We start from the raw sequence: 57,671 nt of genomic DNA on the forward strand, positions 1-57,671 counted from the left end.
TAAAAATATTATAGTTCCTATTGATTTAGTAGATACATATGATAGCGAAGTTCATCCTGCAAATCTTCTAAACATAGTATTTTTAAATAGTATGCTACAAAATGGAATAGAAGTTGTAAAAACTATAAATTATTAATAAAAAAGTGTATGATTAAGTAAAATTAATCATACACTTTTTTATTATGAGATGAAGCGAATTTTTTATTAATAGTCATACTCTGTACAATTTTCACAAAGTACTACTTTTATTTTATTATTAAATACATTTTTATATCCTAGTAAAAATTCATTTAACTCAGCATCAACTAAATTTATTTTCTTACTACTACATAATGTAACTTTTTCTTTATCTATTATAACTTCTATATCATTTGTATCATTTTTTATATAAGTAGTTACACAACCTTTAGTTTGTATTTTATTAGCATATTTTTCATAAAATGATGTTGTATTCTTTATAGAATTTATACTCTCTTCACTAATATTAGACATGTCTAAATTTGCTGGATCTATTCCAAAATTTTTAAGTTGATCTTCTACTTCTTGAGGATTCATACCATATCTTTCCATAAATTTTTTTTGTATATTCATAAACTTCTCATAAGATATATTATTATCCTTCATATAATCAAATATCTTCTTAGAAAATTCAGCCATTGTCATACTTCCATCCATTACTGAAAAATATAAATTATATATATACTGTTCAAACTTATCTACATCAGAATCTTTAGCCTTGTTTTTTAAATTGTTAAAATCTATCACTCTATCGTCAGACATATTTATCCTCCTTTAAAAATCTTTACTTGTATATGATTATAACATATTTATATAGTTTTAAATTATTATTTATATAATATATTTGACCAATTTCAATAAATAAAAACTCTCCATTTATTATTTAACTTATCATCATATACATCTTATGTTTATCTATATTAGAATTGGAATTTATTTCACTTAATTGTTTAATAATTTTACTTTATATGATATATTTTTATATGTAATGTGATTTATTGGAATATTTTTAACTTGGAGGTAAAATTATGGAAATAAAAAGATTTGAAACAACTGAAAGAATGAGTAAAGCTGTTGTTCACAATAATACTCTTTACTTATGTGGTCAAGTTCATGCTGAAGGTGATATAAAGGAGCAAACAGCTAAAGTATTAGAGAAAATAGAAGATTTATTAAACAAGTATGGTTCAGATAAAAATCATATGTTATCAGTTACTATATATATAAAAGATATGAAAGATTTTGCTGATATGAACTCTGTTTGGGATGCTTGGATTGAAGAAGGATTTGCTCCAGCTAGAGCATGTGTTGAAGCTAAGATGGCTAGAGAATGTCTTCTTGTTGAGATGAGTGTTGTAGCTGCTATAAAGGAGTAATATAACATAAATAAAAAAGATGGGTATTACCCATCTTTTTTATTCCTCTTCTTCTTCCCACTCCATAGCTCTTTTTACAGCTTTTTTCCAGGTTTTATATAATTTCTCCTTTTTGCATTTATCCATTTTAGGAGTAAACTCTTTATCAACTCCCCACTTAACCTTTATATCATTCTTACTTTTATAAAATCCTACCGAAAGTCCTGCCAGATAAGCAGCTCCTAGTGCTGTTGTTTCTATAACCTTTGGTCTATCTATATTTACATCTAATATATCTGATTGAAATTGCATTAAAAAATTATTGCTACTTGCTCCTCCATCTACCTTTAAAAACTTAAGATTTATATTTGAATCTTGTTCCATAGCATTTAATACATCTTTAGTTTGATATGCTATAGATTCTAAAGTAGCTCTTATTATATGTTCTTTTTTAGCTCCTCTACTTAAACCTACAATGGTTCCTCTAGCATACATATCCCAGTAAGGTGCTCCAAGACCTGTAAATGCCGGAACAACATATACTCCATTGGTATCATCAACCTTTGATGCATAACTTTCACTATCCTTAGCTTCTTTTATCATTCTTAATTCATCTCTAAGCCACTGAATAGAGGCACCTCCCATAAATATACTTCCCTCTAATGCATAAGTAATTTTATTGTCTATCCCCCAAGCTATAGTTGTTATTAAACCATTTCTAGATTTAACTATTTCTTCACCTATGTTCATAAGTAAAAAACAACCTGTACCATAAGTATTTTTTGCACTTCCCTTTTCAAAACATGTTTGTCCAAACAACGCAGCTTGTTGATCCCCTGCACATCCTGATATTGGAATTTCTGCACCTGCCATCATCATAGAATCAGTGTGTCCATATACATAACTAGATGGGTATACATTTGGGAGCATTGATTTTGGTATATCAAGTTCTTTTAATATATCTTCATCCCACTTTAGCTCTTTTATATTATACATCATAGTTCTCGATGCATTAGAGTAATCTGTAGCATGAACTTTTCCCCTAGTTAAATTCCATATAAGCCAAGTGTCAACAGTTCCAAATAGTAATTCACCATTATTTGCTTTTTTTCTCGCGCCTTCTACATTGTCTAATATCCATTTTACTTTAGTAGCTGAAAAATAAGCATCTATTAAAAGACCTGTTTTATCTTTTATTATTTCTTCTAATCCTTTGTCTTTTAATTCTTTACATATATCTGATGTTCTTCTACACTGCCAAACTATTGCATTATATATAGGTTTTCCTGTATTTTTATCCCATACTATAGTAGTTTCTCTTTGATTAGTTATTCCTATTGCAGCAATTTCTTCCGGTCTTATACCCTTAGTTTCTATTACTTCTCTCATTACCCCACTTTGAGTTCCCCATATTTCCATAGGATCATGTTCTACCCATCCAGATTGTTTATATATTTGAGTAAATTCTTTTTGCGATTTACTTACTATTTCTCCATTTTCATCAAACAATATAGCTCTTGAACTTGTTGTGCCTTGATCTAGAGATATTATATATTTCTTTTCCATATTAATCTCCTTACTTTATTAATGAATATATACATATATATTACCACAATAAACAAAATAGCTAAATTATATTATTAAAGAATGAGATTATGTTAATTTATACTACTATATATATTTATCAAGTTTTTATAACTCATTTATTTCCTTTTTTTTAATTATATGATAAAATAATTAATATATTTTGCTTTGCTTGAATATAAATTTTAATAACAAACTTGTACATAATATAAATGTAATGACCTTTAAGTTTCAAGCATGACATCGTTATTATATCTAATATTAATTAAATTAGGAGGATTAATATGGGCTTAAAAGACAAATTCGCAGAATCATTTGCTAGATCAAAAACAATGACTGGCCCTGAAAAAAGAGCTAATGAAATAATGGGCAAACTACTTATGAAAAAAGCTATAATTCCTATTGTTTTAATGGTTATCATTATGATAGTTGGTATGGTTGCTAAGATAAATGGTTGGGCTATACTTGCAGTTAACTTATTAGTTGCTCTTGGGACTTACTTCTACATAAAAAAAGCTGGGGAAAAATATCAAAACTTCAAGCCTTATGTTGGTAACTTAATCAGTCTAGAGAAAAAAGGTAAAAATGAGTACGTAGCTATAATAAAACAAGGTAAAATGCCAGTAAAATTAGAAATAAACTATGGTGGAGAAGACCTTGCTGGACTTAAGAAAAATCAATTAGTTCAAGTTAGTTACAATCCTGATGCTAAAATAGCTATAGTTGTAACTAAGTAATAAAAAAGTCTTCGTTAGAAGACTTTTTTATTTATTATAAACATATTTCTTATATATTTTAAGTGCTTTAGCTAATTGATCAGGGCAAGATGTTCCTCTATTCTTACATGGTATATCTTCAAGATTTTTTATTATATCATCAATATCTTTACCTTCAACTAGATGCTTTATTCCTATAGTATTTCCACTACATCCACCCTCAAAAACTACGTCTTTTAATATATTGCCTTCAATATCCATTAATATAGACTTTGAACATACACCTTTAGTATAATATCTATACATACCTATCCCACCTTAATATATTTTATAAATTAATTTCTTAATTAATATATATACTAATTAAACAATAAATATTTCATATATTTTTTTTATATAGATATAATAATGGTAGTATTTGATTAATTTGTATGCTTTAATTTATTTATAGATTGAATTTGAAAGGATGTGTTTATTATTTCAAAAGAATTTCTTGATAAATATTTTAAATTTTTATTCTTATTTTTTTGGCCTATAGTTTGGTACGACTATGTTTCTATTGCTGCTATGAGAATTGAAATATTTATGTTTTTATTATTTTTAACAGCATCTATAGTTTATATAATAATGATTCTAAAATCTATTAATAAAATAGAAGATATAGATGTATTATATAGAATAACTACAATCTTAGCATTTATACTGTTTTTATGTAGCTATTTATTATTCTCTAAAAACAGAATATTACTTATTTTTAAACTAATATTTTTATTTATATACTTTTATGTTTCTTGCATAAAAAATTTTAAATACAATGAAAATGAAGGTGTCGTTGGAATGCTATCCTCACTTTTACTTATAACTATTACTTTTTCATATTAATACATATTTAGTATAAAATTTGGAAATGTTAGACATATAAGTTTTTTTCTGATATCATTTAAATTGAAAGTAATATTAATTATAAACTTACATAAAGGAGTAACAATTATGGAAAGAAAAGTTTTAGCAACAATTGGAGAAAAAGAAATCACTAACTACGATGTTGAGAGTGCTCTACAAAGCTTAGAACCATATCAAGCTATGCACTTTAATAGTGAGCAAGGTAAAAAGCAATTATTAGATGATTTAGTTAACCAAGAATTATTCTATATGGAAGCTAAAGAAAATGAATTACATAACGATGAAGAGTTTAAAAAAGAATTACAAAGAGTTCAAGAAAATATGTTAAAGCAATATGCTATAAACAAAGTATTAACTAGTATATCTTTAACTGAAGAAGAAAAGAAGGCTTTCTTTGATGCTAATAAAGATAAATTCAATAAGCCAGAAACAGCTACTGCTAAGCACATATTAGTTGAAACTGAAGAACAAGCTAATGATTTATTAAATAAAATAAAAGCTAATGAAGTATCTTTTGAAGATGCAGCATCAGAACATTCTACTTGCCCTTCTAAAGAAGCTGGTGGAAACTTAGGATCATTCCCTAGAGGACAAATGGTTCCAGAATTTGAAGAAGCAGTATTCAATATGGAAAAAGGTGAAGTAGCAGGACCTGTTAAAACTCAATTTGGATACCACTTAATAAAATTAGAAGATTTAAATAAAGGTGGAGAATCTGAATATGAAGAAGTTAAAAATGAAATAGAAAGAACTTTAATGTATCAAAAGCAAACAGAAGTTTATTCTAAAAAATTAAATGACCTTAGATCTAAATATGGAAATATGATCAAGTTAAATGACTAAAAATAAGACCTAGTATATACTAGGTCTTATCTTATTCTTTTAATTTATTGTAACAATACTCTATAATATCTTTTCTTTTTATTATACCAATAAAAATTTCTTGATCGTCTATAACAGGAACAAAGTTCTGATTCATAGATTTTGAAATTAAATCTTCTATATTAGCGTTAACATCAACAGGAGAATTGTCTTTTCTTCTATTTACTTCTTTGATAGGAATATCCTCTACTCCCTTTAAATCTAGCGAAAATTTATTTTTTAATGTCCACAATAAATCTCCTTCTGTTATAGTCCCAACATACTTCCCCTCATCATTAATTATGGGAATAGATGAATATCTATGATATTCCATCTTCTCTAGAGTTTGCCTCATAGTGTAGTTTTCATATATATATGCAACTTCACTCTTAGGTGTTAGAAAAAATAATATATTCACTATACTGCACCTCCAATAAGTAAACATTAATTAATTTATATACAAAAGTATTATATTCTTCTTTCTCTCAACTATAATTTTAACATATTTTTATATATATTTTAATTTAAAATATGTTAAAATTATTTTTTTTATTTAAATTATCTTTTATGGGTATATATTAAATAAAAATTATTTATGTTTTAAATTTGGAGGTATAACAATGAAATTTGATTATAATATAGAAGTTAATAGTTTTTTAAATAAAATATATGAACACAAGGTATATGAAATAGCATATGAAAATAATTTATACAATATAGATGCTAAAGTTTTAAAAGATAGATTTGATTTATTAAAAAACACAAAAATATATTTAGGAAGCGATATGCATGAATTTATAGTAAATTTAATTCCTAAAGATAAAGATGGATACTACTTTAGATGTGAAATAGCTAACTATCACAACTACTCTGTTCCTAGAATTTATGACTATAAAGGAGAGCCTATAAAAAATACTAATTACAATAGATATGGTGTACAACTTTGGGAATCTCATATGAATGAATTACTTATAGAAGATATTGAAAGTAAATTTAATCAAGCTGATTTTATTTATTTTATAGATAATAATTTATTAAGCATTGTTGATAAAATAAATGACTATATTAAATCTCGTAGAGATAAAGAAAAGATAGTTATAAAATTTGAAGATAAGAATGAAATATTAGATATAGTGAAATCCCTAATATTAAATGGAAGTCTTGATTTATCTTATGCTGAATTTTTAATTGATATGGACAAATTAAGAGATGAAATGATTAAGTTTAGTACTCCTTTTCATATGTACAATGAATTTGATAAATTAGAAGATGATACTCTTTATTGTTTAGATAATTTCTGTAAATACAATTCTTTAGATTTATTTGATGCTTTGATTAATGAAAAAGGATTTAAATTTATAAATGGAGTTGGACTTGTAAAAGAATAAGTTAATAGTGAAATTAAAAACGCCGCTTAATTGCGGCGGGTGTTTCACATACTACTAGACTTACTAATATATATATGAAATTAATTATAATTTAACTACGTTAGCAGCTTGAGGACCTTTAGCACCTTCAACTATTTCGAATTGAACGTTTTGTCCTTCTTCTAAAGACTTGTATCCATCAGCAGCTATAGCTGAGAAATGTACGAAAACATCTCCTTCACCTTCTACAGATATGAATCCAAATCCTTTTTCATTATTAAACCATTTAACTACACCAGTTTTCATTTAATAGATCCTCCTAAAAACACACAAAAATTATTTAGCTACAAATGTTTGCAACTTTATTATTACTTTAACATATATACATATCATTGTCAAATGTTATTAAGTTTATACACATCAACTTATAGATTCTAGTTTCTAGTAATGTACCTTAATTAAATGAAATCTTATAGCCTTATCACTCCACCCTAAATCCCATGGTACTAGTAATCTATCTGTATTGTGACAAGTTACTAAAGGATATCCTTTTGAGTCAAGTCCTGTTACAGTTGATACGTGAGTTATTCTGCCTCCTTTTTCATATGCCACAAAATCCCCAGGTCTTAAATTATAGGCTTCTTTATAAATATCTTCATAACTTCCTTTTGCTATTAAACTTCCTCTACCACTATATACTATATAATTTTTAAAAGCTTGTGCATTTACCCATGCCTTAGTTCCTGCACCATCTGCGTAATTCCATGTATCATTTTTTTTGAATCTCCCACTTTCAAACATTATTTGAGATGCAAAGTTTGCGCAGTCTCCACCTTCTGGATTATAATCTCTGTAATTTGAGTTGAATTTTAAACCATTTTCTTCATCAGCAGCTGCTCCACAATATTTATGTGCATATTCTATGGCTTTTATTTGCTCTTGCTTTAAATCTAATATTGTAGGCTTTTGCATACTTATATAATTTTTTATGTCTTCAGATTTTATATTATCTAAGTTTAAAGAATCAGCAAATGGATCTGTATACCATTCTTTAGTTATTATATATTGATCATCTATTATTTTGACATTTATATAATGATAAGTTCCTATTCTACACATATTTATAATATCTGGTTCTTTATCATATGAATACTTATACTCTGTTGAAACTGTACATATAATGCCGTATAAACCTTCTTCCTTTTCTTTTACTTTTTTGATTTTCACTTTTGCTTTTATATCATTAAACTTAACTCCTTGTTTACTAGACCAATTTTCTAGGTATTTCATCTTTTTTACTTCATGTTCCCATGCCCATAAACCAAACTTTTTATCTACCTCATATAATTCTTTTAGCCCTTCTTCATTTTTATCAAGTATTGCTTTATTTCTATGATCAAATAGTTCTTCAAGAAGAAGCTTGTATTTATTATTTTCGCCATCTTCTATTTTACTTACTTCGGTAGAGTTTGATTTTATTATTAATTCACCTTCTTTTATATATGAATATAATCCAATAGCTATCGTTAATGATAATGATATAATTATAATTTTAGCATACTTATTTTTAATATTAAGTTTTATCAATGTCAGACCTCCTAAAAGCAATTTATGTATTCTCTTGATTTATATTATTATATCCAAACATATTAAAAATAATTTTAATTTATTTAAAGCTTTTACTCTCCCAAATCTTTTTAATATATATTTATATAAATTGTAGCCATACATTTTATTTTTTGTAATTATATATTTGTTTTTGAATTTTTTAGTAGTAATATATTTATATAAATATTTTTATAGGGAGGTGCTATTTTGAAGAAAATAGCTGCTATTCATGATTTATCAGGTGTAGGTAGATGTTCTTTAACTGCTGCAATACCTATATTATCTGCATTAAAAACTCAATGTTGTCCTTTTCCTACAGCAATTTTATCTAGTCAAACAGGATATCCTAAATATAGTTTTTTAGATTTTACTGATCATATGAGAGAATACTCTAATGTTTGGTCTGAGCTTAATATTAATTTTGATTATATCTATAGTGGTTTTTTAGGTTCTAAAGACCAAGTAGATATAGTGATTGACTTTATAAAAAAAAATAATAATTCTTTTGTAATAGTGGATCCTGTAATGGGTGACAATGGAAATATGTATTCTATATTTGATAACGAAATGTGTAAAAAAATTAAAAATTTAGTAAAGATATCTAATCTTACGACTCCAAATATAACTGAAGCATGTCTATTAACCAATAGAAGTATTTCTGATATTGGTGATTTGACTAAAAAAGATATTATTAATATAGCCAAAGAAATTTCTGAATTAGGCCCTGAAAATGTAATTATAACTGGAGTAGTTCAGGATGGTTATATACTAAATATTGGATATGATAAAATCAGTGATAATTGTTTTATTACTTCATTTGAATATAATAATTTATCTTATAGTGGCACTGGTGATATATTCACATCTATTATATGTGGCTTAATAGCAAATGGTCATGATTTAGAATTTGCTATTAACAAATCTAGTTATTTTGTTCATAAGGTAGTAAACTATACATCCAAATTTGACACTGATAGAAATGATGGTATTATGTTTGAATACTTTTTAAATGAATTAACTTGCTTATAATGTAAATTATATTCCTTTTAAATATGTAGTATATATTACCTTCTCAAATTATAAAATGTAATATAGTATTTTTTATAAATGGAGGTATATATGGATATAAATAAAAAAGCACTTGAACTTGCTAATTCGATTAAATCTAGTGATGAATTTAAACTTATGAAGAAATCTAAATCCCAACTTGATAAAAATAAAAATTTAAAAAGACAACTTGATAATTATATAGATAAAAAAAATAAGCTTTACTCTAATAATAGAATAGAAGATGCATCAAGTAAATTAGTAGAACTTAACAAGGAATATCAAGAATTTTTTAATTTACCTCTAGTTTCTAGCTATATGAAATCTACTAGAGATTTTAATAATCTCATGGAAAAAGTATATAAGTCTATAGAAAAAGAATTATTAAAATAAGTATAATTTTCTTTAAGAATAAATAAAGAATGCCTGCAGGCATTCTTTATTTATTCTTAGTATTTTAATATCTTGGCCATCCCATATTTTTCATCATATTTTTCATATTCATATAATAGTGCATCCACATATCATTTGCGTCTTGACAATGATTAGAGCAAGCATTCATATAAGGCATTCCGACCATTGGATATTCATCTGCCATATCCCCTATATAGTGCATATTACACATATCATACATAGGGCTTACATAAGTTGCACAATCACAATCTATATACACATCTTCTTTGCAATGTGGCTTACAATATTCTGGCTTTAGACCTATATCACAATATTTCTCTTTATTTTTTTTGCAATATGATTTACTTTCTTTAGTATCGCATGTACAATATTTTTTGTGATCACAATCTATATATTTTTTCATATCCATTTCACACTTATCTAACTTGCTACTACATTTTTTTATCATTTCTTCACATTTTTTAGATTTATGTCCATATTCTTTTATTTTATCTTCTGCAGATTTATAACATTCTAATGCTTTTTCATCAAATTTTAAAGCTTTAGCATATAAACACTTAGCTTTTTCACTGAATTCTTGTGCTCTGTCTCTTAAATCATTTGCTTTTTCACACTTACATCTAGCTTCATTCTCTATTTCTTCAGCTTCTTTATGCAAGCATTTAGCCTTTTCACAAAGTTCTCTAGCTTTTTCCATTAATTCTTTGGCTTTACATTCTGCTGCTCTAGATTCATTCTCGTTGCATTGTGATTTTTCTCTTAAATCATTAGCTTTTGCTGCTAATACATTTGATGATTTTTCACACTCTCTAGCTTTTTCCATTAACTCCTTAGCTTTACATTCACAGCGTGATGCTTCATCAAATAAATCTTCTGCTTTTTGTGCTAGTTCTAAGCACTTATCTACACATGTAATCTCAAAATGCTCATCACATTTGCAATCGTCCATAAAATCACATTTACTCTCATGATCACAATCTATATATTTTTTTGAAGGTTTTTTGCAACAAACATTTGATTTGTGTGAGTTACATGGTTTACATGATTTTACTTTGTCATTGCATACATTGAAATTGTCACACTTAGGTTGACATCCACACCCTTGGCTTTTCTTTTTCTTCATAATACGTCAAAACCCCTTTTGCTGTAATATTCAACTCGCATAATAAACTTATGCTGTCTAATATAATTATATGAAAATCTTAAAATCTGGTTACTAGTTCTTTTAATAATATTATTAAAGTAAATAATCCTAAAATCATAAATATTTTTAAAATATTAGTTTTAGATTATATTTTTTTATCATTTACACATCCTATTTATATATTAAAATTTAATTAATTTTTAATATTATAAATTATATCTTGATGGGAGTGACACCATGGATAAAGATAATCAATTATTAAAAGGTATTTTAATAGGTTCTGCTACATTAGCTGCTTTGAGTGTAATTAGTCCTTCAATTAGAAAAATAACAACTTCAACAGTTAAAGCAACTTGCAAGCAACAAATGAAGCTTCTCGCTGGTATAGGTGTATTATCTATAGCTAACTATATATCAAATCTTGATGATGATATATATACAATAGATGATATCTAATTTATATGATAATTGTTTTTACTTATATTTCTTTGAAATACATATAGAAATTATAAGTAAATTAAAAACAAAATAATCATAAAAACATAAAAAAGTCAGTATTAGAAATACTTCTAATACTGACTTTTAATCTAATGATATTAACTTACCATCATAATATAATTGTACCTTTTTTATCCAATCGCCTTTATAATCTTCTTGAATTATATTTTTTACAATTGTATTTATTGTGTACTCTTTTGTTGTTTCATTTAGATAATCTTTCTTCCAAGATACTCTACTCTCTGAATCAGTCTTTGGTTCTATCAATTCAATCCTTGCAGTACTATTCTTAATAAAAACAGTAACTTTCATTGGTAAACTATTAAAGCACTCTTTAGATAATACATTTATAATACTTTCTATCTTTTCTTGAAGTGTACTATCTTTTTTAACTTCTATATACTTAACCTCTTTAGGATCATCTTTAAGTATATGTATAGGTATGTTAATGCTATCTGAATTTTGCTTAATTTTATCCGATTCCTTTAGTGTTGCTTCACTTTGAGATATTTCACTTTCTACTGCAGAAGATGGTTTAACTTCTACTTTATTATCATCATTTACGCTTTTATCACTACATCCTATAACTAAAAATGAAGTAAAAGCTGTTATAAAACTTAATGCTAATTTATTCATAAGTATACCTCTTCTTTTTATATTTATAAATATTATAACATAGTATACTTTATATTTTTAGCATTTTTTATTGGAGTTAATTGATTATTCTATATTTTTTGGCTATAATTTCATTTATTTAATGTAAATTTATATTATTCGCTTTTACATTTATAATATATTTCTCTTCATTATTTAAATTTTCTTTGTTTAAAGTTCCCTTTAACTCTTTTAAATTTTCATCATTTCTATAATGCTCATCAATAAGCATATTACTTACATTTATACCTGATATAGACTTCATATCTACACTAAAATTATAATTTTTACTTGGTATGTTTATATAAACGCTTGAATTGTATGCATTTATATTTAATTCTTTAGCTACTGGTATATTTGTATCTATATTAATATTTGAACTACTATTACTATTTTGAGTTATATTTATAGTTTTTGGTATAAATTTTTCAATATCATCTACAAATATTTCATTTTGAGCTGAATATATTTCAATTCCACCACTTTCTATATTAACGTTATCTATTCCTATTAATTCCTCTGTAGATAAGTATATATGTCCGTTAGATTTTATATCTAGGTTTTTAAGTGTTTTCATCCCTTTGGGCAGTGATATATACCCATTTATAGTCTTATAATATACACTATCTAGTAATAGATTATTTTCTATACTTAATCTTGCATGATCAGTAGATGCATTTACATTTATATTATTTGGAACATATATAATTAAACTTTGACTATTATTATAGTAAAATGCATTAATCACATTTTCTATAAATTCTTCTAAATTGTTGCTTATTTTATAATTATATTCCTTTTCATTTTCAACTATACTCAATTTATTGCCATCTTCTTTAATATTGTAGTTACTTATACCTTTCTTCACTACTCTAACTTCATGTCCTTCATATTTTTCTATTATTATATTACTAACTTTAGTCTTTACATCTAAATTTTCTATACTTATATTTTTATTATAAATTACTTGCTCTTTATCTAAGCTTTTTTCTATATTAGATATAGTTTGAGTAAAATAAGGGACAGATGATATAGAAAAGTATATAGTGCCAACTATACCAATTACTATTAATATTATTGAAAATATGGTTACCTTTTTATTCATCATCTTTCTCTCCTTCCTTAAAACTATTCTCTTCTTTATTATTAGCTTCTTTTTTCTTACTAGCATTTATATATAGTTTTCTTGTTTTCATCCAACTTTTATATCTATTTACGCTTGTTTTATATATAGATATTATAAATATATATATTTGCCATGCTAGTATCTGACCACCTACAAATGCAATAGACATAAATACATAAAGTCCCATTACCTCATGTGTTTGAGATATAAAATTCATTATTATAGGCATTGTAGCTACATATAAACCAATTAATGAAACTAATATAATACCAACTACAGATAAAAATAATACTATTAAAAATCTTGGAATGAATACTATTAAAGATAGTATACTAAGACCTAATTGTATTATTTTTCTTTTATTTTGGTCATTATTTTCAATATCTAAAGTTAATTTTTCACTAACTCTATCTTTTAAGTTTATATATTGTCTTTTAAAATTTGACTTTATTATATTTATTTTTAGTCTTATACTATTATCTTCTTCTTTATTTTTAGTCTCTGCTATAAGTTCACTAGCTATAGTTTTAGGTGAACCTAGAGATTTTATTATTTCTATATCGCTTTTTCCCTCTATTGTTCCATCTAAAAAGTATTCTTCATAGTCTCTTAATATATCTCCTATTTCTTCTTCTGAAAAACTACCTTTAAGATAATCTCTTAATATATCTAAAAATTCAGCTCTATTCAATATTATCACTCCTTTTACTCTATTAAAATATTTACAGCCTTTACGAAATCTTTCCACTCTACAATTAACTTATTTAAGTTTTCTTTTCCCAAGTCTGTTAATTTATAATACTTCCTAGCAGGTCCCTCACTCGATTCTAATATATATGTGTCAAAATATCCCTCTTTTGTAAGTCTTCTAAGAATAGGGTATATAGTTCCTTCATTAACTTCTATAACTTTAGATATATTTTGCACTATCTCATATCCGTACATGTCCTTTTTAGAAATAAGAGCTAGTACACATATTTCAAGTACTCCTTTTCTAAACTGAGTATTCACAAAACTCCTCCTCTCATTAAGCAGTCTACTGTGTATAACACACTACATTGTTTTATTACAATAGTGATTATATAATAGCACAGTACTTTGTTTTGCACAATAGTAATTTATAATAAGTTAATATTAAAATTATCCTTTAAGTTGATAATTTTGAAAAAGGAGCTATTTTAAGCTTAAATAGCTCCCTATCTTATATTAAATATCCACTATACAAGTAAGCTATAAATATGTATATTATTATAATTAAATTTATTCTAAGTAAATAAGATATTATAAACTCTTTTATATTTATTTTTAATGCCATTTTATTATTAGCTATATATATAATATTTGTGCTAATAGATGTACAACTTAAAATTCCTATTATACAAATTAAAATTTTGGTTTGTATACTTATACTTTTATCTACATTATTTATTCCTATTATAGTGTTATAAAATACATCTATTATAAATCCTACTAACTCATTTATATTTTTAACTTGCAAAACATCTAATACTGGATTAATCAAAATCTTTATTATTTCTATTATTATCTCACTATTTAATATTATCTGTCCTATATATAGAAATATAACTATATTTGGTATAAGATTTATAGATATACTTATACTTTCTTCTAGATTATCTATAATTTCTTTAAATAGACCTTTACTATCACTATTAGATAAATAATATTTTATTATTTTTTTTAATTTATCCTTTTTAGGGTAACTGTTTTTTTTATTACTTTTTAAATAATATGATTTTTTCTTCTTAGATATTGGATATATTCTACTTAATACCATATTTATTAATATTAATACAGTAGTTGACACCGTAATGGCATAAGCTAGATTTATATTTAGATATTCACATATATAAATAACTATCGGGTATGAAAGTATTGAAAAATTTAATATTATATTACAAGCCTCGTATTCCTTTAATTTACCTTCTCTATATAATTTGTTAGTCATAAACATTCCACAAAATGGATTTGTAAAAATATATACCAATATATTTAAAAAGCTTATACCATCTATTCTAAATAACAATTTTGTATATTTATTTAGATAAACACTTGTTAATTCTAACAATCCATATTCTAAAAATGGCATAAATAAAACACCTATAGTAAATACAGTTATTGTATTTAAGACTACTTCTTCTATAAGAAAATATACCTTATTATTTCCTAAAAGTCCATTTTTACTTCCAAAAAATATATTTACTAAGAAAATTAATGCTACAATTCTACTAATCATAAGAATTTTTTTATTTTTCAAGTTACCTTTTAACATTTCTTTAAACATTCCTATAATTAAATAAAATACAATACACACTTCTATGAAATGTTTCATATTACTTTGAAGCTTATATGATATATGATATATTAAATTCAACACTTGTCCATTTAATTTAATAGGTATAAAAAATATAATTATTCCAATTGCTGTATATACTATAGATTTTGATAATTTTATAAAATATTCTCTATTATAATCATCTTTTACATTAATTTTATTAATATTTTCCATATCACCACCTCATTTATTATTTTCAATTCTTATTTGATATTTCCTCTATAAAATTTTAAATTACAAATTATTTATAGACATTTAGAAGCTAACATCAACTTCTATTATTGCTTATTTTTCCTTATATGGTTATAATAAATTATACTTATTAAGGTAATTTTTTAGAGGTGAAAATTTAATGGATATAGATAATAAAAAGACTGTACTAATTCTTACTGCTCAATTTGGTGCAGGACATATAAGTGCAGCAAATGCCATAAAAGACTATATTTTAGAAAAGGATTCTTCTGTTAATGTAATAATAGAAAATTTTATAACAGCTAGTATACCTAGGATGAATAAACCAATGGTAAAACTTTATGAAAACAATACTAAATATGTTCCTGGACTATATAACTACTATTATTATTTAAAAAAGTCCTTTGATTCAAAACATGATATAGCTCATAAATTATATACTCCTAAGCTTATTGAATTTATATTAGATGTAGATCCTGATGTTATTATATCAACATTTCCTCTTGCTGCAGCTTGTGTGTATAATTTTAAAATTAAATACCCTAGTATTAATATCCCTACACTAACAGTTGTCACAGATGTAGTTGATAGCCTCGAATGGATATATCCAGATACAAGCATGTATTTTGTCCCATCATTAGAAATAAAAAATAGATATGTTCAAAAAGGTATTAATCCAGAATCTATAAAAGTAACTGGTGTACCTATAAACAAAAAGTTTTGTATTGAAAATAAGACAAAAGAATCTAATAAGTATAAAATTTTATTACTTGGTGGTGGTAGAGGCTTATTTGATATAGATGAAGATTTCATGTATTGGATTGATGAATTTATAGAAAATAGCTGTAATAACATAGAAATAGCTATTGTTACTGGTAAAAATAAGAAGCTTTATGATATATTAAAAGAAAAAAAACCTTTAAACAATATTAAAGTTTTAGGATTTGTTACTGATATGCACAATCTGCTAAGAGAGTATGATTTAATGATAACTAAACCTGGAGGGGCAACACTTTTTGAGGGAATTCTTTCTCAAACACCAGTTGTCGTTAAGCTTCCTAAGGTAGGACAAGAAATAGAAAATGCCCGATTCATAATAGATAAAGGAATTGGATTAGTATATACAAATGATGAAGATTTAAAAGATATTTTTAATAGTATAGCTTCAAATAAATTTGATTCTATATTTAATTTTATGAAGTGCAATATGAAATCTTTTAAAAACACTATAGAAAATGAAAGTATTGGAGACAGTATTTTAAATCTAATAAATAACAAGTAATACACTTGTTATTTATTAGCTTTTTTACATTTATCTAAATATATTATATTGTCTTTTTTGCTTTCTAATACCTTTGTATTTTTATTTCTTAACTTTTTACTAGCATGATTAAATATATTATATGTTATATATATTTCTCCTATAAGAAATAATATATTTACTAACATCTCTAATGTTAATGTTATTTTATAACTTTCGTTGCTATAATTTATTATAGTGTAATACTTAATAAATACTATAGCTAAAATATGAATATTTATTATATTTGAAATTCTATTAAATTCATTATAAAGATTATACTTTCTTATATTATTTTTTATAATATATTTACTATGACCATTAGCTCTTAGTATATCTGTGTATAAAGCACTTGCTATATCTTTTTTTAATAAATTACTAATAATTATGACTACTAATATTCCTATTAGGATATATATATCATATGCATATTTTTCAAAGCTTGAATCCATATCTTTTTTTACTAAATGTATTATTATATATATGCAAGAAAATATTATTGCTGTAATGTTTAATCTATGTTGGTTTTTAAATGTATAAAGTGAATAAAGTATTCCTGGCACTATTAATAATATAGCTATATACTCTAGACTTTTCCATTCACTTATATAGCAAACCCCCAAAGGTAAAAGTATATAACAAAGCATATCTAATAGAAAATCTTTTTTCATGGCATCATCCCTTTTTAAATTTTCTAAATTTTCTAAATTTTTATCTTATAGATTAGGCTTATGTTTTTTGTTTACTTTATTATAATTTATTTTATGCTAAAAAGAAGGGTATATTACCCTCCTTTTTAATATATTTAAATTATTTTATTACTCCATCAATAGGATTTGTAGTTTCTCCATTTAATAAAATCTCAAAGTGGACATGATTACCAGTTGAATTTCCTGTACTTCCAACTTCCGCTATAGCTTGTCCTTTTTTTACTATATCACCTTTATTAACTCTATTATATGAGTTATGTGCATATACTGTTGTCTTTCCATCAAAATGTTTTATCTTCACAACATTACCATACCCATTTTGGCTACCAGAAAATTCTACTATTCCATCATCACTAGCTAATATTTCAGTAGACTTAGGAGCAGGTATATCTATTCCTCTATGAAAATTTGCTTTTTTAGTTATTGGATGTATTCTTTGTCCATATGCAGAGCTTATTTCATAATATGATTTTAAAGGCCATATACCAGGTATAAAACTTAAATTATTTTTATCTAAATACTCTTTCTTCTCTTTCTCTATGCTCTTTTGTATTTGTATACTATCTATCATTATATTTTCTAATTCTTTTTCTAATGCTTTTTTGTTTTCTTGTAATGAATATTCTTTTTCCTCTACTAGATCCATATCTTCTTCTAAAAAGCTTATACTTATAACTTCTATAGATTCACTTTCTTCTTTTTTTAATTCTAAGTCTAGTTCATTTATTTTTTTAGATATTTCCTTTTGCTTTTGCTCATTTTCTATTAGTCTATCAATTTGTAATTCTGTTGATGCATGTACATTATTGTATGGCAAAATACATACTAATAAAATTAACATATAAATAAATATATTTTTTCTCATTTTTTCACTCCTTTTAAAACTATTTATCAGTATTAACTATTTTTTACATTTTTATTACATTTTTTATTCAATTTAAGAATTATTGTTAAGTAATAAAGTAAACTTTCCTAATTTTTTATTATAAAAATTCGCTTCACCTAAGCGACGTGTAGATAAAATACTTTATGCCGTCAACGACTTTGTCAGTTGCTTAAAATATAATTTTTTGTATATAAAAAAGAGCTATTCTCTATTTGAGATAGCTCCTTTACTTTAGTAAATATTTTTTTTGTAATCTGCATATAGTGCTTGAATATCTTCTATATATCCATTTAATTCTAATTGTAACTTTGATACTTTTTCAAAATCATTAGATTCTATAGCTTCTTTTATTTCTGTAAATAGTGATTTTTTAGTTAATGTATCTTTCATAACTTTAAACTTTATATCACATATTTTATTCCATGTAACTTCATCTAAAGCGTCCATATTTTCATTATTATGTAATTTTACACAATTTCTTATTATTTCTCTATCATTTTGTATTATTCTATTATTTAATTCCTTTGTCCACTTGTCTATAGCACCTGTCTTAAATGAATCTATTATAGCTTCTGTAAATACATCTCCCATTTTTAACACGTCTGTCTTAGATTTATTTATTTCTAGATTTCTCATATTTTCATAAACAGTTGCTGGTGGTACTGAGAATCTTTCATTTCTCTCTTCAATTGTATAATACTCAAATACATCATTTTCATCTCTGTATGATCTATTTTTTTCTAAATAAAAACTTTCTTCTCCTATATCTTTAGATATTTCTTTTTCAAGTTCCTTAGTTGTTAATTTACTTTTAGCTACTGCTTTTATTCCATCTAACATAGTTTGGTAACATCCAGCTATAACTAAGTATGTATTTGAAAGTGGATTTGGAGATCTTAGTTCAAATCTTACTGTTTTAGGTTTTTTAATATCTCTTACTAACCCTACTAATACAGATCTATTTCTTGATGGTAGTTTATAGCTATGACCTAGAGATGTAACTATACAAACAGGTGCTTCAAACCCTGGAACCAGTCTATTAAATCCATCATTAGTTGCCGTTACTATAGGATTTAATACTTCATAGTTTTTAAGGATACCCATAAGTGCTCCATAGCCAATTTCACTTACATAATCTTTATTCATATCTCTTGGCGCAAATAAATTTTTTATACTTCCATCATTTAATTTTGCACTAACCCCTACATGAGTGTGTCCTCCACTACCTGCAACTCCATGTATAGGTTTTGCTTTAAATGTTACTTCAAGTCCATGAGACGTAAATACGTCTTCTATTATCTCTCTTACTAATAACTCATTGTCTGCTGTTTGTATAGGGCTAGAAAATTTCCATGATATTTCTAATTGCTCCATCGCGTGATTAGTTTTACCATCTATACTTATAGAACTATTTATTCCCCCTACTTCTTTATGTGCCATTTCTGGATTTATTCCCATTTTTTGAAGTACTATTATTGACTTTTCTAGGCACGTTCTTATTATCCCATGTGTTCTTTTCCAGTACTGTTCTTTTAAGCTTTGAGATACCGATAATTTCTCTAAGTCAGCCTTATCTTCTGGAGTATTTACCCAAAACTCTAATTCAGTTGCAGCTGTTAGTATTATATCTTCTATATCATCTGCTTTTTCTATTCCTATATTATTTATAAGATGTGGATATTCCCTAAATAACTCTATTATAGAGTTTTTAAAATATTTTTCTGATTTTTTAAGTATTCCCCTTGAACAAACTTTTTTATTTTCATGTATTAAAAATGCAGGTATTCTAAGGGTACCTACAGGCAAATTAGTTTCTTCATCTATATGCTCAAAATTATAATCTATAAACCATGTACACTCTGTATCTGGCATTAAATCTACCTTAGCATTGTTTAATGTAGCAATATTATAAAGCTCAACACTTGAACCATCAGTTTGAACTGCCGATTCTAAGAAATTATCTATATCATCTAAAAACAATTCCATAGGTATTTTTTCATCAGTTGCATTTCCACCTAAGTCAACACCCATTAATGATACAAACTTTATATGCTTGTTTTTACTTAATATATCTCTAAGATTTTTTTCATTATGATTATCTCTTTCTATTGTATATAATAGTTTTTGCATTTAAGCACACTCCTCTATAAGATATGTATTTTGTACTGAAAAATATACACGATACCTAAAACTTTTATATTTTAATTTTTATAAATCGTTTTGTTCGTATTTTAATTTATACTTATTATATATTAAGCTTTTAAAGTTCGCAATATTTTTATTAATTTATATTTTAAACATATTCACGATATTACTTATTACTGTTTTTTATACATTTATTTAACATTTTTATCAATATAGGGTATACTAAAGTAAGATGTATTTTTATATATTAATACAAGTAATTTTATAATTTAATTATACATTTTATCACAAGATAAGATTATTAGGAGAGAAGTATTATGGAATATATAGTTTTTGACTTAGAATTTAATCAAGGCTTTGACAAAAAAATTAATAAGACAGTATCTAATGAAAAATGTCCTTTTGAGATAATTCAAATAGGTGCAATTAAATTAGATAGCAATTTTAATCTAATAGATACCTTTAATAGCTATGTAAAACCTCAACTATACAAAAAAATTCATCCTTTTGTTGGTAAAATGACTAATATCACTATAGATGATGTTTTAGATGCACCTACCTTTCCACAAGTTTATAAGGATTTTAAAAAATTTATTTCTACTAAAAATCCTGTGCTTTGTGTATGGGGAACTGGTGATTTAAAAGAGCTATATAGAAATATAAATTACTATAGTCTACCTTCTAAAACTTTGCCTAAATCATATATAAATATACAACATCACGCTTCAAATTACTTTAATAATCCCGCTGGAAAAAGTATTGGTCTTCAAAATGCTATTAATATATTAGGATTAACTCAAGACAAATCATATCATAATGCTTTAAATGATGCATATTATACTTCTCAAGTGTTTATTAAAATATATAATCCAAGTATAGTTCCTGATGTATATATGTATACTACAGTTAAAGCACCTTGTTCTTCTAAAAGAAGTCAAAAAAAGCAATTAGATTATGATAAACTATTCAAAGAATTTGAAAAACTTCTTGAAAGACCATTAACTCGTGAAGATAAAAAAATTATTGATTTAGCATATAAGATGGGGAAAACTGGCCAATTTTTAAGTGGTGAACCTAAATATAAAAAAAGATAGAGTATATACTCTATCTTTTTTATTTAAATATTTATAAATAGCATCTTCATAAGCTCGTATTGAGCAAATTCTACACTTTTTATTTCTTTACTTTCACTTCTATTTAGCTCTTTTTCTCCTATAAATACATCTTTATCACCTATATTGGCATATAGTTCATTTAATATATTTAAAAAATCACATACCTTAACAGATTCTTCTTTTGACTTTAGTAAGGTTATATATTCGTTCTCTCTATCTTCATATAAACACTCTATTCCATATAATATATTATCCTCTTTTATATATATAACCTCTCCCCCTAAAGATTCTCCTTTTTCTAATTTATGCTTAAGCTCTAATAATTTCATTTTGTCCCCCTTAATATAAATTTTTCTTATGACTTAATGTAATCATACTACTATCATTATATTAAGATGATATAAAATTTATTAATAATTATTTTATGACTAATTCTATAGGACAATGATCAGATCCTAATATTTGTGTATGTATATCAGCACTAACTAATCTATCTTTCATATCATCACTTACTACAAAGTAATCAATTCTCCATCCAGAATTATTTTTTCTTGCGTTAAATCTATATGACCACCAAGAATATACGCCTTCTTTATCTTCATTAAAATATCTATAGGTATCTATAAATCCAGAATCTAAAAGTTCTGTAAATTTATTTCTTTCTTCATCTGTAAATCCTGCATTTTTTCTATTAGTTTTAGGATTTTTTAAATCAATCTCTTTATGAGCAACATTTAAATCTCCACATACTACAACAGGCTTTTTAGTATTTAGTTCTAATAAATAATTTCTAAAATCATCTTCCCATTTCATTCTGTATTCTAGTCTTTTTAATTCACTTTGAGAGTTTGGTGTATATACTGTTATAAAGTAAAAGTCCTCAAATTCTAAAGTTATTACTCTTCCCTCTTTATCATGTTCTTCTATATTTAACCCGTAAGATACACTTAAAGGTTCTATTTTAGAAAATATAGCAGTCCCTGAATATCCCTTTTTTTCTGCATAATTCCAATATTGGTGATATCCTTTTAAATCAAGGTCTATTTGACCTTCTTGAAGCTTTGTTTCTTGTAAACAAAATATATCTGCATCTACTTCATTAAAGTAGTCTAAAAATCCTTTTGTTACACACGCCCTTATTCCATTTACATTCCAAGATATTAATTTCATTTATTCCTCCTAAGTTTATTATTGTATTTTTATATTACCCAGTTTTAATTATTATCAATCTATATTATTAAACCTTAATTTATTTGCAAATTCTGAAGGATTAATTGATGATACATATAGCCCTGTACTTAATTCAAATCCTCCAAAACTATATTTCCTAGGTATTATATGCATATGAAAATTATAATACTCATCACATTTTATTTTATTTGGATGTGTATGTATATATAGATTAAAAGGACTATATCCTCTTACCTTATATAGTTTTTTAAATAATTTTTCAAATATTTTAGATAATTCATCTATATGTTTGTCTTCCATGTTTTCAAATCTAATTTTGTCTTTTGATATAATTCTTATCTCACCGCTATATCTAGTGGCATAAGGAACTAAAGCTAAAAAGTATTTACCATTGTATATAATTCTTTTAAATTCTTTAATTTCTTTATTTATTGTATATTCATATAAAGATGATTTATTTTGATTATAATAATCCTTTGCTATATTTATTTCATTGTATATTTCTGGTGGTACAATTGATAGAGATATGATTTGAGTATGAGGATGATCTAATGATGCACCTGATTTTCTTAAAAAGTTTTTAAAAATACTAACATACTCTATCCCTTTATCATTTATTAAATTTTTATATCTATTTTTATACATCTCAAACATATGAATAAACTCTTCTTTAGTCATGTTATAAAAATTACCATTGTGCCTATAGGTATCTATCATTACTTCGTGAATGCCATATATGTCTTCTTTTTCATCATTTATTATAGGAAATTTATTATTTACAGATTTTACAAGCCATCCATTTTTATCACATACCTTATATTTTTCATCCTCTATAAATTCTTCATTTCCTCTACAAAAAGGACATTTTACTTCATACTCATTGTATATTTCCACTTCTTCATAATTTTTAGCTTTATCCATAGGCCTTTTTGACCTATCCTTTGCTACTATTATTTTATCATTATTCATGTTATCTATTATTAAGTTACTCATTTATAACACCTCTTAGAAATACATTCTTTATTATAAAAGCCTTATACTATTGATTTTACATTATATATCCATTTTTTTGCTACTTTTTTAATATCTTTAACTATTTGTGTATATTCTTATATTTATGTATACAAGATTTTTCACGCCATATATGCTACTATAATCTTGAAATTATAAATTGACTTTTTAAAGCTATCTATGGAAAATCTACTATAAAGCTTTATCGTCATAATATTATTTCCTATGGGCTATAAAATTGTCTGGTTATTTTAATTATATAGGAGGTAGTTTAAATGAAATATTCACAGAGAGTATCTGCTATGCAGTCTTCTCCAATAAGAAAGTTAGTTCCTTATGCACTTGATGCAAAATCTAGAGGAATTAAAGTTTATCATTTAAATATAGGCCAACCAGATATAAAGACTCCAAAAGGATTTTTTGAAGCAGTAAAAAACTTTGATAGTAATGTATTAGAATATGCTGTATCTAATGGTATTCCAGAATTAATAAAATCACTTCAAGATTATTATACTACATATGATATGCATTTTGATAAAGATGAAATACTAATTACTAATGGAGGTAGTGAAGCAATACTTTTCACTCTTATGGCAATATGTGATCCAGGAGATAATATAATAGTACCAGAACCTTTTTATACTAACTACAATGGCTTTAGTCAGTGTATAAATGTAGAAGTAAATCCTATAACAACTAAAGCTGAAAGAGGATTCCACTTACCATCTAAAGAAGAAATCACATCAAGAATCAATTCGAAAACTAAGGGTATATTACTTTCCAACCCAGGTAATCCAACAGGAACAGTTTATACGAAAGAAGAAATAGATATGATAGGTAAAATAGCTATAGAAAACAACTTATGGATAATAGCAGATGAAGTTTATAGAGAATTTGTATACGATGGTCTTTCATATACAAGTTTCGGTAATGTAAAAGAAATAGAAGATAGAGTTGTTATAATAGACAGTGTATCTAAAAGATACAGTGCTTGTGGAGCAAGAATTGGTTCTATAGCATCTAAAAATAAAGGGCTTATAGCACAAATATTAAAACTTTGCCAAGGAAGACTTTGTGTACCTACATTAGAACAAATAGGCTCAGTTGAGCTATATAAGACTCCAACTTCATACTTTAAAGAAGTTAATGAGGAATATAGAAGAAGAAGAGATGTTTTATATAATGAATTAATGAAGGTTGATGGTGTAGTTTGTAAAAAGCCTACTGGTGCATTTTATATAGTTGCTAAGCTTCCTGTTGAAAATGCTGAAGATTTCGTTATATGGATGCTAAAAGATTTTAATAAAGATAATGAAACAGTTATGGTTTGTCCTGCTGAAGGATTCTACTCAACAGAAGGCTTAGGTCGTGATGAGATTAGGCTTGCATATATATTAAATGAAGATGACTTATTAAAAGCTGCTTCTATATTAAAAGAAGGACTTGAAAAATACGTAGAACTAAAAAAATCTCAATTATCATCTGCTGATGCTTAATATAATTTCCTTGTGTGTAAAAAAAGAGGTATAATTTTTACCTCTTTTTTATTTATTTTCATAATATAAAATTTTTCTTATATATTTATCTGAAGTTTTCTTGATTTAGTATATCTTCTAAAGTATTTATAGCGTCCCTATATCTTTTTATATCTTCATCATTTAATTTACTTAATTTATCTTCTAGTTTTTGGCTTAACTTTTCCATAAAATCTGATGCAAGATTCATTCCCTTGTCTGTTATACTTATTAAATACTTTCTTCTGTCTGATAAATCTCTAGTTCTTATTACATATCCTTTTTCTGTTAAATCATCAACCATGCTAGTTAAACTCCCCTTTTCTATGTTTAACTTTGAACATAGATCGGTCATACTTATATCCCCATAGTTTTTGATAAACATCAAAGCTCTTAATTGCGTTTTATTAACATTTTTTATAGAAGAATATTCTTTTAAATATTCTAAATATAAACTTGAATATATTTTTGGAAATGTTCTTGATAAAAACGCGATTGTATCTGATACTACGTGGTTCATTTTGCCTCCTTAGATGTTTATATATATTTCTTTTTCTAACTATTAGTTTACATTATAAATCTAATTAAGACAATACTTTTTATTTTATTTTAAAATAATTTTATTATATATTTTTATTTTGTATTATTTTGTATTAAAAAAGTACCATATAATATGGTACTTTTAAAAATTTATACGTGTAAGTCTATTGTCATTCCTATTTGCTCTTTAAACTCTTCTATTGCAGGATCTAAATATTCTTTTACAAATTCTACAACTTGTTCTGGAGCTCTACCTATGAAGTTTTTAGGATCCATTACAGATAGTATTTCTTCTTTAGACATTTTGAAAGAATCATCATTTATTATAAGCTCTATTAAGTTGTTATCTTTACCTTCTTGCTTTACTCTATAAGCTGCTTGCATAGAGTACTCTCTTATTATTTCGTGAAGTTCTTGTCTATCTCCACCTCTTTTTACAGCTTCCATAAGTATATTTTCTGTAGCCATAAATGGAAGTTCTTCATTTATATGTTTATTTATCATATTTTCGTAAACTACTAATCCATTAGTTACATTTATACCTATTTCTATTATAGCATCTGCTGCCATAAATGCTTGTGGTATAGATAATCTCTTGTTTGCTGAATCATCTAAGCTTCTTTCTAACCATTGAGTAGCTTGTACTAATGCAGGACTTAATGATTCTGCTATTATATATTTAGAAAGTGATGCTATTCTTTCACTTCTCATTGGGTTTCTCTTATATGCCATAGCAGATGATCCTATTTGATTCTTTTCAAATGGTTCTTCTATTTCTTTTAAACTTTGTAGTAATCTTATATCATTAGTCATTTTATGCATACTTTGTGCTATACCAGATAATACACTTAACACTTGATAATCTAATTTTCTAGTATATGTTTGTCCACTTACTGCATAAGAAGATTTATATCCCATCTTTTCACAAACTAACTTATTAAGTTCTTTTACTTTTTCATGATCTCCTTCAAATAGACTTAAGAAACTTGCTTGAGTTCCAGTTGTACCTTTAACTCCTCTTAGTTTCATATTATCTATTCTGTAGTTTATATCTTCTAAATCTAGTATTAAATCTTGAGCCCATAATGTAGCTCTTTTACCTACTGTTGTAAGCTGTGCTGCTTGGAAATGTGTAAATCCAAGTGTTGGAACGTCTTTATACTTTAATGCAAACTCTCTTAAGTTGTTTATTAAGTTTACAAGCTTTATTCTTATAAGTTTTAAAGCCTCATCCATTTGTATAACATCTGTATTATCTCCAACATAAGCTGAAGTAGCACCTAAATGTATTATACCTTTAGCGCTATCACATTGAAGTCCATATGCCTTTACATGACTCATTACATCATGTCTTACTTCTTTTTCTATCTTTCTAGCTTCATCAAAATTTATATTATATATGTTAGCTTTTAATTCTTCTATTTGTTCATCAGTTATATTTATTCCTAATTCCTTTTCACCTTCTGCAAGTGCCACCCATAACTTTCTCCAAGTTGAGAATTTAAATTGTGGAGAGAATATATAGCTCATATCCTTGCTACAATATCTATCTATTAAAGGGTTTTGGTATGTACTATATTTTTTATCTATCATAATTTTTCGCACCTTCCTTAAGTTGTTATATAATAATTATATAAAATATTACGAACCATAACAAGTTTTTTTTTATTTATGTTCATTTTATTTGTTATTTAACGTAAGATTTTCTTTTTGCATCATATAATCTATACTTTCACTATCAACAAAATTTAATACATATTTATACCTTATAGCATAGTATTTATCACTCCAACCTAACTGCTTCTTTATATCAGATTCATTAGCACCTAGTCTTAGTGCTATAGCAGCATAAGAGTGTCTAAAATCTTTTGCAGAATATTGGCAAAGCCCAGCATTATCTAACGCTTTTCTAACTATTAATCTGACATTTCTATCGGTTATAGAATTACTTTTTTGAGTTGTAAATACAAAATCTTCTGTCGGCATTATAACCTCTGATAATCCAGAATAATTTCTGTAATCCTCTAATAGCTTAAAACAATATGGATGTAATTTTACTATCCTTTCTTTTCTTTTTTTGCCAAGTCTTACATAGTGGTTATCTTTTTCATCTACCATAAGATCTTTCCATTTTAAACTAACTACTTCATTTAATAAACATCCTGTTGTTACTAAAAATACTATTATAGCTCTATCTCTTATAGTTAACTTATATATGGAATCTACTAGTTGATTTATTTCTTGAATACTTAACACATCATCTTTAGTTTTTATTCTAGTTACTTCAGGCTTTTCTACATATCTAAATGGGTTTACTTCTATATATTCTTCTTTCATTAAAAAATTATAGAAACTATGTAAATAACTATATATCTTTTCTGATGTTGACTTTGCATAGTTATCTTTTACATTATCGATAAATTTTTGACAATCTTCTTTATCTACATATAAGAGTTCTTTATCATCTATAAACTCTTTAAATGCTATTATTTTTGATAAGTAATCATGCCTAGTTGCTGGGTTAAGTTTTTTCGAAAAGTTTTTAAAAATCTCATATTCATAATCATCTAATTCTATAATTTTATTCATATATTTATCCTTTCATTTCATATATTATATTTAGTTGACACCTTATAATTTTTATTGGTATACTCTAAGTTGACGTTAATTTAGTATATTAAAATTTTATGTTGGAGGAACTTTTTAATGGCAAATTTAATAGAAATTTTTAAAGCCGTAATACTTGGTATTGTCGAAGGTATAACTGAATGGTTACCTGTAAGTAGTACTGGCCATATGATACTAGTAGATGAATTTATGCACCTTAATTTTTCGGATACTTTTGTAAATACATTTTTAGTTGTAATACAACTTGGTGCAATACTAGCAGTCATTATCATATTCTTTAAAAAACTAAATCCTTTTGATAGTTCAAAAACTTCTATTCAAAAGAATGAAACAATAAGCTTATGGCTTAAAGTTATAGTAGCTGTTTTTCCATCTGCAATATTAGGATTTTTGTATGATGATAAAATAGAAGCAGCTTTCTTTAATGCTACAACAGTTGCTATTGCACTTATAGTATACGGTATAATCATGATACTACTTGAGAATAGAAATAAAAAACCTAAGTATAATGATTTCTCTCAAGTAACTTATAAGTTAGCTATCGGTATAGGTTTATTCCAGTGTTTAGCTTTAATACCTGGAACATCTAGATCTGGATCTACTATAATAGGTGCAATACTTCTTGGTACATCTAGATATGTAGCTGCAGAATTTTCATTTTTCTTAGCTATACCTACTATGCTTGGGGCTAGTGCACTAAAACTTGCTAAAGCTGGTTTAGCATTTAGTGGACTTGAGTGGGTTGTACTTCTAACTGGTTCTATAGTGGCTTTTGTAGTTTCAGTATTTGTTATAAAGTTTTTAATGGATTATATCAAAAAGCACGACTTTAAAGTATTTGGATACTATAGAATAGTCCTAGGTATAATAGTTTTAGCTTATTTTTACCTTATAAAATAGTATCTTTATAAATTTTATATAAATATAAAAGTCTTCATTTGATTATCTAAATGAAGACTTTTATAATGCATATTAAACCTGATAATACTCTTATAATGTTTATAATGTTTTATTTACTATAAGAAAATACTTATGTTTTTCTTATAGTTTCAAACTTATATATTTGATTCTATAAGAAGTTTTATTATATCACTAGATTCTTCATTAAATGCAGTTATTATAGTCAAATCATCACAAGCTCTATTTATAGCCGAATATACTTTATTTAAATCTCCTACAAAATCGTTTATTTGATAATCCTGACTTCTATCTATTATTTTATGATTGTATAACATTTCTAACTCACATAATACTAAAGCTTTGTATTCTAAATTACTCATATTATAAATATTAGAAATGGTTATTCCAAACTTTTCACTCATATTAGTTAAGTCTTCATCTGCACATATATAAGGTATTTCTGCTTCATCTAATGCCTTTCTTAGCATATATTGGAAGTATATCATTTTTCCACTTTTTAATTTCTTTTTATTGTATGGATATACTATTCCTATATCACTATAATTTAATCCTTTATCTTCTACTAAATGCTCTATCTCCCATATTACAGAGCTTATTTGTTCATCTAAATCACTAACTTTTATTATATCTACAGATTTACCTTCTTCTCTTTTAGATATACTTTTATAAAATTCATTATAAGTTTTATTTTCTCTTAAAGAATGTATATAATTATTTGCATTTTCAGAGAAATTATTTACAAATTCCACTAATCTTTTAGTTTGTTTATAATTATCTTTTAATTCTATTATTTCATCAAACGCTAGATTGTTTACATTTGGTTTGAATATGTTTAAATCATTACTTATATTTGAACTCTCACATGAATACACATTGAATATGTGTTTAGTTTTATATAAGAATTCTTTTAAGAAATATATTTCCTCACTTGAATACTGTTCGCCTTTATCTACAAATATTCCTTTAAACATCTTCTTATTTTTTATTATATTTTTAGCTTGCTTTATAAGGTTTTCAAAAGCTTTTTCATAGTCCTTTTTTAATAAACTATAGTTTATTATTAAATTGTATTTTTTAGCTAGCTTAAATATAAAAGAGCTATATGTATGTATTTCTAAATTGTTATTATTTTTATATAATAATTTAACCTTTTCTCTAAGCTCATTACATCCTTGTTTTGATGGTGTTATTATTAAAAATTTATGATGTGGATATATTCTAGCTAATTTTATAGCTCTAGATAACATTATTGCTGTTTTACCAGTACCTGGTGCTCCTTTTAAGAGTATATCACCATATTTTATAGATATACTTTTAATAAGCTGACTTTGATTTAGCATAGTCGCACTATACTCATAGTCATCACTATAAAAAGATATCTTTTTAAAATTTTTATTTAAGTGATATTTACTATTAAGTAAATAATACTCAGGGCATACGTCCATCATAAATAAATTTAATGTTACTTCATTATTTGATTCTTCTAGGTAATTATCTAGTAGTTTTTTATCATTCATTATTTCTTCAAGTTTACTTTTGTCTATTATATGTTTATATATAAATTCGCTAAATCCATAATCTTCTTCTATATCTACATATGGCATAACAAAAACATAATTATATTTTATATCACTATGAGACTGCTTCATTTTTAAACTTAACAGGTCATTTTCTTCACTCATAACCTCTAATAAGTCTTCTTCTAGGATATAGAATATATCTTCTGTTGTATCCATAAATTTTATAAATAGCGCTTTATTGTCTTTTATATATAACATATCTGTATTGATCCCTTTAAATGGTGTTACTTTAGGTATTATTTTTACATCTCTTTCTATATTTTCATAGAATACTTTTTCTACTTCTTTTATTTTTAAAGCATCTAGTTCAGAGTCAATATTTATGTAATTTTTCACCTGATATTCCCCCTCGCTTACTAATAATTATAGCATTTAAACTTATAATTTACTATATTTACTATGTATTCTATAAACTTCTTAATTTATATTAATTTAATTATATAAATTGTATCATTATATTATAGTTTTTACAAAAATAGGGAAGTTTATAACTCCCCTTAAAATTTTTAATGTCTATAATGTTCTTCCATCCAAATATTCATTTTTCTTCTTACTTCATTTTCTTTTACTTCATCAAAATAAGCATCATCTATATTATAGGTATCTACTAGATTGTATGATTCTATAGGGTATTCTAAAAAGTTACCATTTTTATTTATAAATCCTATTGTCATTATTTCATAATTATCTTCATTTTTATTAAGAACTACTCCATATTCAACTTCTTTTTCTTTATCATTAACTTTAGTCATTTTTACATACTGATTTTTTGATAATTGTTTTAGCATACTAGCACTCCTTTTATTTATAATAAACTTACACATATTTAGTATTTCCAATTTTCTTGCTTATATTTAATCTTTATATACATAAGTATTGTACTATATTGTATTTTTGTTTCTTTATATAAAAAAATGCATACTTATAAAATTTTAAGTATGCACTCTTTTAACAACTATATTATTTTTTTAAGTTTATGACTTCATCAAGTACTACATCACTACCTATTTCTTCGTATGTTCCTGGTTGTGATTTTAACTCTTTATATTTAGGTTTTTCTATCACTACTCTAATGTTTTTGCTATCTTTTGGTGATTGTAAATAAGTTTTATCACCTTTATTATCATTATCTGCTGTAGACTCTGATTGTTCTAGTTTTTTTCCTTTGTCATCAAATACTGTCATTCTATATTCATCCCACGTACCTTTTTTGTAAGAATTTTTGATTATCATATCAAAAGGTGTTATAGAAATTGAATTAACTTTTACAAAATCATTTTCAACATTTTCTAAATTTATAATATTTCTTAATTCTTTATTTACTTTTACTGGAATGTTAAAAGCCCAAGTTCCCCAAGTTACATCATCTTTATCACCTTCATTTATAGCATAGTTATCTATAACTTTTAATTTAGTCTGAAATGTAAATTCATTTGGTACTTCTTCTTTTATTTCATTTATTTTATATTTTTGTACTCCAACAAATGTATACTCATCAATAAATTTCCCTTCTAACCCTGCAAATCCAGTTGAATCTAGTTCTTTATCACTAAAGCTAACTTTATTATAAGCTTCTTCTATTATTAATTGATTCATATCTAGTTTTTTCCCATTTCCCCAAGAAGTATATTTAAATGGTTTTTCATTTTCAACTACATAAGTTATATATAATGATTGCCCATCGCATACAACTTCTGAAAGTGTAACCCCTATCCCATTTGAATATGCTGTTTCATTAATAGCTGTAGAATATTGAGAATAATTTCCTGGGAAGTAAATATTTTTTTCTATTGCTTCAAAAACATTACCTACAAAAGGTATTTTAGATGCTAACGCTGGGTTTAAAGCTCCTAGTGTAAGTATTCCAACTAAGCTTGCAGCAGCTATTTTAGGCAAATTATTTCTTTTATGATTTTTATTTTTCTCTTTTAATGCCTTTGATACTCCCTTTTCTATAGCTTCATCTATATCTAAAGGTATATTTATATTATCATATCTCTTATTGCTCATTTATCTCGCCCTCCATTAATATTTCCTTTAATTGCTTCTTTGCTCTTCTCATATGGCTTTTAACTGTATTTATTGGTATATCCATATTTTGAGAAATCTCTTCAATAGTCATGTCATTAAAGTACTTTAAAATAATAACCATTTTGTATTGCTCTCTTAAACTATCTATCGCATCATATAAATCTAATTTTTCTTCTATTGAAATTTCCTTTGCTTTTTCAACTATATTTGCTTCTTCTTCTATGTAAACTATCTTGTCTTCCTTCTTTGAATAATCTATAGCTACATTTATTAGCACTTTTGTTATCCAAGTTTTAAAAAATTTTGGTTCACTCAATTTATTTATATTTAATAATCCCTTGTAAGTAGTCTCTTGTAATATATCTAAAGCTTTTTGCTCATCTTTTACGTAACTATATGCAATTTTGTAAAGAGATACTTTATGAACTTTCATCAATTCTGTAAATGCTTTTGAGTCCCCTTTTATAGCCTTTTTAACTAGCTTTATATTAGACTCTCCTTTTTTTCTTCCTTGCCAAGGCAATGTTAATACATTTCCCATATGTTCCTCCTTTTTTTCAATGTGCCATGACACAAAATGTATACAACAATTAGACTGACATAAATACTAAAAAGTTGCAAATTTTTATATTTTTTATAAATTTATATATGATTAGAAAATTTAAATATTAATAAAGGGCTCTAATACTAACTTTTATACAAATAAAAAAAGAGAGTAAATTACTCTCTTTTTTACTTAGCATATTCAATTGCTCTTGTTTCTCTTATTATACTAACTTTTATTTGACCTGGATATTCTAATTCATCTTCGATTTTCTTAGTCATATCACGAGCTAATAAATGTATATCTTCATCGCTTACATTTTCAGGTTTAACCATTATTCTAACTTCTCTACCTGCTTGTATAGCAAACGATTTTTCTACACCATCATAAGAGTTTGCGATCTCTTCTAGCTTTTCAAGTCTCTTTATATACGCCTCTAATGTTTCTCTTCTAGCACCTGGTCTTGCTGCTGATATAGCATCTGCCGCAGTTACTAAAACAGCTTCTATTGTTTGAGGTTCATAGTCTCCATGGTGAGTACTCATAGCATGTATAACTTCTTTAGATTCTTTATATCTTCTTAATAAGTCCATACCTATTTCTACATGTGTACCTTCCATTTCATGGTCAACAGATTTACCTATATCATGAAGTAAACCAGCTCTTTTAGCTAATTTTATATCAGCTCCTATTTCAGCTGCCATTATACCTGCTATATGTGCAACTTCAATAGAATGTTTAAGTACATTTTGTCCATAACTAGTTCTGTAGTTAAGTCTACCTAATAGTCTAATTAACTCTGGATGAAGTCCGTGCACTCCTGTTTCAAATGCTGCTTGTTCCCCATATTCCTTAATTATATTATCTACTTCTTTTCTAGCTTTTTCTACCATTTCTTCTATTCTAGCTGGATGTATTCTTCCATCTGCTATTAGCTTTTCTAAAGCTATTCTTGCAACTTCTCTTCTTATAGGATCAAATCCTGATAAAATTACAGCTTCTGGAGTATCGTCTATTATTAAATCAATTCCTGTTAAAGTTTCTAGAGTTCTTATATTTCTTCCTTCTCTACCTATTATTCTACCCTTCATTTCATCATTTGGTAAATTAACTACTGTAACAGTTGTTTCTGCAACATGGTCTGCTGCACATTTTTGTATAGCATAACCTATTATTTCTCTTGATTTTTTTTCAGCTTCTTCCTTAGCTTGAGATTCTATCTCTTTTATCATTATAGACATTTCACGTCTTACTTCTCTCTCAGCATTAGTTAATATTATCTCTTTTGCCTTATCAGAAGTTATACCTGATATGTTTTCTAATTTTTCAAGTTGCTTTACTTTTATTTCTTCTACTTCTTCTTCTTTTTTTGCTACATTTTTAAGCTTATCACTTAAACTATTTTCTTTTGATTCTAGGTTATATAATTTCTTATCTAGAACTTCTTCTTTTTGTATTATTCTTCTTTCGTATTTTTGTAAGTCATTTCTTCTTTCTTTGTTTTCTCTTTCAGCTTCAGTTCTCCACTTGTGGATTTCTTCCTTAGCTTCTAGTTGCTTTTCTTTTTTAATAGTTTCTGAGTCTCTATTTGCTTTATCTATAATTTCTTTGGCTAAGCTTTCTGCTTGTCCAATTTTAGTCTCAGATATATTTTTTCTTACAAAATATCCAGCTATAATACCTATTGCTGCCCCTATCAAAAGCATTACTACAGTCTCTATGACATCCACCTCCTTTAGTTAATATCCCAAAATGTCACTTCTAAGATTTTAATCGTTAAAGTACAATCATAACTATGATATACGTTTATAAACTATAAGTATTTTCATAATCTATGTTGTAATAACAACAAAATACCTTTATTTATATTTATCTAAGAATATTTATATATAGAACTAAATTTAGATATTTTATTTCTCTTTAATTTTATAATTTTTTCTAACTCATGTCAAGTTAATAGGAGGTGTATGTTTAAGTTATTATTGCTTATCTATTTCATCTTCTAATGGTGCATTTTCTTTATTTTCATCTAATTTGTAGTGTGCTCTTACCTTCTCATCTATTTCTGCTATTAAATCAGGATTATCTGATAAGAATTTCTTAACATTTTCTCTACCTTGTCCTAATTTTATATCATTATAGCTATACCAAGCTCCTGACTTTTTAACTACATCTATATCTGCTGCTATATCTAATAAATCTCCAACCTTAGATATACCTTCACCATACATTATGTCAAACTCTGTTTGCTTAAATGGTGGTGCAACTTTATTTTTAACTACTTTTACTCTTGTTCTACTTCCGATTACTTTATCGCCTTGTTTTATACTATCTACTCTTCTAACATCAAGTCTTACAGATGAGTAGAATTTAAGCGCACGCCCACCTGTTGTTGTTTCTGGATTTCCAAACATTATACCAACTTTTTCTCTTAATTGGTTTATAAATATTGCAACACAATTAGATTTTTTTATTGAACCTGTTAATTTTCTAAGCGCTTGAGACATAAGTCTAGCTTGAAGACCAACGTGAGAGTCTCCCATGTCCCCTTCTATTTCAGCTCTTGGAACAAGTGCTGCAACTGAATCGACTACTATTATATCTATAGCTCCACTTCTTATAAGTGCTTCTGCTATTTCTAGTGCTTGTTCCCCTGTATCTGGTTGAGATATTATTAAGTTATCTATGTCAACTCCTAATGCTTTTGCATATACTGGGTCAAGTGCATGTTCTGCATCTATAAATGCTGCTATTCCACCTTGTTTTTGAGCTTCTGCTACTGTGTGAAGTGCAACTGTTGTCTTACCTGAAGATTCCGGTCCATATACTTCTATTATTCTTCCCTTTGGTAATCCACCTATACCAACTGCAATATCTAGCCCTATTGAACCTGTTGGTATAACATCTATATTCATAGATGTAGCTTCTCCTAATTTCATTACTGACCCTTTCCCAAAGTCTTTTTCTATTTGACCTAACGCTTGGTTAAGTGCTTTTAATTTATCTTGTTCTATACTCATTTATATCCATCCCTTTCTTTCGCTTTTTACAAACATTTGTTCTGTAATATAGATTATATACTAATTTTTAATTACAGTCAATTAATAAAAATTTGTTTTTACATTTATATTATTTTCCTATATTTAAATTTTACCATACTAATTTTATTTATAAACCTTTATTTACATTTTTATACATTTTATATAAAACTTATGTTTTAGTATAACTTGTATCTGTGTAAATTAATATTTACACTTTAGCTTATATTTAAAACTGTATTTTGTATAAAGTAAAAAGCGGGCAGTTTATGCCCACTTTTTATTATTTACTATTCATGAATAATTCTTTATTTTTATATAAGTATTCCCATCCTGAGTAAAGTGTTAGAAGTGTTGCTATTAATATAGATATATCTCCTATCATAATTAATAGTGAATTGTTAAAGTTTGCTCCTAATAATAATACTATTATAGCTACCATTTGGCTTATAGTCTTTAACTTTCCTCCTCCACTAGCTGCTATTACTTTTCCATCAGCTGCTGCTATTGCTCTTAGTATACTTACTGTTAGCTCTCTCGCTACTATTATTATTACCATCCAACTTGCTACTAAGCCACTTTCTATCATACATATTAATGCTGATAAAACTAATAACTTATCTGCAAGTGGATCCATAAATTTCCCAAAGTCTGTAACTAGATTATGCTTTCTTGCTATGTGTCCATCCATAGCATCTGTTATTGATGCTACTACAAATATTATACAAGCTATTAAATATTTGTTAGGTATGTTAAGTAACATTACTATTATAAATACTGGTATTAAGAATATCCTAAATAAAGTTAATTTATTTGGTAAATTCATTTATAATACATCTCCCATTAAATCATATTCTAAAGCTTTATCTATTTTTACTTTTACAAAATCCCCTATATTAAGTTGATTTTCAGATTTTGCGTAAACTATACTATCTATTTCTTCTGCATCACCTTGAGTTCTACCTATATATACCTTATCTTCTATTTGTTCTTCTATTAAAACTTCGTAAGTATTTCCTACTTTAGCTTCATTTAATTCTTGAGATATTTTTTGTTGTTCTAACATTAGTTTATCTCTTCTTTGTTCTTTTATCTCTTGTTCTATATGATTAGGTAATTTATCTGCTGCAGTGTCTTCTTCTCTTGAGTATGCAAATGCACCTAATCTATCAAATTTAACTTCTTTTGCAAATTCTACAACTTCATTAAAGTCTTCTTCAGTTTCACCTGGGAATCCTACTATTATAGTTGTTCTTATTGTCGCATCTGGTATATGCTTTCTTATCATTTCTATTTTAGATAATATATCTTCTTTAGTTGTTTTTCTGTTCATTAGCTTTAGTATTCTGTTACTTGCATGTTGTATAGGCATATCGAAGTAGTTACATATATTATCATATTTTTTCATTACCATAACTAATTCTTCGCTTATTGATTCTGGGTAAGAATACATTACTCTTATCCATTTTATACCTTCTACTTTAGCTAATTCTTCTAGTAAAGTCGGTAACATTTCTTTATTGTATAAGTCAAATCCATATTTAGTTGTATCTTGTGCTATAACTACTAATTCTTTAACACCTCTAGCTGCTAAATCTTTAGCTTCTTTAACTATATCTTCCATTTTTCTACTTCTGTATTTACCTCTTAATTTTGGTATTATACAGTAAGTACAATGGTTGTCACAACCTTCACCTATTTTTAAGTATGCCATATGATTTGGAGTTGTAACATATCTTGGCAATTCTTCATTAAAAGCAAATTCTATATCATTTAAGCTAACAACTTGCTTTTCTTTTTCTAAGTCTTTTATTATTTCGTCTATTTGTTGGTAACTTCCTGTACCTACTATTGCATCTATTTCAGGTATTTCTGCTTTTAATTCTTCAGAATATCTTTGTGCTAAACATCCTGTTACTACAAGTATTTTTAAATTTCCATCTACTTTGTATTGTGCTAAATCAAGGATAGTATCTATTGATTCTTGCTTTGCTGATTCTATAAATCCACATGTATTTACAAGTATTATATCAGCCTCAGAAAAATCTCCTACTAACTTATATCCTTTTCTATTTAGTATTCCCATCATTATTTCTGCATCTACTAAGTTTTTTGAACATCCTAGTGATTCTAGTGCTATCTTTAACATTTTTATTGCTCCTTTTTTGCCTTCTCGTGATATTTTATGCTTTCATTTAGTCCTTTAGTCATATCATCAAAGTTTATAACTTGATTATATTTATACTTATCAACCGAATGCATATATAAAGGGTCATAATACTCTACTAAATATCTTTCTACTAATTCCTCGTATTTTCCTTCATCTAATAGATTAATATATTCATCTACTCTCTTATGACCTAATCTTTTTCTAAATTTATTTATACAATCTTTTAAAGTTTGTATGTTTTCTTCTTTATTTTTTTGATTATATATATAATCTCTACATAATCTTTTAACTCTATTTTCAGTACTACATTCTAATAATATATGATGACCATCTCTTATAATAGCATCATATATTTCATTAGGTACACACACATGACCTACTCTTTTACTTTCACTTTCTATAAATATATAATCTGAGTTTGAGTAAAATAATTCTTCAAATATTTTAGTTTCGAATTTTTTCTGACTTGGTGGTTTTTGGTCAAATGTTATAAATCCAAATGTAGAACCACTATTTTTAGCTATTCCCTCTAGATCTATATTGTCTATGTTATTTTCTTCTAACATTTTAAGTAGGTCGGTTTTCCCGACTCCGGTAAGTCCATGAACTACTATAAATTCTTTTGTATTCATTATATTTCTTAGATAATCTAATACATAATTTCTATAAGCTTTATATCCACCTTCTAATTGATATACATTTATGCCCAGAGAAGAAACTAAGTTAACTACCGATCCACTTCTCATTCCTCCTCTAGCACAATAAACTACTACATTATCATGATTCTTTGCAGCTTCTAATACATTAAGATATATATCTTTTAATTTATATCCAACATAATCAAATCCTACTTTTATAGCTTCATGTTTTCCTTGCATTTTATATATAGTACCTACTTCATTATGTTCATTGTCTTTAAATAATGGCATGCTAAATGCATCTAATATATTATCTTCTTCATGCTCTGATTCAGTTCTTACATCTATAAAAACTACATTTTCCAACTTAAGTGCGTCTTCTATTTTTATTGTCTTCAATTTTACTCACCTTCTAAATTTTGTAAGTCTTGTTTACTTATTAATACTTTTCTTGGTTTACTTCCTTCGCTTGGTCCAACTATACCTCTTTCTTCCATAGAATCTATAAGTCTTGCCGCTCTATTAAATCCTATTTTAAACTTTCTTTGTAACATAGATGATGAACCTTGTCCACTTTCAACTATAAATTCTATAGCTTCACTTAATAATTCATCTTCATCACTTGATTTTGCTATATTAGCTTTTGATATAGTCTCCATTATATCTTCTTCGTACTTTACTTCGTTACCACTAACTTGTGATTTTACAAAGTCTATAACTCTTTCAGATTCACCTTCTGATATAAACGCACCTTGAAGTCTAACAGGTTTTGCTGCTCCTAATGGATAGAATAACATATCACCTTTACCTAATAGTTTTTCAGCTCCACCCATATCAAGAATTGTTCTTGAGTCTGTTTGTGATGAAACAGCAAATGCTATTCTAGATGGTATGTTAGCTTTTATAACTCCTGTTATAACGTCAACAGATGGTCTTTGTGTTGCTACTATTAAGTGCATTCCAGCTGCTCTTGCCATCTGTGCTAATCTACATATATAATCTTCAACATCATTTGAACTTACCATCATTAAGTCTGCAAGTTCGTCTATTATTATTACTATCTTAGGGAGTTTTTCTTCTGCCTTTTGATTGTAACTTGTTATATCTTTTACTTGTGCTCCTGCAAATAACTTGTATCTTCTATTCATTTCTGTTACTGCCCAGTTAAGTGCATTAGCAGCTTTTTTAGGATCTGTAACTACTGGTATAAGTAGATGTGGTATTCCATTATAATTTGCAAGCTCAACGACTTTAGGGTCTATAAGTAATAACTTTACTTCATCTGGCTTTGCTTTGTAAAGTATGCTACTTATTAGTGTATTTACACATACACTTTTTCCTGAACCTGTTGACCCTGCTATTAACATATGAGGCATTTTTCCTATATCTGCTATTACAGTTTTTCCTGCTATATCTTTACCTAGTGCCATAGCAAGTGGAGATTCAAAGTTTCTAAACTCTTCACTTTCTAATACTTCACGAATTCCTACCATTTGTGCATTTTCATTTGGCACTTCTATACCTATTGCACTTTTACCTGGTATTGGAGCTTCCATTCTTATACTTTTAGCAGCTAAGCTTAGTGCTATATCATCTGTTAGATTTACTATTTTACTAACCTTAACTCCTGGGCTTGGCTGTATTTCATATCTAGTTATAGTAGGTCCTACTGTAACTTGATTAACCTTTGCTTCAACTCCAAAATCAGATAAAGTCTTTTCTAAAAGAGATGCATTTTTAAGTACTTTTTTTCTTCCTCCGTCATCACTTTTTTTATCTATTTTGTTTAAAAGGTTAAAGCTTGGCATTTTATAGTTTTCATAACTCATATTTGAAGCTACATTTATATCTTGAGTTTTTTCCATATCGGAATTGAATGTTTTAGATGTTTTTATAGGTTGTTCCTTTACATCTTCTACAACTCCTGTTTTAAAGCTTTGTAATTCCTTTATTGTATCTAATTCTGGCATATTTTGAGTACCTTCTAATATTTCTAGGTATTCATCTTCTGCCTTATTAAACCCAACTATTTTTATAGTTTTATCTCCTATATCATCTTCGTCTTGGTCTATTACATATTCTTCCTCTTCTTTAGAGTTTTTAGACATAAAGCCTTTAAATAGACCTTTTTTATCAACCATAGTTTCTTCATCTACTTCTTCTGTCATCATATCTATTGCTGATTTTTTCATATTAGATACTTTTTCTTTTAAGTTTAGGTTTCCATTTTTAGCACTTGATGATTTTGCTTTTATGTTTAATATTAAATCTTTAACTGATATGTTAAAGATAAATAATATAGTCATTACAAGTGCAAATATACTTATCATCCATCCACCAGTTAATCCAAACATTTTAACGATATAGTAAGTTATAGTGGTAGATACAAGTCCACTTCCTTCTCCACTTACCCCCATATCCATAACACCTTTAATCATGTCTGAGCTTAAAGGAGAATCTACAGGTAAACTTTTTGCATTTAATAATCCATAGAATATAAACATAAATAATATTACTACATAGTATGTTTTAGTATTTTTTAATCTATATATATATTCGTTGCCTTCAAAGAATCCAAGTATCCCTATAATAATTACTATAAATGGTATTATTACAGAAAGAGAACCAAATAATCCTTTAAATAAAGATTGCATCATAGATCCTATAAATCCCATTGAACTTGAATTTAAACTATATAATAAAAATATACCTATAAATATAGTTACCAAATTATGATATTCCTGATTAAAGCTTAATTTCTTTTCTTTTTTCTTGCTTTTTTTCTTTTTAGCCACTCATCTCACCTCTTATCTTACTTTAAGTATATCATAGCAAAAAGTGTTAATGCCTTAACACTAACACTTTTATTTTATCATTTAATTATATCATACAACATATATTTATAACAATTTTTATTTATCTTGATTCTTTTCATCTTCTTTTATAAGTTCTTTTAACTTACTTAATGCTTCTTTTAATCCTCCAACTTCATTTATAAGCCCAACATCTACAGCTTCTTTTCCTATTAATACACTTCCAACGTCATTTACAAGTTCGTCTTTTGAGTGCATTATCCTGTCTAATTCATCTCTATCTATATTAGAAGTTCTAGTTATGAAATTACTTATTCTTTCTTGCATTTTTTTAAAGTATTCAAAAGTTTCATTTACTCCTATTACAAGTCCGTTAGTTCTTATAGGATGAACTATCATGGTAGCAGTTGGTGCTATAAATGAATAGTCTCCTGCAGTTGCAAGAGGAACTCCTATACTATGACTTCCTCCAAGTACTAATGTTACTACTTTTTTAGAGATGCTATTTAAAAGTTCTGCTATAGCAAGACCTGCTTCTACATCTCCTCCTACTGTATTTAATATGACAAGTATGCCTTTAGTATCTGCATTTTCTTCTACTGAATAAAGCATTGGTATTATATGTTCATATTTAGTTGATTTTTTTTGAGGATTTCCTACGTAGTGACCTTCTATCTCTCCTATTATAGTTATACATTGTATATCTTTTTTAGGCTGTGGTGGCATATCAGGCACACCCATTTGTTTTATGTTTTGTATATCTTTAGTTTCATTTACTGGATTTTCTTCATTTTCATTTTTTATTTGTAATGTACTTTTTTCTCTACCTCTATCACGGCTAAATTCTATATGATTATTGTAGTTAATGTTATCTTCATAATATCTCATGTATGTAATACTCCTCTCAAACTCTGCTTTCATGTTATTTTGTCCAAATATATACAAAAAATTCTTTGAATGCTAAGTTTTAAAGTATTACATTTTTATTATATCTTTTAATTATTTTAATAGAATTTTTGATTTATTACATACTTTACTTAATTAATTTAAGTGAAATTCATTATGAATTGCATGCACTGACTTTGATATATCATTACTATCTACTAAACAAGATATTGTCATACTAGAATCAGATGTTTGAAGTAATGGTATATTTTCTTTTGATAAAGCTTTTACTAATCTTGACATAACTCCTGGTATGCCATTTATCTTAGCACCTATTAAAGTTACTTTTGCACAATTTTTTCTTATGGAATATTCTATATTTGATTTTTTAAGTATATTTTCAAGTTGTTCTATATACTCTTCTTCTACTACAAATGCTTTTTCTTCTATAAAAAAGTTTATCATATCTATACTTATGTTTTCTTTTTCTATATCATTTAATATATTTGTAAAATCATCTTCACTTGCTTTTATTTTAACTTGTGCTACTTTATCCTTGTGAGCTACAGCTGTCATTAGGCTATTTTTTACTTCATACTCCATATATTCCCTTTGGCACTCTGTACATATTCTAGTTCCTGCAAACTCTGGATTTAATGTATTTTTTATTGAAAGTGTTATATTTGCACTCCTTGCAAGAGATACTGCTCTTGGATGTATAACTTTAGCTCCTTTTTCTGCCATTTGAAATACTTCTTCATAATCTATACAATCTAATACCTTAGCATCAGGTTCTATTCTTGGGTCTGCTGTCATTATTCCATCTACATCTGTATATATCTCAACCCTAGAACAATTTAATGCTTTGCCTATTGCAACAGCCGATGTATCACTACCCCCTCTTCCTAGTGTTGTTATTTCTCCATCTTCTGTTTTACCTTGGAATCCAGCTATTACTACTACATTGTTATCATTTAACTCTTTTAATATTCTTTCTGTATTTATATCTAATATTTTTGCATCTGAAAAATTATTAGTTGTTATTATTCCAGCTTGATATCCTGTCAAGAAAGTAGCCTTTATATTTCTAACCTGTAACATGTTTGTAAGTACAGTTCCTGATATTATTTCGCCACAGCTCATTATCATATCTAGTTCTCTTTTGTTTGGTTGATCGTTTATTTCACTTAATAAAGAAATTAATGTATCTGTTGCATATGGTGAACCCTTTCTTCCCATAGCTGATACTACTACAACTAGCTTTAAATCCTTATAAGTTTCTTTATATGCTTTTATTATTTTGCATACCTCATTCATTTTTTCGTAAGATCCAACTGATGTACCACCAAATTTTTGAACTAAGATTTCCATAATGCCCCCCTAGTATATTCCGTCATATTCAATTATTATCATATCATTTCCTATTTTTCTAACATTTCTCCAAGGTACTTCAAGTACTGATTTATCCTTTCTAATACCAAAGAATCCTTTTTCCCTTGGTATTAATAATGCTAGTATCTCTCCTGTAGTTTCATCTATTATCATGTCACACTCTCCAATTACACCTAATCTTTCTCCTGTAACTAGATTTACTATTTCTTTACCTGCTATTTCAGATAAATTCATGTTTATCCCCCCATTTTTTCTTTTATAGTAAAATATCTCAAAGCATTTTGTAATATAAAAGTAAGTTAAATATTAGTTCACTTTTATATGATTATATTTACCTTAATTTTTATATTAATTTTAATCAACTTTGAGATATTCTTCATTCGTTTATTTTATTGTTTAAAGTATTATAGCTTTATATTTTCTACATCTCTACCAACTATACATACTCCTATTTTATCTAAATTAAATACTTTATCTATTACCTTTTTTATAGTTTCTCTATCTATATTATCTATAGATTTTAATATTTCATCACTATTTCTTACCTTTTTATTTAGTAGCATTGCCTTACCTATTGCCATCATTCTGCTACTTGTACTTTCTAGACCTAGCATATAACTTCCCTTTAATTGTTCTTTAGTTAATCTTATCTCTTCATCACTTAGGTAATTGTTTTTAAGATCTTTTATTTCCTCTATAACTAAATTATATACTTCTTCTAGATTTTCGTTACTCATACTAGCAAATATTCCTAACTCTCCACATTGTCTATATAAACTTTGAGATGAATATATTGAATAAACTAATCCCTCTTCTTCTCTTATCTTTTGGAATAGCCTAGAACTAATGCTCCCTCCAAATATAGTGTTTATTATAGCTAATGCATAGGCTTCTTCTGTTTCTTCAGATGCTATAGCTTCTAAACCAATTGCTAGATTAACTTGTTCAGTATCTTTATTTTTCGTTATATAAGTATTTTTAAAATCTGCCTTAGTAAAGTTTATATCTACTTCTTTTTTATTCCATGATTTAAACTTATCTTCTATTTCTTTTACTATTTCTTCAAAATTAAAGTTTCCACATATAGATATTACTGAATTATTAGGTACATAATAATTGCCAAAATACTCTTCTATTTCTTTTTTGTTTATATCAAATAAAGACTTTTCTGTCCCTATTATGTTGTATCCTAAAGAATGCCCTTTATATATTCCTTCACTCAATAAGTCATAAGCTAAATCTTCTGGAGAATCTTCATACATCTTTAATTCTTCAAGTATTACTAATCTTTCTTTATCTATATCAGTTTGATTAAACAGTGGATTTAACATCATATCACTTAATATGTCTATTCCTTTATTTATATGAGAATCTAATAATTTAACGTAATAACATGTACATTCTTTGCTTGTAAAAGCATTTATTTGTCCACCTAAATTATCTATCTCATTTGCAATATCTTTTGAAGTTCTATTTTTAGTGCCTTTAAATAGCATATGTTCTATAAAGTGAGATATACCACTTATTTTCTCATCCTCTATTCTTGAACCTGCGTTTATCCATACCCCTAGTGCAATAGACTTTAAATAAGGTATTTCTTCACCTATTATTGTTAGTCCATTATCTAATACGTGTGTTTTATACATACTTCCCTCCATTTATAATGTCATTTTATAATTTAATATATTTATAAAGTTTTTATTTTTACTTAGTGCTTTACATGAGCTATGTAGTAAATATCTATACCCTAATATAAAAAATCTAAATATTAGTAGTTTTTATTAAACTACATGTATTAAATTATAAGTTACTATTTTTATTTATTCAACTATTACTATCCTAAAATACATCACTTAGCTTACCTGGTTTTAACCCCTTGTCCCTAATTATATTTATAATATCATCTACACATTGGACTGTTGCATTTGTTGGATGCATTAAAACTATACTATTATCTACTATGTCTTTTTTCTTAATTCTTTCAATTATAACATCTGGCTCTTCTCTATTTTTCCAGTCTATTGTGTCTATGTCCCATTTTATAGATGTATATCCCATTTCTTTTGCTGCTTTTACAGTGTTGTCCCCAAATGAACCTGATGGAGCTTGGAAAAATTTAGTTTCTTCCTTTATTATATCTTCTATTATTTTCTTAGATGTTTTTATTTGCTCTAAATTTTCTTCATAAGATAAGTTTGCATAGTCTAAATGTTTATGTCCATGGTTTCCTATTTCATGTCCTTCTTCCTTAATTTTTAGAAGTAATTCTTCATTGTTTTCTGCCCATCTACCAGTTACATTAAAGGTTATTTTTACATCTTCTTTTTTTAGTGCCTCTAGTATTCCCTCTACATATTCACTTTCCCATCCTAGGTCTACGTTGCAAGTTAATGCAACGTATCCACTTTTAACTTTTGTTCCTTGGTAGTATGGCTGATTTGCTACATCTAAGTTTAAGGTTGGTTTTGTCTCTCTTTTCATAAAGTATAACCCAGAAATTACAATTAATATAACTGCTATTAATCCTATAATGACTTTTTTTAATTTTTTCTTATTGATTACTATCATCATAATAGTTTTCCCCCTAATCAAGCCTTAATTATGTACAACTTCTTATATATTTTATTAGGTTGTATTAATATTTATGACTCTATTTCTTTGAGATTATTTTTGTATTGTATATTACTTTTAATCAAACAAAAAGACTGTAGAAAATTAGTTCTACAGTCTTTTTGTATTAATATATTATTTTTCTTCTTTTTTCTCAGGCTTTGGTAAAAGTACTTTTCTAGATAAGTTTACTCTTCCTTTTTCATCTATTTCAGTTACTTTAACTTCTACTTCATCTCCTATGTTTAGTACATCTTCAACTTTAGCTACTCTTTCGTGTGCTATATGAGATATATGAAGTAATCCTTCTTTTCCTGGAAGTATTTCAACAAATGCTCCAAAGTTCATTATTCTAGTTACTTTACCAGTATAAGTTTTTCCAACTTCAGCTTCAGCAACTATATCATTTATAAGCTTTTGAGCAAGTTTTATCATATCAGCATCTATTCCTGCTATGAATACTTCTCCTGTTTGTTCTATATCTATTTTAACTCCAGTTTCATCTATTATCTTAGTTATAACCTTTCCACCAGGTCCTATAACGTCTCTTATCTTATCTGGGTTTATATTCATTGTTACTATCTTAGGTGCATACTTAGATAATTCAGGTTTTGGCTCACTTATTGTCTTTCTCATTTCATTAAGTATGTGTATTCTACCAGCTTTAGCTTGAGTTAATGCATCTCTTAGTACTTGCTCATCTATACCAGCTATTTTTATATCCATTTGTATAGCTGTTATACCTTTTTCAGTACCTGCAACTTTAAAGTCCATATCTCCTAAGTGGTCTTCCATACCTTGTATATCTGAAAGTACTGCTACTTTATTGTCATGCTTTATAAGACCCATTGCAATTCCTGCTACCATATCTTTTATAGGAACACCAGCGTCAAGTAGTGATAATGTTGAACCACAAACACTACCTTGAGAAGTTGAACCATTTGAGCTAAGTACCTCAGATACAACTCTTATTGCATATGGGAATTCTTCTTTAGATGGTAATACTGGAAGTAAAGCTCTTTCAGCTAAAGCTCCGTGACCTATTTCTCTTCTTCCTGGACCTCTTGATGGTCTAGCTTCCCCAACACTGTATGCTGGGAAGTTGTAGTGATGCATATATCTTTTACTTTCTTCTTCATCAAGTCCGTCAAGTATTTGAACATCTCCTAAAGCTCCAAGTGTAGCTATAGACATTACTTGAGTTTGACCTCTTGTGAATAATCCAGAACCATGAGCTCTTGGTATAAATCCATTATCACACCATATAGGTCTTATTTCATTTAACTTTCTGTTGTCTGGTCTTACATTTTCATGTACTATTAATTTTCTTACTTCTTCTTTTATTATAGCGTGAAGAGTTTCTTCTATATCTTGTTCAAATTCTTCAGCTATTTCTGCAAAATGTTCAAAAGTTTCAGCTTTAACAGCATCCATCTTTTCCATTCTTTCTAACTTTTCAAATGTTTTTATAGCTTCTGCCATTTTTTCGCTTGCAAATTCACGAACAGCTTTTTCTACATCTTCATCTATTTGATGAAGTACAACTTCCATTTTTTCTTTTCCAACTTCAGCTACTATTTGTTCTATAAATTCAACTATCTTTTTGATTTCTTCATGAGCAAATAATATAGCTTCAAGCATTAATTCATCTGGTATTTCTTCAGCCCCTGCTTCAACCATCATTATAGCATCTTTAGTTCCTGATACTACAAGGTGCATAGAACTCTTTTCTCTTTCCTCTGCTGTTGGATTTACAACAAATGCCCCGTCAACAAGTCCTATTAAAACAGAACCAGTTGGTCCATTAAATGGTATATCAGATATAGATAATGCTACTGAAGAACCTATCATTGCTACTATATCAGGAGTACAGTCTTGATCTACTGATAAAACTGTTGCAACTACTTGTACATCATTTCTAAATCCTTTAGGGAATAAAGGTCTTATAGGTCTATCTATAAGTCTTGATGTAAGTATAGCCTTTTCTGATGGCTTTCCTTCTCTTTTTAAGAATCCTCCTGGTATTTTACCTACTGAATATAACCTTTCTTCATAATCTACACTTAGTGGGAAGAAATCTATTCCATCTCTTGGTGCAGAAGATTTAGATACGTTAACCATTACCATCGTATCTCCGTATCTAAGAATAGCACTACCACTAGCAAGTTCTGCTATTTTTCCTATTTCAACAGAAAGTTCTCTCCCTGCTAAATCCATTTTAAATATTTTATGTTCAAACATTAATTGCTTGCCTCCTCTTTAAAAAACACGTTTATCATCCTATGTATTATATTATCAAAAATAGTATAAATTAACAACATAAAAGTAATTTACTATATTTGGGATAGCTTTGTTTAAGTAACTTATTATTAATTTATTATTTACTTATTAATATAAATTTAATCATATATGTTTTAATCAATTAATATATTCTTTTTAAATAAAAAGTCTGTGTTTAACTTAAAGTATTTTAAGTCAAACACAGACTTTTTATATTAATATAAATATTTATTTCTTAATTCTTTTAAATCTTCTACTGTTAATCCAAACTCATTGTATAAATATTCTTCTGTAGTTTTATACTTTTCATCTATTCTTCTAAATGCTTCGTTTATATAATCTTCATTTACACCAAATAAATATTTTAATTTTTCCTCAGGAACATTTTTTAACTCAGGTTGTACTTTCATTATCTCTTCTATAGCCTCTTGTGCTGATTGATTGCTTTTTAAATAATCTTTTATTATATCTTCTCTACTTACACCTAATATCATTAAAATTATAGCACATCCTACTCCAGTTCTATCTTTTCCTGCTGTACAGTGAGTTAAAATTGGTAGGTTATTTTCATCTCTAATAAGTTCAACTAATCTTTTATATGATTTGTTATTTACTGGTAAATCATAATATCTTTCTTTTAACATATTAAAAGCATTTTCATTTTCAAACATATTTAATAACATTTCTTTGACAGATCCAAACTTAGCCGCGCTCATATCATCCATATTCATAGCAGATACTCTTATGTACTCTATATTTTCTATTTCTTCTGTTGGATTTTCTTTACTTTCTTCTTCGCTTCTATAATCAAATACTAACTTTATGTTTAAATCTCTTAATGTCTGTATATCATCACTACTTAAATTAGCTAAATTTCCAGATCTGAAAAATAATCCTTTTTTTACAGTTCTTCCATCTGACGACTTACATCCTCCAATGTCTCTAAAGTTTATCAAAACTTATCCCTCCTTATCATTTACATTTGATACATACCCTAAATAATTATAATAAAACATAGGTATAATTTTCTATAAAAATCACATTTTAGAAATATATTTTATATAAATTTTTAAGTATACTTGAAATATTTAATTAAGAGTACTATAATCTAATTAAGTAATCACTTAACTAAAAGGAGTGAACATGAATAATTTAGCTAAAGTATTTAAGGCACTAAGTGATGAAACAAGACTTAAAGTTCTTTTGTTAGTTTCAAAAAGAGATATTTGTCAAAAAGGAATCTCTAGGTACTTAGGTATAACTGATTCATCAGTATCTCAGCACATAAAGGTTTTAAAGGAAGCTGAGATAATAAGAGGATATAAAGAAGGATACTACGTTTTTTATCATATTAATGAAAATGTTTTTAATGAATGTATATCATTTTTTAATTCTCTAGGAAATATTAATGAAAACTTATTAGGTTTATCAAACATTAATCTTATAAGTACAGACTGCAGTACTAACTGCAAATCTATAAAAAAATGTTGTAAAAGAAGGGATGTTTAATTATGAAAATTTGTATGCCAGTAGAAGTAAATGAAGGTCTTTTAAGTAAGCCATTTGGACACTTTGGTTCAGCTCCAATGTTTTTAGTTTACGACTCAGAAACTAAGGAAGTGTCTGCTTTAGATAATGGAGATTTAGGGCATGAACATGGAAAATGCCAACCTATAAAAGCTTTATCAGGAAATGTTGTAGATGCAGTTATAGTTGGTGGTATAGGTCAAGGTGCTATAGTTAAATTAAATTCTATGGGAATAAAAGTGTATAAGGCTTTAGGAGCTACTTTAAAAGAAAATATAGATTTATTCAATGAAAACAAATTAAATGAATTCCCAAGTAATCACACATGCTCTCATGATGGATGCAACCATCATTAGAATATAAGTTTTGCATAATTATCAACATATAAAAGCCTCTTATTAAATCTTTAATAAGAGGCTTTTTATATAATTCTTAACTACAGTAGTTAACCACAGTTTTTTAAGTATAATAATTTTCTTAAATGCAAAAAAGTTATCTCTTACGAGATAACTTTTTATATATAGAAAAATTATTATTTTCTTAATCCTAACTTAGCTATTAACGCTCTGTATCCTTCTAAGTCTCTGTCTTTTAAGTAAGCTAATAAGTTTCTTCTTCTACCAACCATCTTTAAAAGACCTCTTCTTGAGTGGTGATCTTTTTTGTGGATTTTTAAGTGGTCGTTTAATTCGTTTATTCTAGCTGTTAATAAAGCTATTTGTACTTCTGGAGAACCAGTATCTCCTTCACTTCTTCCGAATTCTTTTATTATTTCTAATTTGTTCATTTGAATACCTCCATAATATTTAAAAATCGCCTATTACTAAGCACGAATTGGAGTAATTCTATGCCGAGTAATGGTTTACTCCAACTATTTTACCATACATTCACTAATATTGCAAACATAGTTTTCTCTTACATAGTTGGTATCTTTTTTCAATTGTTGTTTTAGTTCTTCTAAGGATGAAAACTTACGCTCATCTCTAATTCTTTCTAAAAACTCAACTTTTATAATCTTGCCATATATATCTTCATTAAAATCTAATATATTAGTTTCTATTGATAGCTTATCCCCATTTACAGTAGGATTAAAGCCTATATTTGTTGCGCCATAGTAAGTATTACCATCAATATATACTTTTGTTGCATATATACCATTTTTAGGTATTATCATATTTTTATCGCCTTGAATATTAGCTGTTGGAAAACCTATAGTTCTTCCAAGTTTTTTAGCGTGTATAACTTCTCCTTTTATTTCATAGTTATGTCCTAAATATTTTTTTACTTTAGATACTTGTCCATCTTTTATAAGATTTCTTATATAAGTACTGCTAACTCTTATATTATCTATTTTTATAGGATTTACTATATCTAGTTCAAAGTTATACTCACTACATAGTTCTTTTAATAAATTTACATTTCCTTCTTTATTTTTTGCAAATGTAAAATCATATCCAACTATTATTTTCTTAACGCCTAACTTATCTATTAAGATGTCTTTTACAAACTCTCTTGGAGATATTTTAGTCATATATTCATCAAAAGGTATACTTATTATTAAATCTATACCCATATCTTTTATTCTTTGTTCTTTTTCTTTATTACTTATAATATTTTTTATTGAGTTTTTTATAAAATAATTTGCTGGATGGTTGTCAAAGGTAAATACTACACTTTTTATATTGTTTTTAAATCCATATTCTACTGCCTTTTTTACTAAGACTTGATGACCTTTATGAAGACCATCAAAGTTACCAATTGTAACTACACTTTTATTTATGTTTTGTATTTTATCTATAGATTTTATAATATCCATAATGAGTCCCCACTGAATTATAGTATTTTTTTAGTTTTATACTATAAATAGTTTATCACTCTTTACACTTATTTCGCTACCTTTTTTAATTAATTTACCACTACCTAAAAATTCACCTTCACAGTAAACTCTTACAATTTCATCATTTTCATTGAAATCTTTTTGTGTAAATCTTCTTTCATCTATTATTCCACCATTTACATAATACTTTCTTGCATTAGGGTGTATAGATAGACTGTTAAAGTTTGATAATACGTAGTCTATGTCATATAAATGTTCTTCTAAAGTGTTATTTTCCTTGTATTCTTGTAATTGTTCTAAAGTTATAGCATTTTCTAGATTAAATTTACCTGAAGATGTTCTAAGTAAGAAAGACATATGACCTCCACAACCTAGAACTTGTCCTATATCATAACATATACTTCTGACATAAGTTCCCTTTGAACACATTACATAAAACATTATCTTATTATCATTTATGCTAAGTATTTCTAATTTTTTAATATTTACTGGTCTAGTCTTTAGCTTTATTTCATCTGCTCTTCCGCTTCTAACTAAATCGCACATTCTTTTTCCATTTACCTTAAGTGCAGAATACATTGGAGGTAACTGATCTATATGTCCTCTTTGAGTTTCAAAAGCTTTTTCTATTTCTTCTTTAGAGTAGCTAAAGTTATCAACTCTATCTATTATCTCTCCTGAAGAATCGTAAGTGTCTGTTGTTATACCAAGAGTTAATTCACAAATATAGCTCTTATCTTTATTTAGTATAAGTTCACTTACTTTGGTTGCTTTTCCTATACATATAGGTAATACCCCTGCCGCATCTGGGTCAAGGGTACCTGTATGTCCAACTTTCTTTATATTTAAGGTTCTTCTTACTACACTAACAACATCATGAGATGTCATTCCTGTAGGTTTTATTATGTTTACTATTTTGTTCATGTCTTTATCACCTTAGATTGTTTTTAATACAGCTTCTAATACCTGTTTTTTTGCATTTTCAACACTATCATATATAGTGCATCCTGCTGCTCTTACGTGCCCTCCACCATTAAAGCTTTGCGCTATAAGGCTTACATCTACATAATTTTTAGATCTTAAGCTTACTTTTACTTCATTTTCTTTTTTCTCTTTAAGAAGTATTCCAACTTCTACTCCTTCTATATCTCTAGTATAAGATGTTATTCCGTCTACATCATTGAAGCTTATTATGTTATTTTTTAACATTTCTTTTGTTATACATATACTAGCGACTTTTTCATTAACTATATCTAAAGTATTTAAAGCTTCTCCTAATAACTTATAATAGTTGTATGGATTACTTTGAAACACTTTTTGGATTATCATATCTCTTTTAGAACCTTTTATAAGTAGTTCTTTTGCCATTTCAAAACTACTTGGATGAGTGTTTGAATATGAGAAGTTTCCAGTATCTGTTGCAAGGCCTGTATATAAGGCTGTTGCTATTTTTTCATCTATTAAGTCTATGTTTTGAGTTTCACTATATCTTACTAATAAATTGTATACTAACTCACAAGTAGATGATGCATTTATATCTATGTAATTAAAATCTCCATAATTATCATTACTTGCATGATGATCTATACATACAACTTTATTAGCATTATTTATTATTTCTTCTTCTAAACATATTCTTTTTTTATCTCCGCAATCAAGTGCTATTAATGAATAGTTACTTTCATTAAATTCATTAGATTTAAGTATGTTTATATCTTCAACTAAAAATTCTAGGTTCCTAGGTGCATTATCATCTAAAACATAGTAAACATTTTTACCTAATTTTTTTAAGCTATAATACATTCCTAGAGTTGAACCTATATTATCACCATCAGGACTAATGTGAGAAGTGACAACAAAATTGTCACTTCCATTTATATAATCTATTATATTGTCTAGATTATTCTTCATCAAACATTTCCTCATCTATTTCATTTGCAGTTTTTCCTTCGTTAACTTTCTTTATTAATGTATCCATATACATTCCATTTTTTATAGAATCGTCAACTTTAAATATTATTTGAGGAGTATGTCTTAATTTAACATTTCTACTTACTTCTCTTCTAATGTAGTTTACTGCACTTCTTAGCCCTGTTAATGTAGATTCTTCATCTCCTCCTAGTATACTTATGTATACGTATGCATAACTTAAGTCACTTGTAACTTCAACGTCAGTTACACTTACCATAGAGTTTATTCTAGGATCTTTTATTCCACTTATAAGCATTGTACTTATAACTTTTTTTATTTCTTCTGCTATTCTTTTTGTTCTGCTATATGATGCCATAAATATCGACCTCTTTTACTTCTATTTTAGAATAGCACATTAGAAATTATATTTGCAGTAAATATAATTTCTTTAATGTGCTTTGATTTTATCTATTAATTTATTAGCCATAATTATTTATAACATATTACATAGTTTTAAAGCTTAAAAGTTTTTGTAATATATTATTATATGACTTAAAATATCTTTTTGTTATTATTGTCTATTTATATAAAACTTATTATAAACTTTTTCTTTCTACTTCTTTAGTTATATAAGCTTCTATTATATCTCCGATTTTTACATCGTTGTAGTTAACAAAGCTTAATCCACATTCGTATCCGTGGTTAACTTCTTTAACATCATCTTTGAATCTCTTAAGAGCTGCTAATTGTCCATCATGGATTACTATACCATCTCTTACTATTCTTACCTTAGAACCTCTAAATATCTTACCACTTGTTACATAACATCCAGCTATTGTTCCAACACCTGATAATTTGAATGTTTCTCTAACTTCAGCTTTACCAGTATCTTCATCTTTAAGTTCTGGATCAAGCATTCCAAGCATTGCAGCTTGAACATCTTCTATAGCTTTGTATATTATTGTGTAACATCTTATATCAACAGATTCTTTTTTAGCTATAGTTTCAGCAGTAGCTCCAGGTCTTACGTTAAATCCTATTATTATAGCATTAGATGCAGCAGCAAGCATAACATCTGACTCAGTTACAGCACCAACACCACCATGTATAACTCTAACTGCTACTTCTTCAGTAGATAATTTTTCAAGTGATTGCTTAACAGCTTGAACTGAACCTTGAACGTCAGCTTTAACAACTATATTTAATTCTTTTACATCAGCATCATTCATGTGGCTGAAGAAATCATCAAGAGACATTCTTTGGTTAGATTTTAACATTTCTTCTCTAGCCATTTGAGCTCTCTTTTCAGCTACACTTCTTGCTATTTTTTCAGTAGCTACAGCAACAAATTGATCTCCACCTTGTGGAACTTCTGATAAACCTAATATTTCTACAGCAGTAGATGGTCCAGCAGTTTTAACTCTTTTTCCTTTAGAGTTTATCATCGCTCTTACTTTACCACTTGCAGTACCACATACTATTGGATCTCCAACTTTAAGTGTTCCACCTTGAACAAGTACAGTAGCAACCGGTCCTCTTCCCTTATCAAGTTCTGCTTCTACAACAGTACCAACAGCTCTTTTATCAGGGTTAGCTTTGAATTCTTCAACTTCTGCAACTAATAATATCATTTCAAGTAAAGTATCTATTCCTTCACCTTTAAGTGCTGAAACTGGAACTGCTATAACATCTCCACCCCAGTCTTCAACTAATAATCCTTGATCAGCTAATTCTTGCTTAACTCTATCAGGGTTAGCTGCTGGTTTATCTATTTTGTTTATAGCTACTATTAATGGTACTTCAGCAGCTTTAGCATGGTTTATAGCTTCAACAGTTTGAGGCATTATACCGTCATCTGCTGCAACAACTAATATTGCTATATCAGTTACTTGTGCTCCTCTAGCTCTCATTGCTGTGAAGGCTTCATGTCCTGGAGTATCTAAGAATACTATCTTTTGTCCATTTACCATTACTTCAGAAGCACCTATATGTTGAGTTATTCCACCTGCTTCTCTTGAAGTTACGTTTGTTGATCTTATTGCATCAAGTAAAGATGTTTTACCGTGGTCAACGTGTCCCATAACTGTAACAACTGGAGGTCTAGGCTTTAAGTCTTCTTCTTTATCTTCTTCTATTTCCATTAAAGCATCTATTGCTTCAACTTCTTCTTCATCTGCTCCTCCAACTACTAATTCAAATCCGTAGTCCTTAGCAACAAGTGAAGCTATTTCAAAGTTTAACTCTTGGTTTATTGTAGCCATAGTTCCCATTTTCATAAGCTTCATTATTATTTCTGAAGCTGACTTATCAAGGGCATTAGCTAACTCTTGAACAGTTAATTTTCCTTCTATTTTTAATATATTTCCTTTAGCCGCTGCTATTTCTTCTTTTAATATATCTAAAACTAACTCTAATTCATCTTCTGCTATTTCAGAATTTTCATTTTCTACATCTATATCTAATTCTTTTAACTTTTGTATCATTTCTTCATTTGATACTTTCAATTCTTCTGCGATTTGGTATACTCTTGTTGACACAAGACCACCCCCTATTATATTTTTTGTGTTTCCATCAACTCGCTGATTTTGTCAGCAAAGTTTTTGTCCTTTAT

At 27.0% G+C, this 57,671-nt stretch carries 59 protein-coding genes (2 of these 59 cut by a window edge); 14 read left to right on the plus strand and 45 right to left on the minus strand.

The features are described 5' to 3' along the window. Nucleotides 1-136: the 3' end of an isochorismatase family cysteine hydrolase gene (locus I2H23_RS05630; RefSeq protein ID WP_195237399.1), read on the plus strand. Its footprint begins 500 nt before the window's first position; the window shows 136 of its 636 coding nt (coding positions 501-636); its start codon lies off the left edge, out of view; its stop codon occupies nt 134-136. A 68-nt stretch (nt 137-204) separates the two neighbouring features. Here I2H23_RS05630 and I2H23_RS05635 read toward each other — a convergent pair whose 3' ends face one another. Further along, on the minus strand, nt 205-780 hold the full coding sequence (locus I2H23_RS05635; RefSeq protein WP_092924868.1) for a DUF3867 domain-containing protein: 576 nt from the start codon (nt 778-780) through the stop codon (nt 205-207). Nucleotides 781-1,046: 266 nt separating this feature from the next. Between I2H23_RS05635 and I2H23_RS05640 the strand changes: the two genes are divergently transcribed. Continuing rightward, on the plus strand, nt 1,047-1,394 hold the full coding sequence (locus I2H23_RS05640) for a RidA family protein (RefSeq protein ID WP_092924866.1): 348 nt from the start codon (nt 1,047-1,049) through the stop codon (nt 1,392-1,394). Between the two features lie 39 nt (nt 1,395-1,433). Here the strand turns inward: I2H23_RS05640 and glpK are convergent, their stop codons facing one another. Next, on the minus strand, nt 1,434-2,939 hold the full coding sequence (gene glpK, locus I2H23_RS05645; RefSeq protein WP_092924864.1) for a glycerol kinase GlpK: 1,506 nt from the start codon (nt 2,937-2,939) through the stop codon (nt 1,434-1,436). A gap of 302 nt (nt 2,940-3,241) precedes the next feature. On the opposite strand from glpK, the gene I2H23_RS05650 reads away from it, so the two are divergent. Then, a complete protein-coding gene (locus tag I2H23_RS05650) occupies nt 3,242-3,694 on the plus strand; it encodes a hypothetical protein (protein ID WP_092924862.1) in 453 nt (150 codons plus the stop codon). Between the two features lie 27 nt (nt 3,695-3,721). Here I2H23_RS05650 and I2H23_RS05655 read toward each other — a convergent pair whose 3' ends face one another. Next, complete coding sequence (locus I2H23_RS05655; protein WP_166505750.1) at nt 3,722-3,979, minus strand: TIGR03905 family TSCPD domain-containing protein; 258 nt, start codon at nt 3,977-3,979, stop codon at nt 3,722-3,724. A 684-nt stretch (nt 3,980-4,663) separates the two neighbouring features. Between I2H23_RS05655 and I2H23_RS05660 the strand changes: the two genes are divergently transcribed. Then, on the plus strand, nt 4,664-5,419 hold the full coding sequence (locus I2H23_RS05660) for a peptidylprolyl isomerase (protein ID WP_092924856.1): 756 nt from the start codon (nt 4,664-4,666) through the stop codon (nt 5,417-5,419). 31 nt (nt 5,420-5,450) lie between these two features. Here the strand turns inward: I2H23_RS05660 and I2H23_RS05665 are convergent, their stop codons facing one another. Further along, nucleotides 5,451-5,855 carry a CBS domain-containing protein gene (locus I2H23_RS05665; protein WP_092924854.1) on the minus strand — a complete coding sequence of 135 codons (405 nt, stop codon included), beginning with the start codon at nt 5,853-5,855 and terminating at the stop codon, nt 5,451-5,453. Between the two features lie 202 nt (nt 5,856-6,057). Between I2H23_RS05665 and I2H23_RS05670 the strand changes: the two genes are divergently transcribed. Continuing rightward, complete coding sequence (locus I2H23_RS05670) at nt 6,058-6,825, plus strand: hypothetical protein (protein ID WP_092924852.1); 768 nt, start codon at nt 6,058-6,060, stop codon at nt 6,823-6,825. A gap of 84 nt (nt 6,826-6,909) precedes the next feature. On the opposite strand, the gene I2H23_RS05675 is transcribed toward I2H23_RS05670, so the two are convergent. Both I2H23_RS05675 and I2H23_RS05680 read right to left on the minus strand, forming a co-directional pair. Beyond that, nucleotides 6,910-7,110 (minus strand): cold-shock protein, encoded by a 201-nt coding sequence (locus tag I2H23_RS05675; RefSeq protein WP_092924850.1) that lies wholly within the window; start codon nt 7,108-7,110, stop codon nt 6,910-6,912. A 135-nt stretch (nt 7,111-7,245) separates the two neighbouring features. Beyond that, the gene (locus I2H23_RS05680) at nt 7,246-8,391 is read right to left on the minus strand and encodes an amidase domain-containing protein (RefSeq protein ID WP_092924848.1); all 1,146 of its coding nucleotides are present in this window, start codon (nt 8,389-8,391) and stop codon (nt 7,246-7,248) included. A 228-nt stretch (nt 8,392-8,619) separates the two neighbouring features. On the opposite strand from I2H23_RS05680, the gene I2H23_RS05685 reads away from it, so the two are divergent. Together I2H23_RS05685 and I2H23_RS05690 are read left to right on the plus strand one after the other, a co-directional pair. Next, nucleotides 8,620-9,441 (plus strand): pyridoxamine kinase, encoded by an 822-nt coding sequence (locus tag I2H23_RS05685; protein ID WP_207741700.1) that lies wholly within the window; start codon nt 8,620-8,622, stop codon nt 9,439-9,441. A 90-nt stretch (nt 9,442-9,531) separates the two neighbouring features. Further along, on the plus strand, nt 9,532-9,852 hold the full coding sequence (locus I2H23_RS05690) for a YlbF family regulator (RefSeq protein WP_092924844.1): 321 nt from the start codon (nt 9,532-9,534) through the stop codon (nt 9,850-9,852). Between the two features lie 64 nt (nt 9,853-9,916). Here the strand turns inward: I2H23_RS05690 and I2H23_RS05695 are convergent, their stop codons facing one another. Beyond that, nucleotides 9,917-10,996, minus strand: coding sequence for a hypothetical protein (locus I2H23_RS05695; RefSeq protein ID WP_195581259.1), 1,080 nt, complete (start codon nt 10,994-10,996; stop codon nt 9,917-9,919). Between the two features lie 258 nt (nt 10,997-11,254). Here I2H23_RS05695 and I2H23_RS05700 point away from each other — a divergent pair, with 258 nt between their 5' ends. After that, a complete protein-coding gene (locus I2H23_RS05700) occupies nt 11,255-11,473 on the plus strand; it encodes a hypothetical protein (protein WP_195237394.1) in 219 nt (72 codons plus the stop codon). Nucleotides 11,474-11,599: 126 nt separating this feature from the next. On the opposite strand, the gene I2H23_RS05705 is transcribed toward I2H23_RS05700, so the two are convergent. The 5 genes from I2H23_RS05705 to I2H23_RS05725 form a co-directional block, all read right to left on the minus strand. Beyond that, nucleotides 11,600-12,151: a hypothetical protein gene (locus I2H23_RS05705; RefSeq protein WP_195237392.1), complete on the minus strand. Its 552-nt coding sequence runs from the start codon at nt 12,149-12,151 to the stop codon at nt 11,600-11,602. 118 nt (nt 12,152-12,269) lie between these two features. Then, nucleotides 12,270-13,277: a hypothetical protein gene (locus tag I2H23_RS05710; protein WP_195581260.1), complete on the minus strand. Its 1,008-nt coding sequence runs from the start codon at nt 13,275-13,277 to the stop codon at nt 12,270-12,272. Beyond that, nucleotides 13,267-13,986 carry a DUF1700 domain-containing protein gene (locus tag I2H23_RS05715; RefSeq protein WP_166505753.1) on the minus strand — a complete coding sequence of 240 codons (720 nt, stop codon included), beginning with the start codon at nt 13,984-13,986 and terminating at the stop codon, nt 13,267-13,269. The genes I2H23_RS05710 and I2H23_RS05715 overlap by 11 nt, the downstream gene beginning before the upstream one ends. Nucleotides 13,987-14,000: 14 nt before the next feature. After that, the gene (locus tag I2H23_RS05720) at nt 14,001-14,306 is read right to left on the minus strand and encodes a PadR family transcriptional regulator (RefSeq protein WP_092924834.1); all 306 of its coding nucleotides are present in this window, start codon (nt 14,304-14,306) and stop codon (nt 14,001-14,003) included. A gap of 190 nt (nt 14,307-14,496) precedes the next feature. Next, entirely contained in the window at nt 14,497-15,825 is a 1,329-nt protein-coding gene (locus I2H23_RS05725; RefSeq protein WP_195581262.1) for a hypothetical protein, read from the minus strand. A gap of 178 nt (nt 15,826-16,003) precedes the next feature. On the opposite strand from I2H23_RS05725, the gene I2H23_RS05730 reads away from it, so the two are divergent. Continuing rightward, entirely contained in the window at nt 16,004-17,125 is a 1,122-nt protein-coding gene (locus tag I2H23_RS05730) for an MGDG synthase family glycosyltransferase (RefSeq protein WP_195581263.1), read from the plus strand. Between the two features lie 8 nt (nt 17,126-17,133). Here the strand turns inward: I2H23_RS05730 and I2H23_RS05735 are convergent, their stop codons facing one another. The 3 genes from I2H23_RS05735 to I2H23_RS05745 all read right to left on the minus strand — a co-directional run bounded on the left by I2H23_RS05735 (nt 17,134) and on the right by I2H23_RS05745 (nt 20,869). Continuing rightward, the gene (locus tag I2H23_RS05735; RefSeq protein ID WP_195581264.1) at nt 17,134-17,814 is read right to left on the minus strand and encodes a hypothetical protein; all 681 of its coding nucleotides are present in this window, start codon (nt 17,812-17,814) and stop codon (nt 17,134-17,136) included. A gap of 139 nt (nt 17,815-17,953) precedes the next feature. Continuing rightward, nucleotides 17,954-18,718, minus strand: a complete 765-nt coding sequence (locus I2H23_RS05740; protein WP_195581265.1) for a M23 family metallopeptidase — start codon at nt 18,716-18,718, stop codon at nt 17,954-17,956. 252 nt (nt 18,719-18,970) lie between these two features. Further along, nucleotides 18,971-20,869 (minus strand): glutamine synthetase, encoded by a 1,899-nt coding sequence (locus tag I2H23_RS05745; protein WP_195581267.1) that lies wholly within the window; start codon nt 20,867-20,869, stop codon nt 18,971-18,973. A gap of 332 nt (nt 20,870-21,201) precedes the next feature. Here I2H23_RS05745 and I2H23_RS05750 point away from each other — a divergent pair, with 332 nt between their 5' ends. Further along, nucleotides 21,202-21,978 (plus strand): 3'-5' exonuclease, encoded by a 777-nt coding sequence (locus tag I2H23_RS05750; RefSeq protein WP_195581269.1) that lies wholly within the window; start codon nt 21,202-21,204, stop codon nt 21,976-21,978. A gap of 23 nt (nt 21,979-22,001) precedes the next feature. On the opposite strand, the gene I2H23_RS05755 is transcribed toward I2H23_RS05750, so the two are convergent. From I2H23_RS05755 to I2H23_RS05765, 3 genes are all read right to left on the minus strand, one after another. Then, the gene (locus I2H23_RS05755; protein ID WP_092924822.1) at nt 22,002-22,328 is read right to left on the minus strand and encodes a hypothetical protein; all 327 of its coding nucleotides are present in this window, start codon (nt 22,326-22,328) and stop codon (nt 22,002-22,004) included. A gap of 88 nt (nt 22,329-22,416) precedes the next feature. After that, on the minus strand, nt 22,417-23,169 hold the full coding sequence (locus I2H23_RS05760) for an exodeoxyribonuclease III (protein ID WP_195581271.1): 753 nt from the start codon (nt 23,167-23,169) through the stop codon (nt 22,417-22,419). 54 nt (nt 23,170-23,223) lie between these two features. Further along, nucleotides 23,224-24,183: a galactose-1-phosphate uridylyltransferase gene (locus I2H23_RS05765; protein WP_195581273.1), complete on the minus strand. Its 960-nt coding sequence runs from the start codon at nt 24,181-24,183 to the stop codon at nt 23,224-23,226. A 293-nt stretch (nt 24,184-24,476) separates the two neighbouring features. Here I2H23_RS05765 and I2H23_RS05770 point away from each other — a divergent pair, with 293 nt between their 5' ends. Then, nucleotides 24,477-25,697: a pyridoxal phosphate-dependent aminotransferase gene (locus I2H23_RS05770; protein ID WP_092924816.1), complete on the plus strand. Its 1,221-nt coding sequence runs from the start codon at nt 24,477-24,479 to the stop codon at nt 25,695-25,697. Nucleotides 25,698-25,782: 85 nt separating this feature from the next. On the opposite strand, the gene I2H23_RS05775 is transcribed toward I2H23_RS05770, so the two are convergent. The 3 genes from I2H23_RS05775 to I2H23_RS05785 all read right to left on the minus strand — a co-directional run bounded on the left by I2H23_RS05775 (nt 25,783) and on the right by I2H23_RS05785 (nt 28,844). Further along, on the minus strand, nt 25,783-26,235 hold the full coding sequence (locus I2H23_RS05775) for a MarR family winged helix-turn-helix transcriptional regulator (protein ID WP_092924814.1): 453 nt from the start codon (nt 26,233-26,235) through the stop codon (nt 25,783-25,785). A 170-nt stretch (nt 26,236-26,405) separates the two neighbouring features. Beyond that, complete coding sequence (gene purB / locus I2H23_RS05780) at nt 26,406-27,848, minus strand: adenylosuccinate lyase (protein WP_195581275.1); 1,443 nt, start codon at nt 27,846-27,848, stop codon at nt 26,406-26,408. An 87-nt stretch (nt 27,849-27,935) separates the two neighbouring features. Further along, nucleotides 27,936-28,844, minus strand: a complete 909-nt coding sequence (locus tag I2H23_RS05785; protein WP_195581277.1) for a tyrosine-type recombinase/integrase — start codon at nt 28,842-28,844, stop codon at nt 27,936-27,938. 117 nt (nt 28,845-28,961) lie between these two features. On the opposite strand from I2H23_RS05785, the gene I2H23_RS05790 reads away from it, so the two are divergent. Beyond that, nucleotides 28,962-29,783 carry an undecaprenyl-diphosphate phosphatase gene (locus tag I2H23_RS05790; RefSeq protein WP_166505761.1) on the plus strand — a complete coding sequence of 274 codons (822 nt, stop codon included), beginning with the start codon at nt 28,962-28,964 and terminating at the stop codon, nt 29,781-29,783. Nucleotides 29,784-29,938: 155 nt separating this feature from the next. Here the strand turns inward: I2H23_RS05790 and I2H23_RS05795 are convergent, their stop codons facing one another. The 17 genes from I2H23_RS05795 to I2H23_RS05875 form a co-directional block, all read right to left on the minus strand. Next, nucleotides 29,939-31,720, minus strand: a complete 1,782-nt coding sequence (locus tag I2H23_RS05795; protein WP_195581279.1) for a UvrD-helicase domain-containing protein — start codon at nt 31,718-31,720, stop codon at nt 29,939-29,941. Nucleotides 31,721-31,890: 170 nt separating this feature from the next. Further along, the gene (locus I2H23_RS05800; protein WP_092924804.1) at nt 31,891-32,172 is read right to left on the minus strand and encodes a hypothetical protein; all 282 of its coding nucleotides are present in this window, start codon (nt 32,170-32,172) and stop codon (nt 31,891-31,893) included. A gap of 172 nt (nt 32,173-32,344) precedes the next feature. Continuing rightward, the gene (locus I2H23_RS05805; RefSeq protein WP_195581281.1) at nt 32,345-33,394 is read right to left on the minus strand and encodes a DUF4179 domain-containing protein; all 1,050 of its coding nucleotides are present in this window, start codon (nt 33,392-33,394) and stop codon (nt 32,345-32,347) included. After that, nucleotides 33,384-33,956, minus strand: coding sequence for a sigma-70 family RNA polymerase sigma factor (locus I2H23_RS05810; protein ID WP_195581283.1), 573 nt, complete (start codon nt 33,954-33,956; stop codon nt 33,384-33,386). Before I2H23_RS05810 ends, I2H23_RS05805 begins: the two co-directional genes overlap by 11 nt. A 191-nt stretch (nt 33,957-34,147) precedes the next feature. Next, entirely contained in the window at nt 34,148-35,689 is a 1,542-nt protein-coding gene (gene rny, locus I2H23_RS05815) for a ribonuclease Y (RefSeq protein ID WP_092924798.1), read from the minus strand. A gap of 249 nt (nt 35,690-35,938) precedes the next feature. Further along, complete coding sequence (gene recA, locus I2H23_RS05820) at nt 35,939-36,979, minus strand: recombinase RecA (protein WP_092924796.1); 1,041 nt, start codon at nt 36,977-36,979, stop codon at nt 35,939-35,941. A 301-nt stretch (nt 36,980-37,280) separates the two neighbouring features. Then, nucleotides 37,281-37,823 (minus strand): CDP-diacylglycerol--glycerol-3-phosphate 3-phosphatidyltransferase, encoded by a 543-nt coding sequence (pgsA, locus tag I2H23_RS05825; protein WP_092924794.1) that lies wholly within the window; start codon nt 37,821-37,823, stop codon nt 37,281-37,283. Continuing rightward, a complete protein-coding gene (gene rimO / locus I2H23_RS05830; protein WP_092924792.1) occupies nt 37,824-39,146 on the minus strand; it encodes a 30S ribosomal protein S12 methylthiotransferase RimO in 1,323 nt (440 codons plus the stop codon). Nucleotides 39,147-39,148: 2 nt separating this feature from the next. Further along, nucleotides 39,149-40,204, minus strand: a complete 1,056-nt coding sequence (gene mnmH / locus I2H23_RS05835; protein WP_195581284.1) for a tRNA 2-selenouridine(34) synthase MnmH — start codon at nt 40,202-40,204, stop codon at nt 39,149-39,151. A gap of 2 nt (nt 40,205-40,206) precedes the next feature. Continuing rightward, complete coding sequence (locus I2H23_RS05840) at nt 40,207-42,600, minus strand: DNA translocase FtsK (RefSeq protein WP_166505766.1); 2,394 nt, start codon at nt 42,598-42,600, stop codon at nt 40,207-40,209. A gap of 117 nt (nt 42,601-42,717) precedes the next feature. After that, nucleotides 42,718-43,506, minus strand: a complete 789-nt coding sequence (locus tag I2H23_RS05845; RefSeq protein WP_176579613.1) for a ClpP family protease — start codon at nt 43,504-43,506, stop codon at nt 42,718-42,720. Between the two features lie 153 nt (nt 43,507-43,659). Then, nucleotides 43,660-44,874, minus strand: coding sequence for an aspartate kinase (dapG, locus tag I2H23_RS05850; protein WP_092924786.1), 1,215 nt, complete (start codon nt 44,872-44,874; stop codon nt 43,660-43,662). Between the two features lie 9 nt (nt 44,875-44,883). After that, the gene (locus I2H23_RS05855; RefSeq protein WP_092924784.1) at nt 44,884-45,129 is read right to left on the minus strand and encodes a YlmC/YmxH family sporulation protein; all 246 of its coding nucleotides are present in this window, start codon (nt 45,127-45,129) and stop codon (nt 44,884-44,886) included. A 170-nt stretch (nt 45,130-45,299) separates the two neighbouring features. After that, nucleotides 45,300-46,541 (minus strand): M16 family metallopeptidase, encoded by a 1,242-nt coding sequence (locus tag I2H23_RS05860; RefSeq protein WP_092924782.1) that lies wholly within the window; start codon nt 46,539-46,541, stop codon nt 45,300-45,302. A gap of 193 nt (nt 46,542-46,734) precedes the next feature. Further along, a complete protein-coding gene (locus tag I2H23_RS05865; protein ID WP_207741701.1) occupies nt 46,735-47,466 on the minus strand; it encodes a polysaccharide deacetylase family protein in 732 nt (243 codons plus the stop codon). Nucleotides 47,467-47,640: 174 nt separating this feature from the next. Further along, nucleotides 47,641-49,746, minus strand: a complete 2,106-nt coding sequence (gene pnp, locus I2H23_RS05870) for a polyribonucleotide nucleotidyltransferase (RefSeq protein WP_195581285.1) — start codon at nt 49,744-49,746, stop codon at nt 47,641-47,643. Nucleotides 49,747-50,000: 254 nt separating this feature from the next. Then, nucleotides 50,001-50,741 (minus strand): tyrosine-protein phosphatase, encoded by a 741-nt coding sequence (locus I2H23_RS05875; protein WP_195581286.1) that lies wholly within the window; start codon nt 50,739-50,741, stop codon nt 50,001-50,003. 187 nt (nt 50,742-50,928) lie between these two features. On the opposite strand from I2H23_RS05875, the gene I2H23_RS05880 reads away from it, so the two are divergent. Then, nucleotides 50,929-51,294: an ArsR/SmtB family transcription factor gene (locus tag I2H23_RS05880; protein ID WP_195581287.1), complete on the plus strand. Its 366-nt coding sequence runs from the start codon at nt 50,929-50,931 to the stop codon at nt 51,292-51,294. Between the two features lie 2 nt (nt 51,295-51,296). Beyond that, entirely contained in the window at nt 51,297-51,668 is a 372-nt protein-coding gene (locus I2H23_RS05885; RefSeq protein WP_166505770.1) for a NifB/NifX family molybdenum-iron cluster-binding protein, read from the plus strand. 176 nt (nt 51,669-51,844) lie between these two features. Here I2H23_RS05885 and rpsO read toward each other — a convergent pair whose 3' ends face one another. The 7 genes from rpsO to I2H23_RS05920 all read right to left on the minus strand — a co-directional run. Continuing rightward, nucleotides 51,845-52,099, minus strand: a complete 255-nt coding sequence (gene rpsO / locus I2H23_RS05890; protein WP_092924772.1) for a 30S ribosomal protein S15 — start codon at nt 52,097-52,099, stop codon at nt 51,845-51,847. An 84-nt stretch (nt 52,100-52,183) separates the two neighbouring features. Then, nucleotides 52,184-53,128, minus strand: coding sequence for a bifunctional riboflavin kinase/FAD synthetase (locus I2H23_RS05895; RefSeq protein WP_092924770.1), 945 nt, complete (start codon nt 53,126-53,128; stop codon nt 52,184-52,186). Nucleotides 53,129-53,164: 36 nt separating this feature from the next. Beyond that, nucleotides 53,165-54,073: a tRNA pseudouridine(55) synthase TruB gene (truB, locus tag I2H23_RS05900; RefSeq protein WP_195581288.1), complete on the minus strand. Its 909-nt coding sequence runs from the start codon at nt 54,071-54,073 to the stop codon at nt 53,165-53,167. A 12-nt stretch (nt 54,074-54,085) separates the two neighbouring features. Further along, complete coding sequence (locus tag I2H23_RS05905) at nt 54,086-55,060, minus strand: DHH family phosphoesterase (RefSeq protein WP_195581289.1); 975 nt, start codon at nt 55,058-55,060, stop codon at nt 54,086-54,088. Then, complete coding sequence (rbfA, locus tag I2H23_RS05910) at nt 55,050-55,436, minus strand: 30S ribosome-binding factor RbfA (protein ID WP_092924764.1); 387 nt, start codon at nt 55,434-55,436, stop codon at nt 55,050-55,052. Before rbfA ends, I2H23_RS05905 begins: the two co-directional genes overlap by 11 nt. A gap of 220 nt (nt 55,437-55,656) precedes the next feature. Further along, the gene (gene infB / locus I2H23_RS05915) at nt 55,657-57,597 is read right to left on the minus strand and encodes a translation initiation factor IF-2 (protein ID WP_092924762.1); all 1,941 of its coding nucleotides are present in this window, start codon (nt 57,595-57,597) and stop codon (nt 55,657-55,659) included. A gap of 14 nt (nt 57,598-57,611) precedes the next feature. Beyond that, nucleotides 57,612-57,671 carry the 3' end of a L7Ae/L30e/S12e/Gadd45 family ribosomal protein gene (locus tag I2H23_RS05920; protein ID WP_092924760.1) on the minus strand. It continues 258 nt past the right edge of the window, so the window shows 60 of its 318 coding nt (coding positions 259-318); the start codon falls outside the window, past its right edge — the gene reads right to left on this strand; the stop codon is at nt 57,612-57,614.

Origin of the sequence: Romboutsia sp. BSD2780061687b_171204_C1 (assembly GCF_015560225.1) — a bacterium.
In the GTDB taxonomy this organism is placed as follows: Bacteria; Bacillota; Clostridia; order Peptostreptococcales; family Peptostreptococcaceae; genus Romboutsia_C; species Romboutsia_C hominis.

Bases quoted from the DNA above. Each gene is read 5' to 3' on its own strand.
- I2H23_RS05635 (WP_092924868.1), bottom strand. From the start codon at position 780: ATGTCTGACGATAGAGTGATAGATTTTAACAATTTAAAAAACAAGGCT.
- I2H23_RS05640 (WP_092924866.1), top strand. From the start codon at position 1,047: ATGGAAATAAAAAGATTTGAAACAACTGAAAGAATGAGTAAAGCTGTT.
- glpK (WP_092924864.1), bottom strand. From the start codon at position 2,939: ATGGAAAAGAAATATATAATATCTCTAGATCAAGGCACAACAAGTTCA.
- I2H23_RS05650 (WP_092924862.1), top strand. From the start codon at position 3,242: ATGGGCTTAAAAGACAAATTCGCAGAATCATTTGCTAGATCAAAAACA.
- I2H23_RS05655 (WP_166505750.1), bottom strand. From the start codon at position 3,979: ATGTATAGATATTATACTAAAGGTGTATGTTCAAAGTCTATATTAATG.
- I2H23_RS05660 (WP_092924856.1), top strand. From the start codon at position 4,664: ATGGAAAGAAAAGTTTTAGCAACAATTGGAGAAAAAGAAATCACTAAC.
- I2H23_RS05670 (WP_092924852.1), top strand. From the start codon at position 6,058: ATGAAATTTGATTATAATATAGAAGTTAATAGTTTTTTAAATAAAATA.
- I2H23_RS05675 (WP_092924850.1), bottom strand. From the start codon at position 7,110: ATGAAAACTGGTGTAGTTAAATGGTTTAATAATGAAAAAGGATTTGGA.
- I2H23_RS05690 (WP_092924844.1), top strand. From the start codon at position 9,532: ATGGATATAAATAAAAAAGCACTTGAACTTGCTAATTCGATTAAATCT.
- I2H23_RS05695 (WP_195581259.1), bottom strand. From the start codon at position 10,996: ATGAAGAAAAAGAAAAGCCAAGGGTGTGGATGTCAACCTAAGTGTGAC.
- I2H23_RS05700 (WP_195237394.1), top strand. From the start codon at position 11,255: ATGGATAAAGATAATCAATTATTAAAAGGTATTTTAATAGGTTCTGCT.
- I2H23_RS05705 (WP_195237392.1), bottom strand. From the start codon at position 12,151: ATGAATAAATTAGCATTAAGTTTTATAACAGCTTTTACTTCATTTTTA.
- I2H23_RS05710 (WP_195581260.1), bottom strand. From the start codon at position 13,277: ATGATGAATAAAAAGGTAACCATATTTTCAATAATATTAATAGTAATT.
- I2H23_RS05725 (WP_195581262.1), bottom strand. From the start codon at position 15,825: ATGGAAAATATTAATAAAATTAATGTAAAAGATGATTATAATAGAGAA.
- I2H23_RS05730 (WP_195581263.1), top strand. From the start codon at position 16,004: ATGGATATAGATAATAAAAAGACTGTACTAATTCTTACTGCTCAATTT.
- I2H23_RS05735 (WP_195581264.1), bottom strand. From the start codon at position 17,814: ATGAAAAAAGATTTTCTATTAGATATGCTTTGTTATATACTTTTACCT.
- I2H23_RS05740 (WP_195581265.1), bottom strand. From the start codon at position 18,718: ATGAGAAAAAATATATTTATTTATATGTTAATTTTATTAGTATGTATT.
- I2H23_RS05745 (WP_195581267.1), bottom strand. From the start codon at position 20,869: ATGCAAAAACTATTATATACAATAGAAAGAGATAATCATAATGAAAAA.
- I2H23_RS05750 (WP_195581269.1), top strand. From the start codon at position 21,202: ATGGAATATATAGTTTTTGACTTAGAATTTAATCAAGGCTTTGACAAA.
- I2H23_RS05755 (WP_092924822.1), bottom strand. From the start codon at position 22,328: ATGAAATTATTAGAGCTTAAGCATAAATTAGAAAAAGGAGAATCTTTA.
- I2H23_RS05760 (WP_195581271.1), bottom strand. From the start codon at position 23,169: ATGAAATTAATATCTTGGAATGTAAATGGAATAAGGGCGTGTGTAACA.
- I2H23_RS05765 (WP_195581273.1), bottom strand. From the start codon at position 24,183: ATGAGTAACTTAATAATAGATAACATGAATAATGATAAAATAATAGTA.
- I2H23_RS05770 (WP_092924816.1), top strand. From the start codon at position 24,477: ATGAAATATTCACAGAGAGTATCTGCTATGCAGTCTTCTCCAATAAGA.
- I2H23_RS05775 (WP_092924814.1), bottom strand. From the start codon at position 26,235: ATGAACCACGTAGTATCAGATACAATCGCGTTTTTATCAAGAACATTT.
- purB (WP_195581275.1), bottom strand. From the start codon at position 27,848: ATGATAGATAAAAAATATAGTACATACCAAAACCCTTTAATAGATAGA.
- I2H23_RS05785 (WP_195581277.1), bottom strand. From the start codon at position 28,844: ATGAATAAAATTATAGAATTAGATGATTATGAATATGAGATTTTTAAA.
- I2H23_RS05790 (WP_166505761.1), top strand. From the start codon at position 28,962: ATGGCAAATTTAATAGAAATTTTTAAAGCCGTAATACTTGGTATTGTC.
- I2H23_RS05800 (WP_092924804.1), bottom strand. From the start codon at position 32,172: ATGCTAAAACAATTATCAAAAAATCAGTATGTAAAAATGACTAAAGTT.
- I2H23_RS05805 (WP_195581281.1), bottom strand. From the start codon at position 33,394: ATGAGCAATAAGAGATATGATAATATAAATATACCTTTAGATATAGAT.
- I2H23_RS05810 (WP_195581283.1), bottom strand. From the start codon at position 33,956: ATGGGAAATGTATTAACATTGCCTTGGCAAGGAAGAAAAAAAGGAGAG.
- recA (WP_092924796.1), bottom strand. From the start codon at position 36,979: ATGAGTATAGAACAAGATAAATTAAAAGCACTTAACCAAGCGTTAGGT.
- pgsA (WP_092924794.1), bottom strand. From the start codon at position 37,823: ATGAATTTACCAAATAAATTAACTTTATTTAGGATATTCTTAATACCA.
- rimO (WP_092924792.1), bottom strand. From the start codon at position 39,146: ATGTTAAAGATAGCACTAGAATCACTAGGATGTTCAAAAAACTTAGTA.
- I2H23_RS05845 (WP_176579613.1), bottom strand. From the start codon at position 43,506: ATGAGATATTATGAAGATAACATTAACTACAATAATCATATAGAATTT.
- dapG (WP_092924786.1), bottom strand. From the start codon at position 44,874: ATGGAAATCTTAGTTCAAAAATTTGGTGGTACATCAGTTGGATCTTAC.
- I2H23_RS05855 (WP_092924784.1), bottom strand. From the start codon at position 45,129: ATGAATTTATCTGAAATAGCAGGTAAAGAAATAGTAAATCTAGTTACA.
- I2H23_RS05860 (WP_092924782.1), bottom strand. From the start codon at position 46,541: ATGTATAAAACACACGTATTAGATAATGGACTAACAATAATAGGTGAA.
- I2H23_RS05865 (WP_207741701.1), bottom strand. From the start codon at position 47,466: ATGATGATAGTAATCAATAAGAAAAAATTAAAAAAAGTCATTATAGGA.
- pnp (WP_195581285.1), bottom strand. From the start codon at position 49,746: ATGTTTGAACATAAAATATTTAAAATGGATTTAGCAGGGAGAGAACTT.
- I2H23_RS05880 (WP_195581287.1), top strand. From the start codon at position 50,929: ATGAATAATTTAGCTAAAGTATTTAAGGCACTAAGTGATGAAACAAGA.
- I2H23_RS05885 (WP_166505770.1), top strand. From the start codon at position 51,297: ATGAAAATTTGTATGCCAGTAGAAGTAAATGAAGGTCTTTTAAGTAAG.
- rpsO (WP_092924772.1), bottom strand. From the start codon at position 52,099: ATGAACAAATTAGAAATAATAAAAGAATTCGGAAGAAGTGAAGGAGAT.
- I2H23_RS05895 (WP_092924770.1), bottom strand. From the start codon at position 53,128: ATGGATATTATAAAATCTATAGATAAAATACAAAACATAAATAAAAGT.
- truB (WP_195581288.1), bottom strand. From the start codon at position 54,073: ATGAACAAAATAGTAAACATAATAAAACCTACAGGAATGACATCTCAT.
- I2H23_RS05905 (WP_195581289.1), bottom strand. From the start codon at position 55,060: ATGAAGAATAATCTAGACAATATAATAGATTATATAAATGGAAGTGAC.
- rbfA (WP_092924764.1), bottom strand. From the start codon at position 55,436: ATGGCATCATATAGCAGAACAAAAAGAATAGCAGAAGAAATAAAAAAA.